Below are 53132 nucleotides of genomic sequence, written 5' to 3'. Positions count from 1 at the left end.
GCCATTAATTTTATGGACGGAATTAACGGCATTACAGGTGGTTATGGCCTTATAGCGTTAGTAACACTATTATATATCAATAACAAGGTTGTTCTATTTGCCGATAATTACTTTATTGTCGTAGCAATCATATCAGTTTTAGTTTTTAATTTCTTTAATTTCAGACCAAAGGCCCGTTGCTTTGCAGGAGATGTAGGTAGCGTTAGCCTCGCTTTCATATTAGTGTTTTTTATTTTGTTACTTGTAATAAAAACTCAAAACCTTTCATATATCTTACTTTTATTGGTTTATGGTTTAGATACAGCGACTACCATCATCTTAAGATTGATAAGGAAAGAACGAATTTCTGAAGCGCACCGTACTCATTATTACCAATTTTTGGCGAATGAAAAAAAGATGCCACATATTGCTGTAGCGTTAATCTACATGGCAGCTCAGCTATTTATTAACGGTATAATTATTTTCTTTTCGCCTTACGGAGCGTCATCAATAATTGCTATAATCGTTATCTCTACTGTATTATTCTTAGCTTTAAGATGGTATACAGAAGGCAGCGAAAGGTTATTACGCGCTAAAGTTGATATATCGGATTTTTAAGTTGCTATTTAGTTGTTACATTTGTTAATAACAAAAAACGTCGCCTTGTTCAACCAATTTAACATCGTTCCGCGCTGGATAATCTTCACCCTCGATATTATCATTAGTTGTGTATCGTTAACACTTGCTTATTTTATTAAGTATAATTTCGACTTTTCGTCACTCAACTATGTTGAGTTTAGTCAAAATATTTTAATCATATCGGCTTTAAATGTTTTAGTTTTTTTTGTTGTAAAAACTTATACTGGTATCATACGGTACACCAGCGCTCAAGATTCTTTTAGAATCCTGTTTGCTATACTCATTGCAAATTCTGCATTTGTGATAGCTAACTTTATAATCATAGCTTTCAGCGGCCATCCGCTTATCTCAAACAGTTTGCTAATGATCAATGGTCTATCTTGCTTTTTGTTAATGGTAACTTACCGGATATTGGTGAAATACTTTTTTTTATACATTAAAAATTTACGCTTAGATAAAAAAAGGGTAGTCATATATGGTGCCGGCGAAGCTGGGGTAGCTACTAAACGAACTTTTGATCACGACAACCGAGTAAATAAGACAATCATTGCATTTGTTGATGACGATTTGCGTAAAGTGGGTAAAACGATTGATGGTATAAAAATATTAAATGCAATGGAATTACCTCACCTTGTTAAACAACATGAATTAGATGAGGTGATTTTTGCATCATATACCATACCCCTTGAACACAAGAACAAAGTGGTTGATATGTGTTTGGAAAATGATATCAAGGTGTTGAATATTCCTCCGCATGATGCCTGGACAAGCGGTAAATTACAACCTACCCAAATTCAAAAGATAAATATTGAAGATTTGTTGAATAGAAAGTCTATCGAAATCGACATTTCCAGCATCCAAAATGAGCTGAAGGGTAAACGGATATTGATAACAGGCGCAGCTGGATCGATAGGAAGTGAAATTGTTAGGCAGTTGATGAAATTTGATGTTGGCCTTATCATTATGTGCGATCAGTCTGAGACGGCGTTACACCACCTTTATTTAGAGATAGAAGAAAGCCACACCAATCTCAATTTTCACGCCTATATTGGTGATGTAAAGGACGAAAACAGGATGCAAAACTTATTTGACACGTATAAGCCGCATTATGTATATCATGCTGCAGCTTATAAGCATGTACCATTAATGGAAGATAATGCCGCAGAATGTGTTAAAACTAACGTGTTAGGTACTAAAACAATTGCCGACCTGGCAGTTAAACATGGTGTGCTAAAATTTGTAATGATATCTACAGATAAGGCTGTGAACCCAACTAATGTGATGGGTGCATCTAAACGCATTGCCGAAATTTATGTGCAGTCGTTAAATAAGTCAATTAGTACCAAGGATTACAAGTTTAGTAACGGCTTAAGTGAAATTAATAAATCTACACCGATAACGAAATTCATTACGACACGATTTGGTAACGTATTGGGTTCAAACGGCTCGGTTATTCCGCGATTTAAGCAACAGATAGAAAAGGGTGGGCCAATAACTGTTACCCATCCCGAAATTACCCGATTTTTCATGACCATACCTGAAGCTTGCCGCTTAGTACTTGAAGCAGGCTGCATGGGCAACGGCGGAGAGATTTTTATCTTCGACATGGGTAAGTCTGTAAAAATTATTGATCTGGCAAAAAGAATGATCAGGCTTGCCGGACTTATTCCAAACCAGGATATAAAAATAGAATATTCGGGGTTAAGGCCTGGTGAGAAACTATTCGAAGAGCTTTTAAATAATCAAGAAAACACGATGCCTACCCATCACGAAATGATAATGATTGGCAAGGTGCGGGAGTATTTATTTAACGATGTAGAAGCGCAGATTTACGGCTTGATAACACACGCAAAAAATAATGATGATTTACAAGTGGTTAAGGGAATGAAACAAATTGTACATGAATTCAAAAGCAAAAATTCTGTTTTTGAAGAAATAGACTTGGCATTAAATACACTATAAATGATGAAAAATATTTTATTAATTGTATCATTTTTTTTTTTGATATCATGTTCAAAATCTGTAAAAGATGAAGTTCAGGTTTATAATAATGATTTTGAATCTGCTGACCTATCAAATATAGACCATGGCAGGATTATGAAGTTTAATGGCTCAAATGTGTTGGGTAATTATAATAATGAAGATTTTGCATTAACCGTTAATAATTTACCTAAACACGATCTGGTTAAAATTTCTTTTGATCTCTACCTTCATGATAGTTGGGACGGAAATAAAACAACTCCGGACGGCCCGGATATATGGCAAATGCTGGTTGATGGAAATCCTTATGTTAATGCATCGTTTTCTAATTCCCCATGTGGTGCTAATGTGTTTTGCGCACCACAATCTTACCCTTTAGATTATCCAAACAGCAATAGTAATCCGAAAGTTGGATCGTATCGAACAGATTTACCAGGCCTGTGCCAATGGTCGGCAGATCCTAACGGCACAACACTCTACAAAATTGAAAAGATTGTAAGACACTCATCAAGTAAGCTTATACTTCAGTGCATAGATAAGTTGGTGCAGTCTAATACCCCCGATCAAAAGTGCGATGAAAGTTGGTCAGTTGATAATATTAGTGTAAAAGCAATAACATTATGAGGATCATAAAAGTTGCTGTTATATGCATGGTTATGCAATTGATACAGTACAAGGGTTATTCACAGAGTTTACCCGTAGGTACGGTAGCATTAGAAGATTATTATAGAAATGCACAACTGCTAAGTACCGCGGATACCAATGTATCATTTACGGTTAGGCCCGTGTTTCCGGCCTTGTTAAAGAATGCAGTTTTGCCATTTTATCCCGACAATACGGAAAAGCGTTACAATTTGCTAAACATGGATGCTGAAGGCAGTTCGAAAAATGGAAAGTTTAAATGGCGTTTGATGCCAATGAGCTTTCAAACTCAGTTTAACTCCCACCACCCGTATGGATGGAATGACGGTGCCATGATACCATCGAAAGGCTTGCAAACGCTTACGAGTGCAGGTGTTTATCTTGAATACGGGCCGTTAAGCGTGCAATTTAAACCCGAATTAATTACTGCTGCAAATTCAGACTTCGAAACTTTAAACAACGGGCATTATGACGTTATTTTTGCACGGTACTATGATATTTATAATAATATCGATCTTCCGGCTAGATTTGGTACAGATAATTACACCAAGTTATATTGGGGACAAAGTAGTATCAGACTAAACTATAAAGCATTATCATTTGGCCTATCTACAGAAAATCTTTGGTGGGGACCGGGCATTCGCAGCTCATTATTGATGAGTAATACCGCGCCGGGGTTTGCTCATCTTACCCTCAATAGTTTAAAGCCAATAGAAACACCGATAGGGTCATTTGAGGGCCAGCTTATAGCGGGTAGACTGGAAAACTCGAATTTTGCGCCGTTAACACCAGATCATAGCTATTTTGGTACGAATTTATATATACCCAAACCCAACGACTGGCGTTACCTTGCCGGGTTAGTATTAACATGGCAACCTAAATGGGTACCAGGTTTATTTTTAGGTTTCGATCAAACCTCGCAAACCTACGGTAAAAATTTATCAGGAATTCGCGATTACCTCCCATTTTTTTCGCCTGTAAAAAAAAATTATGCGCCTAATAACGCTATTAACAAGCAAGACCAGCGAAATGCAGTATTTATGCGTTGGCTTTGGCCGCAGGAACATGCAGAGGTATATTTTGAGTATGGGCACAGCAACAATACTAATGATGCTACGCAGGATATATTAACGCCGGATAAATCAAGGGCTTATATATTTGGTTTAAGAAAGATTTTACCTTTCAACAAGTCAAAAAATGAGAATCTTTTGATAGGAATTGAAGTAACGCAGCTTCAGGAAAACTCAATAGATAATATTAAGGCTGGGTATGAGTGGTATGTTAGCAAAAATATAATGCAGGGATACACCAATAATGGCGAAGTGCTTGGTGCCGGTATTGGGCCGGGTGGCAATTTACAATCGTTAACTGTAAGTTGGATGAAAGGACTTAAGAAGCTTGGTATTCAGGTTGAGCGTTACGTACATAATAATGATTTTTACTATTACGCTTACTATGATTCATCTGATTTTAGAAGGCATTGGGTTGACTTGAGCGTTGGATTAAACGGAGAATGGAATTATAAAAATTTGATTTTTAATGCAAAATTACAAGGTATTAAGTCTTTAAATTACCAATGGTATTTGGATCCCGTACAAAGCGGCATTTATTTTGGGAATGGCATCAATGCTTTAAACGTGCAAATTCAGGCCGGCGCTACGTACCGCTTTTAACAGGTGCATAGATGAAGAAAACATTCTTGTTAACAATATTAATTTATACGCTTGCAAGCCTGAGCACCAAATTAAAAGCCCAATCTGTACCGGTAGGCGGTGCCTTTGACGATTATTACCGCAGGCAGCAATTATTAGGCAAAGTTGATTCCAGTTTATCATTTACTATCCGGCCTTTATTTTCAAATTCGGCCATTAAAACCCAAGATATATTTGACCCAGATAGCATATTAAGGAATAATAGCTGGACACAAAATTCCGCGTTGACTTTTGCCAAAGGGAAAGGAATAGTACAGATCTTACCTTTAAGCTGGCAGCAGCAATTTAATTCAGATCATCCATTTGGGTGGAATGATGGCGCAATGATCCCGGCTAAAGGATATCAAACGTTGATAAACGGGGGGTTTTTTTTTAAATACGGGCCGCTTACTATTCAATTGAAGCCTGAGTTTGTTTATGCTGCAAACCCCAGCTTTAAAGGATATTTATCTGGTCATATTAACGATTTGGATTTGACATCTTATTATGGCTATTATAATTATATAGACCAACCAGAACGTTTCGGAACAGGTGCTTACTCGAAAGCCTTTTTGGGCCAAAGCAGTATCAGGCTAAATTTTGGAGCGGCGTCTATCGGTCTTTCTAACGAAAATATTTGGTGGGGTCCAGGCATTCGAAATTCTCTCATCCTGAGTAACAATGCACCGGGATTTAAGCATATTACCATCAATACCACAAGGCCGATTAATATTTACATTGGTAAATTTGAGGGACAAATTATAGCGGGCAAATTAGAAAACTCTAACTATAGTTTACTTTCGTCATCTACACTTTCTACCGGCACGGATTTGCTTTTTCCGAAAAGAAATGAATGGCGTTATTTTGCAGGATTCAATTTAAACTATCATCCCAAATGGATTAGCGGATTAACGTTAGGTTTGACCAGGACATTTAATGCTTATCATTCAGACATAAGTGGAATCGGCGGATATATTCCGTTTTTTGTACCGTATCAAAAGCAAACTATTGCTAATGGTGATCCATTTCCGCGTGATCAGTATACTTCTTTATATGCGAGATGGTTATTTACCAAAGCTCAGGCGGAGATTTATTTTGAATATGGCTTAAATGATAATTCCTATAATTTCAGAGATTTTATTGGCTCTCCCGATCACTCAAGAGCTTATATACTGGGCATCAGGAAGATGATGCCATTTGGCGAGGCTATAGACCAACGTATATTACTTTCAGCAGAGATGACTCAACTTTCACAATCGCCAGACAGGCTAGTTAGAGAGGCGGGTGGTTGGTATATACATAACGGTGTAAATCAAGGGCACACAAATCTTGGGCAAGTTCTTGGTGCCGGTACAGGATCTGGTGGTAACTTACAATCAATTGACCTTAGTTGGGTATCAGGCTTTAAAAAGTTAGGAATTGGTTTCGAACGTTATGAGCATGACGTTGATTTTTACAGAACGGCGTTTTCTGATATAAACGGCAACAGCCGTAAGTGGGTGGATATAGCAATTGCGTTGCAGGGAGAGTGGAATTTCAAAAATTTAATATTTAATGCAAATTTGCAAGGTATTAAGTCTTATAATTATGAATGGACATTAAAAAACTACGACCCTTCAAAGTATTACATTCCTAATAATGATGTATTTAATTTCCATGGAGAGCTTGGCGTAACCTATCGTTTCTAATTTACCGATTTCTGGTAATCAATGCGTAAGAACTAAACAACACTACAGAAATTATCAAGCCGGCCAAAATGGCGATTGAATATTTTAACCTGTTTTTTTGCAAAGGGAATTCTGGTTCGTCCACAATTTGTACTGTAGGGGTTTCTTGGGCAAGTGAAGTTTTACTAGCCTCCAAATTTTTTACTGTTTCGGTATATATCGTACTTAACACGATCTTGTCGCGTTCACGAATCTCTACATTTGCGTTTGCTGATGTGTAAGCAGGGTTTAAATCCAATATGCTTTGATTTGCTGCTGATACTGAATAGGTTTTCTTATTAAGTATTTGGCCAATACTGTCGGCACGGTGCTGCAAACGCTCCACGTTGTTTCTTAATCTTTTAGTTTTAGTGGTGATAAAAAAATCTGTCGATTGCTTTATCATGCGCGTACAAAAAAGTTGAGCCAGCTTTTCATCCTTCATAGTGGTGTTCACTTCAAAAAAACCAAGCTTTTTATCGGTTTTACCGATGCCAAATTCGCCAGCTAGTATAAGTGAAGTCATTTCATGTAAAAGACTGTCCTGGAGTCTCGTATTGTGGTTGCCGTCCGGCGGGAACCGGGTTATCTTACCATCGGGACTATATTTTAGCCATTTTTTGTTTAGCTTGTAAACCGCGGCGTATTTATCTGCTAGCGTTTGGATGCTGTCGTAAGGTGTTAGCAGTGTTTTCTTAATTAACTTTTGACTTTTGATTAATTCTTGAACATTATCACCAGCTAATACTCCGCTACCACCGCCTATACCATCTAAATTGAAACCAAACTGTCCCGCCAATGCTGATAAGCCGCTGGCAGAACCAGACGATTTGGCGTCATCCACTACAAAAGTTAAACGGGCGGTATAAGTTGGTGTCCATAAAAACGCTGTTAAAGCACCACCTAGTGCTCCAACAATTAATAAGAGGGATAAAGTCTTTTTAAAACTTAGGATGTAGAAAAGATCGTTAAGTCGATCATTCATTAACTTTTTGAAAGAAAATTCAGGTTCGTATGGATATTGCGTATTCTCCTGGTTCATGCTATTTGTATAGGATTGCAAATAAACTTACTAAAGCTGTTAAAGCCGTGGCAATGGGCGCAATGTCGGCGAAACCAATTTTAAACCTGCTATCGGGTGTTTTTTCAGGAACAATGATCTTGCTGCCGGGCTTAACTGTCGGGTACACTCTAAAAAACAAAAAGTGGCGTACCGGCCTGTTTAAACCGTCAGGATATTTTATATAAGCGCCTTTTAGTCTTGCATTTTCGGTAGTACCGGCGGCAGAATTAATGTAATATTTAAAACTGCTGCCATTGTACGTTATGTACTGCGGGTTGTTAACTGCCCCGGCAACCTCAACGTACGATATTACGCGTGGAACATAAATACTATCGCCGGGGAGTAAAATCATATTTGAGCCAACTTTTTGATTGTTGTTTTTAGTTGACAGATCAAGGTTAACCCGTACACCTTTCCTATAAACCTGTGCATTTTGCAACGAGCCGTAAGGGGTTAAGCCTCCCGCACGCGTTAAAAAATCCAATGCGTTTTCATCACGTTTTTGAACCGCGTAATCACCGGGAAACAAAACCTCGCCTTTAACCGCAACGTTACCTAACGATCTGTAATTTACCAAACGCGGTACATATATATAATCCATTGGCTGTAGTTCAACATCTGGCGCATTTGCCAATGTTTTATCCATATCAACCGTAAACGTATTTACCAATTGGTTAGCTACGCTGTCGCTTTCATTTTTTATTATCCTGGATACTTCAACATGGTGATCAGCTGCCTCATCGTCGAAGCCGCCTGCCATAGCTATCAAATCAGCTAACTTTAAACCTTTGCGATAAGTAACAGCTACCGGGTTGCGAACGTAGCCGCTTATAGTTACTTTTTGATTAGGAGTGAAAACATCCCGATCTAAAATTACAACCGAATCTTCTCTTAGTAAAGGGATATCATTACGGCCACTAACAATATCTGAAGGTTTAAAAGAAATCGACTCACGCTCCAGATTTGGAAGTGTACGTTTGATATACCCACGTTCCATGTATGCCTCGGGTTTTAATCCTTGGGCTTTTTTTAGCAACTCTGCCAATGTGAAACCCGATGATAACTCGTAAGTACCCGGGCGGAAAACCGATCCTTGAAGGGTAATTCTGTTAGTGTATCGATTTGTTATTGCACCAATTGTAACTGCATCACCATTACGGGGTATATAGTTTTCAAACAGATTTGAAGGCACATCTTTTACCTCGCGTTCCAATGTATTTATCTGGTCAATTTTGGCAATACCTTTGTATGCAATATCCGTATAACCCCCGGCATATTTTATCAGGTCATCTAACTGCTCATTATCTTTCAACTCATAAATTGCAGGGCGTTTAACTTCGCCGGCGATGCTAACACGTTTTTTATAAACAGGTATGCGTATTACATCCTGATCTTCTAACCTTATATTTCCGTTCAATAGTCCTTGTTGCAAAAAGCTGTAGAAATCCACAATTTTAAAAATCTTGTTATTTCTGATTAATTCAATATTCCTTAAAGACCCATTGGCATTTGGCCCGCCAGAATTATACAAAATGTTGAATAACGTTGATAAAGATGATAGGGTATATGAACCGGGAGTTTTCACCTCACCTACAATGGTTATCTTAATACTGCGTGTGTTACCTAAATTAATAGTTAACTGTGTTTGCCCCGACGCCAAACCAGGATAAATACGCGTCATTTTATTTCTAATTAGGGTAGTTGCCTGTTCAATGGTAAACCCATTTACATAAACAATTCCCGCATAAGGCACTTGCAAGTTTCCTTCGGGTGTAATTTTAGATCGTACGCTTGTTTCATTTAAACCTGTAAGTAGAACAATCACCTCGTCGCCGGGGCCTAAAACATAACCTTTGGGTGTGGCAACTGAGAAGTTGGGTTCAAATTTTATTGCCGACTGATTAAAAAAATCTGTACCATAAATTGCCAAAGGGGCGGGGCCAGCGTTAACAGGGTTAGCAGCTAATTTGGGTTTAGGCACACTAACGCTATCGTCAACCTTTCTTGAAAAGTCTATATTTTCTTTCTCCGATTTAGAAGTAGTTTTAGATGCCGATGTTTTATTGAGACCTAAAATTTTGACGCGATCTTTAAATGCTTGTACCTCACCCTCTGGTAAGCCTCTTTGGGCCATTAACTTATAAGCTTCCTGTTCCGGTATGCCAGAGTCTTGCAATCGTTTCCAAACCTGAGTTATTTGCTCGTCAGATAATTGACTAACCTTAATATTTTGAATGTTACTCATCGAAATGTTTTGAGCAAAAATCTTATCAACATTAATGAATAATATAAGGAGCAAGAGTGTTATTAGGTACTTAAGACGCATGTAATAAATGATATAAACTAAGCTTACAAATATAAAATATTAAATGAGTGTAAGGCTATTTGGTTAAAGGGGTATTGGACACTGCACAAAACCTGATAATGTTGGTTTGGTGTTGCAGGATTAAACTTATTTAATTTTCAAGGCTACATTGTAAGCGGCCAATGTTTGTTCTGCTGCTCTGCGCCAGGTATGTTGAGTTTCTATTTTTTCTGCAAGTGCATTGTCAAATTTAGCGGTCAAGGCCTTTTCGATCGCAGCTCTTATGCTTTCCGGGCTTTCTGGTTTGCAGTAAAAAGCGTAGTTACCAAAATAATCTTTAGTATCCCCCTTATCAGTTATCACAATGTTACAACGCATTAGTGCTGCTTCTAAAGTACTAAGACCTGTGGTTTCAAACCAACTTGCCAGCACATGTACTTTAGCCAACTGATAATAGTTCACCAAATCTTGATGCGGGATACGATGAAGAAACGTGACGTTTGGCCCCGCTATCGCTTTACATTTATTATAATAGGATAATTGATTTGGCGATGGTGCCCCTATAAGTATCAATTTATAATCGGAACCATTAAGCGCTTTGATCAGGTTGAGTTGATTTTTTCGTTTTTCTATCCGCCCAACGCTTATTACTAATTTATTGTCTTTAGCCACGGTGGCATCGAACGGGAATTTCTCTGGATTAATTCCATTGGTTACCACAGCCCCTTTAGCTATTGTATACCTCGCTATAATTCGGTCAAATTCTGATTGTGAGTTAGGCAAAATCGCATTAGTGCTTTTTAAAACTTCAATAATGCTTTTCCGCTGGCCGTTCCATAAATATTTAAATGGAATTCCTTCTTTTAATCTCAGCCAGCGCGATACTATCCTTAAATAGTCTTTTGCATCTTCAGATAGCCATGAAAATAATGTGCTTGCTATGGATGGGTTGTATTTGTCATAATCTCCGTATGGGCAATGAATGGTAGATATTACAAAAGGCATATTGGCTAATTTACTATGAAGCAAGATGGCCGCCGGGCGGGTAATATGGAAAAAGTTAAGTATATTATATTGCTCATATTTTATCGTCGTGTTTGACAGCAGAATATCCACCTTAACACCTAATTCCTTTAACTGATTTGCCGTTTGGTCAATTTGTACTGTGTCGCCCCCTGCAATAGTATATAGATTAGGCCGGACTATAAATGCTACATTCATTTGTTTGAAATTGTTGATACCTCAACGAGATAGAAAACGGGCTAAGTTAATATTTTATTAGCATAGGCTCGAAGCATTAAAGTAAACATGTAAAAATCTTTCAAACGTATTGCCTATCCACTGATTTTTTTAAATTCACTAAAAAACAATTGCACCCGATGTTTGTAATAATGATAACAGCCAACTTCCATTACATTAATAAATGCGTACTATATTTAAATGCACGATAGATGTTTAACAATAATTAAATACTTTATTAAGTAGAAAGCGTGCGACGGGGAGTTGTAGCAGGATTAAAAAAAGATGATGGTAGTAAGGCAAAAAAAGCTATTTTTGATGCGAGATGTGTTGAAACATGTCTAACAGCAATTTAGTACATCTACCAGGTTTGCTATATAGCTTTAACGTTTTATATGAAGAAAAAAATCTACATTGCTGGTGCTGGAGGAATGCTTGGCGAAGCGTTTTATCGAATATTTAAAGATGACTACGAGTTAAAATGTACTGATAAAGACGTTAATGAAAAGTGGCTTAGTTTTTTAGATTTTCGAGATTTTGAGAAATATAAAAAAGAAGTAGAGACTTTTAAACCGGATTATCTATTTCATTTAGGCGCTTATACGGATTTAGAGTATTGCGAACAACACGTGGATGACACATATCTTACTAATACAACAGCTGTAGAAAACGCTGTTTACATTGCCAACAAATTAGATATTCCGTTATTGTATATTAGTACCGCCGGTATTTTTGACGGCAAAAAAGATTTTTATGATGACTGGGATGAGCCTAATCCCCTTGGCCATTACGCAAGGTCTAAATATATGGGCGAGCGTTATGTTAGAGAAAATGCAAAGCGGTTTGTTATTTGTCGCGCAGGTTGGATGATGGGCGGCGGCCCTGAAAAGGATAAAAAATTTATTAATAAAATTATTAAGCAATTAGTGAGCGGTAAACGTGAACTGCATATTGTTAACGATAAAGACGGTACGCCGACATTTACGGTCGACTTTGCCAAAAATGTAAAGCTTTTATTGGAGAAAGAATATTGGGGACTGTATAATATGGTTTGTAATGGCGAAACAAGCCGTTATGAAGTTGCGGAAGAACTTGTTAAGATCTTAAACCTAAACAATCATGTCACAGTTCATGAAGTAACATCAACCTACTTTAAAGATACTTATTTTGCTCCCAGGCCTCCATCTGAACGCCTTATCAATAGGAAGTTAGAGCTGAGAAGCATGAATATTATGCGTGACTGGAAAGTTGCGCTTAATGAATATGTTGAAGACTATTACACTGATTTTCTGGAAGGTAAGTTCCAAAATATTAAAGAGGAATCATCTGTAATATAATTTATCTTCGTTAATGCGCATTGCTGCTTTTGGCTTCCGTTCAATTCCTCCGGCTAAAGGTGCCGCTGGCGCCGATAAGTTTGCGATTGAATTATTACCGCGCCTGGTAAAACGCGGCCATAATGTTACAGCGTATAACAGGCGCTACCCTGATGTATTTGTTGATATAAGCGAATACAGAGGCGTAAAGGTTAAAACCATCAAGACCACTAGTCGTAAAGGATTTGACACCCTATGGCATTCTTTAAGGTGCACATTTGATATTATTTTTAATAACACCGCCGATATTGTCCACATCCAAAATGGTGGTAACAGTATTTGGGCGCTTCCTCTTAGATTATTTGGAAAAAAGGTTTTCATTAGCCAGGATGGCGTTGACTGGAAGCGCGATAAATGGCCGTGGTACGGTAAACTTTACTTAAAATTTTCATCCTTTATCACGGCACACGTCCCTAACGAGGTAATCTTTGACAACGTAATCGCCAAGAAGCTTTTCGAAGATAAGTTTAACAAGATGTTCAAGTTTATCCCCTTTGGCAGTGAGGTTGAGCCTGACGCCGGCGGTATTGAGATATTAAACAAACTTAATCTCGAAAACGGCGGCTATTACTTATTTGTCGGTCGCTTTATACCCGACAAAGGTCTGCATTACCTTATCCCTGCTTTTAAAAATTCAAATTCTAAGAGAAAATTGGTGATGATCGGCGGCTCTCCTAATCCATCCCCCTATGAAAAACAGTTGTTGGATATGGCAAGCGATCAGGTCATTTTCCCTGGATATGTATATGGTGAGGATGCAAATATTTTGATGCGCAATGCCTATTGTTACATACAACCTTCAGATGTCGAGGGATTATCGCCGGTAGTACTTACCGTAATGGGTTTGAACGTACCACTCATTGTTAGTGATATTGAAGAGAATACATACGCTGTGTTAGATACCGCCCGGAAATTTAGGAAAGGGAATATCGATTCATTAACCTACGAGATCAATTACTGTGAATCGAATTATTCACAAATGCTTTCGCTTGCAGCAAAAGCTCAACATCGTGCATTAAGCGTCTTCAACTGGGAAAAGGTAGCTGATCAGCATATAGAGGTTTTTGCTAATAGCTAAACCGCTTTCCTGAAAAGTTCTACTAGTTCAAGCGCCGCTTTTTTCCAGGAGAACAGGTTTAATCTCTCATTGCCTTTTGCTATTAATCTGCTTCGTAGCTCCGGATCATTCAATACAGTTTTTATTTTCAGGTAAATGTCGTCCGTGTCAAACGGATCGAAGGTGATTATCGCATTGCCGCCAACTTCCGGTAGACTGGTGTTATCGGCTGCAATTACCGGTAAATTGTATTGGAACGCCTCTAACACAGGAATGCCAAATCCCTCATTTATGGAAGGAAATACATAAACAAGCGCGCTTTGATATAGTTGGCTTACAGCTCTGTCAGGTAAATATCCTGTAAGAATTACGTCATCTGACAATTTATATCTGTCAATAGCGTTAACGATTTCTGTGTGATCGCTTTCAACGCTGGCAGGAGAAAGGGAGCCTGCCAAAACTAACTTTAAATCAAATTTGCCGTCGGCTTTTATCTTACTAAAAGCACGAATTAACGCGGGTAGATTTTTCCTTTTGAACATAGAACCGACGTGGAGAAGATATTTGCCAGACATCAAATTAAATTGATTGAGTATTTCTGAACTTTCAGTAATAGTGTTAATCTCCTTAGGCCCTTCGGCTATCACCACAAGTTTATTAAGTGGAATATTTGTATGCTGATTGATCTGTTTTTTAGCATAAGCTGACGGGGTAACAACAAATGGTGATCTCATAGCGGCCGGCAGAGCTGTTGTTAAGTAAAGCCACAGCCAAACCTTTCCATAATTTTCAGGTGTTTCGAAAAAGAAAGCGTCATGAAAAACAGGGATCGTTTTGAAACCAAGTTTCATAAGGGGCACAACAGTATCCGTACAAAAAACAACATCGCAGCCTCCTAACAATGCCTTAACTGGTAGTATAAGTTGTTTCCAAACTAAATAACGGAAATGGCCAATCAGGTTCAGTATCTTGTTTTTGCCGTTGTACACGGGAATTGTACTGTCAATAAATTTAAACTTAACGCCGGGTACCTCCAGCTTTCTAAATTCTTTGCAAAGTTCTTGCAAATAGGTTTTGGTGCCGGTTTTAGCCGTGTGCAAGTCGCGAATATCTACGCCTACAGTGATTGTTTTAGGCATCAGCACGGCTCTTTATTACTTTTGCTGGTACACCTGCTATAATTGAATTTGCAGGCATCGACTTGGTTACAACACTGCCGGCAGCCACTACGCATCCATTGCCAATCTCAACGCCTGATAAAATGGTTGCTCCGCCACCGATCCAACAATTATTGCCGATGACGACCGGCTGTTTGGCAACCCCCTGATCTTTTATAATTGTACATAAATCAGCGTAATTATGGTTTTCTGAAAAGATCTGTACGTTGGGGCCCATAATTACATCTGTGCCTATCGTAATGCCACCCTGACCTGCAAAATACGCGCGGGCACTTATACCTGTCCGATCGCCAATGAATATTCCATTACCTTTTTGTGAGATAATGCCTGTGCAAAACAATATTGAATCGCGCGCTATTGACACCTGGTCGCCAAGTTTGATGCCGTTAACCGACAAGGCATTGATACTTACGTTGTCCTCTAATATTAAATTTTTGCCGGCCGTTAACAAGTATCCATGCCGCACTTTTACATTACTGCCAATAAATAACAAACCACTGCATTTTTTGAAAAAAACACGCAGCCATAACCCTCTAATAACTTGTGCAAACCGTACCTTGGTAACGCTTAGTAGGTCTCGTTCAGTGTAGATACTTTCCCACTTGTAATTAGGGTCACCTTTTAGTTTACGTATGAGTTTTTCAATTATCATGCGGCGGTTACGGTGGGTGTTTTAGGTTGCATAATTAAACTGATCAGTAAACCAGAAAAAAACCAGTTCATAAAAGATATGTAAGATGACGACTCTACCTCTGAGGTTAATAACGGGATTATTAGCCCAACTTTTATTAATAACACAGCCATGCAAACCTTTCTTTCTTTGCCTTCCAATTTGGGAAGCCAACGGATACCTACTCTTATAAAATTAACAAATGTTATCAAATATAAAAGCAATGCAATGATGCCCGCTTGTACTCCAATAATGATAAATTGATTTTCGCCGCCAACGTTTTCTCCTGCAGCGCCGGCAACCCGGCCGGATGCGCCCAACCCTAAGCCAAGCGGATGCGCAATCATCGCCAAAATACCTTCTAACCATTGCTGCAGGTGCCCTACACTGGAAGGGTTGCTAAAATCGATAGTGCTTAGCAGAACCGCCACCAAACCGTCGCTTGAATTTTCAAACTTTATAAATAAGTAAATAACATAAACAACTGCAACAACAAACCCTGCATGAATGATTTTAATAATCGTTTTTCTTTTAGTGATCAACGTATAGATATATATCACAATAAAATAACTTGCCAGTGGCGCACGGGAGAGGGCAAATATAATAGCAAGGAATGACGCGGCCAGTGCCATCATCCCAAAATTGTTTATTTTAAGTTTATTGTTATCGGTGGTATATAAACTTAAAATTATTGATAGAGCAATTAAAGTTGCTGCGGCGTATTCAAGCGGGTTCGAGAAAAAGCTGGCAAAACGGCGGTACCCGCCGTCTGATTCAAATGTTGTAACCAAACCAAATGAACCACCCGATTCCATATTGAAAAAATAAAAGATGTAATCGGTAAAGCCCGTGTAAGTTTGCATTTGAACACCTACTGCTAACTCAACGCATAGCACTGCCCCTGCAGCAACTGTAAGCAGTGCCACATAACTAAAGTATTTATTTATATAAACGTCTTTCGGATCGAACAACCGGCCTGCAAAATAAACCGCGATATAAAACGACATGCTTTTTAACGCTAGTAGTCGACCAAGAAAGTTTTGTTCGCCAATGGGTAAAATTGTATAAAGTACGGTGTAACCTAAAAAAGCTAAAATAAGATAGTCAATCAAGTGAAATTTGGGCCAGCGTTTAAGATTGATAAAGTTTAGGGTTAGAACGCTTGATACCAGTATCTCTTTAAAAAATTGAAAAAAGGGGATAAGGGTTTTTAACCCGAGCATAAAAGTAACCGACATAGCGGTTGTATAAATTGATAGGCCAAAAATTAAGAATATAAGTATGCCCGCACGGTTTCCTTTTAAAACCTCTTTCATGGCTACAAAAAAGGCTACAATAAAGATCAAAGGAAAAATAAACATATGGGCCGGGAAAGGTTGAAATTTTGAGTGCCAAATTAAGTTTTTTAACCTGAACAATCATGTTTTAAAGAGTTAATTAGGTAAACAGTTTATTTACAGCTAATTTTTAAATGCAGATAATGGCACATAATTATTAATATTGCCTCCCGCAATAAGTACCGCTATTTAAATGCAACCCTGCAATACTGAAAGTAAAATTACATACCGCGCTAACAAAATCAATTCGTTGCAGGCGTTAAGGGCATTAGCAGCTGTTCTTGTCATGCTTTATCATGGTACAACATTAATACGCCAGGAAACGGGTTATACATATTTGGCTAATATTTTTACTGTCGGATTTATGGGCGTCGACATATTTTTTGTGCTCAGCGGTTTCATAATTTTTTATACTTACACTTCTAAAACGGTTCATGCTGGCGGTTTTTTAAAGAAACGCTTTATAAGGGTAGTGCCTATTTATTGGATTGTGATAATTGGACTGATATTAATTCATGTCAAGTATCCGGCATCAAATCAGGCCGAACTAAACACCGCTTGTACTATAGCAGCATCTTTCACTTTATATCCAAGCAAGCTTTATGTGCTCGGCGTAGCGTGGACTTTAACATATGAAATCCTTTTTTATATTGTATTTGCGTTAACTGCCTCGTGTAATATCAAATGGTTCTTTTACACTTTTTTGGCGTGGTGCGTATTAATAATAGCGTTTTACATCCTTCAAATTAAATCATCCATTTTTGCGGTTAACGCATTAACTAATCCGGTTATTTTAAACTTTGGTTTTGGTTGTATCATTGCTTATCTATTTAAAAAGCATCAAACCTTAAAGCACTGGGGATGGGTAGCATGTTTTGGTTTTGTTTTGCTCCTCGTTACTTGTCTTACCTATTATTTTGCGGTAAGCAAAGATGCCCGCGATCCGGCTTATACCTCAGATATGAGCAGGGTTTATTTGTTTGGTATACCGAGTGCTATTTTGATCTGTGGCTTGCTTTACTTTAAACGTCATGTTCCGAAGCTATTTGTTGCAATTGGCGATGCATCATATTCGCTTTACCTAATCCATGCTGCCCTGATAACTTTTATGCTGCGTTTTTTTCTTAAAGCACATCTGTTGCAAACGCAAAACAGACTTAATGTTCTGATAATTTCTACAATCATTTTTGCGATGACGATAGGAATAAGTTTATTATTTTACAAATACATTGAGAAACCTTTGATTAAACAATTGAACAAGCGCAAATCAAATAATACAGTTTGGTAATTGCGGTATTTATGGCCAGATTGTTTTTTTTGACTCCAAGAAACCTTCTTTAACTCCGTTATAAAGATAACCAGCCTTTTTACTACGACCGCGAAGCTTAAAATAGGTAAATAAAAGCAGGTAATATGCGGCACTGCTTACGAAGTAAACAGGCCAAAAAACAGGGTTGCCGTATTTTCTTAGAAACCACAAACGGTTACGACTGGTATAATAATGAATGATGGGGCTTAGGGCGCCTTCATTCCCGGGTTTCTGTACTTTAGCAGATACCCCCGCTTCATGGTAAATTTTTGCAGATGGTAAATAATGCAACTCATAGCCAAAATCGCGAAGCCGGTAAGAAAGCTCCACATCTTCATAATATAAAAAGAAACGCTTATTAAAAAGACCGGTTCTGGATAAGCTTTCATTTCTAAGAAGCATACAGCAACCCGTTAACCAATCTGCATTTTTAAATGTGCTTAAGTCATGAGTTGTAGGGGTGTTTTTTCCGGAGTAAACCATACCGGCAACCTGGTTAAAACCTCCCTTGCCGTTCCAGATCTTGCTTTTATCATGTAGCCAGTAAATAGCTGGTTGCACAGCGGCTGCTGCTACATGATCAGTTAAATGCTTATAAAGTTTTGTTATAAAATCTTCGTCAACAATGGTATCAGTATTTATAAGTAACGAATAAGCGTAACCGTGCGCAATACTATATTCTAAGGCCCGGTTATTACCTTCGGCAAAGCCAAGGTTTTCATTGTTTTCGATGTAAATTAATTCAGGGAAGCGGGCATGAATTGCGTCTAACGACTGATCGGTCGATCCGTTATCAGTAATAATAATATCAAACAACTTTTCATTACAATACTGTTTTAGCGACAAAATGCAATTTATAGTGTGAACTGGGGTGTTCCAATTAAGTAATATCAACGCAACCGGTTTGTGCATGTGCTTTGTTAAATATGTATTTACAGATTGCAATATTACGGTGCCTGATCTAAAAACACGTATTTGCCAAAAAAAACATCCCGGCCGGTATTATTTATCTTTTTATTTAATCCTTATCTTCGCAACCAATAAAGTCGACTTATGAACTACCTCAATTCAGATATAAAAGATTTAAAGCAACTTGGTAAAGACAGGCATGAAGAATATGTTAATGCAAATCCATTCCCAAGTATTGTGTTTGATGATTTCTTTAATGTAGATGTATTGAACAAAGTAGTAGATGATTTTCCAGACTTGTCTAAACAAAAGGATATCATTACATATGACAACCACAACGAAAAGAAATTTGAGGCAAAAGGCGAAAGGTATTTCAGCGATACTATCAAAGCATTCATGCATTATCTAAATTCACAGCCAGTTTTAGAATTCCTACAAGAGTTGACCGGTATAAAAGAAACGCTAGTGCCCGACCCTTATTTTATGGGCGGAGGTTACCATGAAATAAAGCCTGGTGGGTTGTTAAAAGTACATGCAGATTTCAATAAACACGATCTTACTAAACTCGATCGAAGAATAAACCTGTTGGTTTATTTAAATAAAGATTGGGAAGAAAGCTATGGCGGCCACTTTGAGCTGTGGGATGAGGATATGACCAAAGCTCACAGAAAGGTACTGCCTGTGTTTAACAGGGTAGCCATTTTCTCAACTACCGATTTTTCTTACCACGGCCACCCTGATGCGCTTACTTGCCCGCCAGATAGAAGCCGTAAATCGCTTGCATTGTATTACTACTCAAATGGCCGACCTAAAAATGAGATAAGTGATAGAGCACATGCTACAGTTTTTGTAAACAGGGCGGGTAAAGCTGACGATGTTGAAAAAGAGCCGACAACAATTAAAGATGTATTGCGCGCAGCTACGCCCCCTGTATTGTGGAAATATCTTAAAAAGATGTTTAAATAATTTTAAGTATTAACACACCATAAATGCTTGCTTGCACAAAAGGTTAAATTTTGTCTCCAATTATGTGGTGTTAATTGTCTTAAACGTTATCCCTTTCAATGAGATAGTATGGCTAAAAACTACTTGTATAATTTGTTGCTCACGCTATCCAATTTGCTATTTCCTATATTAAGTTTCCCTTATATATCCAGGATATTAGGGCCAGAGGGCGTTGGCAAAGTTCAATTTGTATTTTCATTCGCGCAATATTTTGCTTTAATAGCCGGTTTCGGAATTCCTATTTACGGCATGAGAGAGATTGCCCGTTATCACAACGACAAGCAGGGGCGGTCGATGGTGTTTTCTGAGTTGATTACCATTTACGTTCTAACAAGCATTTGCTTAACCGCGCTATATATTGCCGTAATCTATTTATTTCCGTATTTCCGTATCGATCGTGAAATGTATAAAGCGGCAATATTGCTGGTGCTGTTGGGCTGCTCATATGTAGAATGGGTTTACACGGGTTTAGAGGAATTTAAATCGATTGCATTGCGGTCTGTCGCTTTTAAGATTATTGGATTACTATTAATGTTCTTATTTATCCGTGATGCGGCCGATTACAGTTTTTATTTATACCTGATCATGTTTTCTTACTTGGGTAATAATATACTGAGCCTTATATTATTAAGAAATAAAATAGGTTTTGTGACTAGGGGCATGCGGCTGAAAAGGCATATAACACCTTTATTATTCATTTTTGGCTCTACAATAGCTGCGAGCATGTATGCCGATAGCGATACCATTTTATTAGGCTTCCTTTCAGATAGTAAGTCTGTGGGCTTGTACACGGCGGCGGTTAAACTAAGCAAGATTAGTATCCCGATTGTTACCTCTATGGGTGTAATACTAATTCCTAAAATAGCTAAAGAATTTGCTGAGAAGAACTTAGCCGAAGTGCAACTTATTCTTAACCAAACATTTAGGTTTGTAGTGTTTTTTGGGGTACCCATTGGGTTTGGGCTTGTGTTATTGGCTCCTGAATTTATTACTCTATTTTCTGGAAAAGCATTTTTGGAAGCAACAAACAGTATGCGCATTTTGTCGCTTTTACCGTTGATCATAGGATTTGCACATATATTGCTGTTTATGATTTTAGTACCGTCAGGTAGAAACAAAGAAATGTTTGTGTGTGTGATGGGCGGCTTGATCACCTGTTTGGTGTTAAACTTTTTATTGATCCCGCCATTTCAACAGATTGGCTCCTCGATAGCAAATATTTGCTCAGAAATTGTGGTAACCCTTTTGTATATCTATTTTATAAATAAGAATTTTTCATTTAGTTATCAGTGGTCTTTACTGCCAAAAGCAATTGCGAGCGCACTTGTCTTTATTCCGGTAATATGGGTAGAGAAACATATTGCATTACCGTTGGCTATTAAACTTGCTGTATCTATTAGTGTTTGTGCTTTATTTTATGTAGCTGTGCAATACATTCTGTTCAAAAATAATTTTGTATTTGAGGTGGTAGATGTAATGAAAACGAAATTTAATAAAACAGTTAAGGAATGAATATCTCGGTAGTAATTGCCACTTATAACGGGCAGAAATACCTTGAGCAGCAAATTGAATCGATATTACGGCAAACTGTTACGCCCGATGAAATTATAGTTTGCGACGACTGCTCAACAGACGGCACCGCAGCAATATTGGAAAGCTACAAACAGCAGGAATTACTCACTTATGTAGTTAACAATGCTCAATTGGGTGTAATCGGGAACTTTAAAAAAGGCGTGGCGCTTGCCAAAGCAGGAAATTATATTTCCCTGTCAGATCAGGACGATGAGTGGATGCCCGATAAGTTAGAGAAATGCGCAAACCTTTTAAAAACAATTGATAGCGAACGAATGCCATGCATGGTGTATTCTGACCTAATGCTGGTAGATAAGGATGATAATATATTAAATATGTCCTTTTGGAACGAGGTGGGGCAACAAGAAAAATATCAGCATAATTTACAAACGTTGTTGTTCAACCAGTTTGTAAATGGCTGCACAATGTTGTTCAATCCCGCCTTGGCGCGGATGTTTAGCGAGATTCCTAACCAAGTACGTTTTCATCATGATGACTGGATAGCCGTAGCGGCTTTCGCTTTTGGCAACGTACAGCGAATCGATGAGCCTTTGGTTAGGTATCGTAAACATGATAATAACGTTACTATAGAGGCTGATAAAAAACCCCGAAGCCGCTATCGGAGCATTAGAGAACAGCTTTTAAAAGTAGTAAAAGGACAGGACGATTTCCTGGCAATACGCCTGGAATTAGCGAATTTATTTTATGGTGAATACGCATTAAAAATGACGGGCGAGGTAAAGATGTATTTTGAAAAGTTCCTGTCATTACAAAAACGTTCTTACTTTTTTAAAAAGCTTGCATTTAGAAAAATGGTAATGAAGTTTAAGATAGGTAATTGAATTAATCAACCTTTTTTACCTTCAGTCGTAACGAGTTTCCAATCACGATCACATCTGAAAAAGCCATGGCTAACGCGCCAACCATTGGATTTAAAAAGCCTAAGGCAGCAACAGGTATAGCTATAATGTTGTAAGCAAAAGCCCAAAACAAGTTTTGTTTGATGGTAAGCAAAGTGTGCCTGCTTATTTGTAAAAATTTTACTATCGACTTTAAATCAGTATTTAACAGCACTACCCTTGCTGATTGAATTGCTATCTGGCTTGCATCGTTCATTGACACACCAACATCGGCCTGGGTAAGTGCAGGGGCATCGTTTATGCCGTCGCCTATCATAACAGTTTTGCCTTTTTTGCGGTAAACGTCAACTATATTTAGTTTATCATCGGGAAGCATTTCTGCATGTATATCTTCAATTCCAATTTGCTGCGCAACCTTAAGGCAGCGGGATTTTTTATCACCACTTAACAACACAGGGGTAATACCGGCTTTTTTTAATTGTTTTATCAGTTCGGCAGCATCTGGTTTTATGGTATCATCAACAGCGATACGTGCTATCAAAACCTGGTTTTGATAAAGCGATAAGTTAAAGTCATCGTTTACTTGGTGTTTTGCCGTTCCCAGGAAATAATGGTTACCATAAATATCTTCCGCTCGCATGCCCAGGCCGCGTTCTTCTTTAGCCGATTTTAAGATCAGTTTTAGCTGCTCTTCTCCCTTTAACCCCAGCACTAAAGACTTCGCGATGGGGTGATTAGACCGTTCTTCTATTGCGGTTATGGCACCTTTAATAAAAGCCAGATCAAACCCTGCTTCGGCCTCTATCTGCTGTATGCTGAATTTCCCTGTTGTAAGCGTGCCGGTTTTATCAAACAAAACATATTTCGTGTTAGCTACTGCTTCGATAGTGTCACCACCTTTGATCAGGATGCCATTTTTGGCAGCGCGGCCTAAACCTACCATGACAGCTGTGGGCGTCGCTAATCCCATAGCACAGGGGCAGGATATAACCATTACGGCGATGGCATTCATCATAGCGTGCTGCAATCCTGCGCCGGTTGCTAAATAGGTGATAGCAAATGTAAGTAAGGCTATAAGTATAACAACCGGTACAAAAATGGATGCTACTTTATCTCCTAGTTTTTGCACTGGCGGTTTGGCTGCCTGCGCCTTTTTCATTAAATCGATGATTTGCGAAAGTATACTGTTACTACCCACTTTGGTAGCCATAATTTTAAGGTTACCTTGTTGTACAATAGTGCCGCCAATAACCGTATCATATTTAGTTTTGGCTATAGGTACGCTTTCGCCGGTGATCATAGCTTCGTTAATCAGCGCATCACCAGATATAATTTCACCATCTACCGGCACTTGGTCGCCCTCGTTAATTAACAGCATATCACCGGTTTGTACTGAAGTAGCCGGGATAACCTCTGTTCCGTCCTTAAGAATTCGGATAGCATTAACCTGCTGAAATTTCATCAGGTCCTTTACAGCGGATGTGGTTTGATTGACAGACCTTTTTTCAAAAACATTACCTAATAACACCAATGTGATAATTGTAGCACAGGTTTCATAAAATAAGTAAGATTCGCCAAGGTGCTGAACAGTACCGATCAGGCTATAAATAAATGCCGAAGCAGAACCTACAAAAATGAGCACGTCCATGTTGGGCAAACCATTTTTTACAGAGCTATAAGCGCTTTTTCCGAAGTGAAGGCATCCAACAATAAACACTGGCAGGCATAGCAGGAGTTGTACTATGGGGTTGTGCAAAAAGTGCCAGCTAAACAACATGTGCAGCAGAAGCGGGGCGGTAAAAATGGCGCAAAAAGTAAATTTATTTTCAACCTTATTATAAAATGGAGCTGATTGAGGATGATCTTCATTTACCACTTTAAAACCAAGACCTTCGATATCTTTGATTATCTGAGGCAAAACCGATTGATCGGCCGTGCTAAATTTTACCTCTTCAGATGCGAAACTTACCAGTACATTTTCAAAGCCTTTCTTTTCCAATAGCTTATGAATGCTCATCGCACAATTGTTGCAATGCATCCCTGTAACATTCAACTCAACTAATTGCTCTGCCATGTATGACAAATTTAGTCATTAATTAAAATCGTTCTAAATAATTAGGGTAAGGCGATTGTAATTTTAAAAAACCTTTGCAAATTGGCTTAAGATTTCTATTTTTGCAGCCTCCAATACGGTAGATGTAGCTCAGTTGGTTAGAGCATCGGTTTGTGGTACCGAGGGTCGTGGGTTCGAGCCCCATCATTTACCCAGAAGCCTCTCATGAAATGAGAGGCTTCTTTTGTTTAATCAAAATCATCTCTAAGTGTTCACGTTCACGGCCGTGAACACCCGCAAAAATTAATAAATACCTAATAATCAATTAGTTGGCTTTTTGATATTTTTATTTTCTGTCGATTTAGGATAAAAAGGTACTGTTACGCATGTTATCCCTTCAAGTCCCCTCTTCAAAACGGAGACTTTTTTTGCTGATTAGAAACAGGTTTAAATAAAATATAAAATTCATAAACAATTTAATTTCTTACAAGTTAAATAGACATCGATAGTGATGAACAAAAATTGTAAGGATGAACAATAATAATAAACTAACACGCCGCCAATTAGTGGCGGGATTAGGAACCACGCTTGCAGCTGCGGCAGTTTCTCCTGTTATTGCCGGCAATGGCTTAAGTTTAAAGCCAGCAGATGGCCCTGCAAAGATCAGCGACCCTACCAAATTACACCCTAAACCACCATTCAGGAGCCAACCACAACCCTGGCCTGGTTTGCAAAGTAAAATGGATCCTGTTCCGGATTGTGGTGAAACCAGTTATAAAGGCTCGGGCCGGTTACAGGGCCGCAAGGCGCTGATCACCGGTGGCGATTCTGGTATGGGTAGGGCAGCAGCTATTGCTTATGCCAGGGAAGGCGCAGATGTAGCCATCAACTATTATCCAACGGAAGAGCAGGATGCCCAGGAAGTGATTGCCCTGATCAAAAAGGAGGGACGCAAAGCCATCGCTATACCCGGCGATCTTAGGAGCGAAGAGTTTTGCAAGCAACTGGTTCAAAAAACGGTGAGCGGCCTGGGTGGGCTGGATATTATTGTAAATAATGCCGGTCGTCAGCAATCTGTCAACTCTATAGCCGATCTAACCACCGAAGAGTTTGACGCTCACATGAAAACCAATATTTACGCACCTTTTTGGATTATCAAAGAAGCATTACCTCATTTGCCGGCCGGTTCTGCAATTATAGGTACTACATCTGAGCAGGCGTATGACCCGTCACCAGATCTGTACGCTTATGCGCAAACCAAAGCAGCAACTATGAATTATGTTAAATCTTTAGCTAAACAGTTAGGCCCTAAAGGTATACGTGTAAATGGTGTGGCACCCGGGCCGGTTTGGACTGCGCTGCAGATAAGCGGAGGAGCACAACCCGAGAAACAGCAGATGTTTGGTAGCTGGACTATGCTGGGCAGGCCCGGCCAACCTGCTGAATTAGCGTCTATTTATGTACAATTGGCAGCAGCCGATGCCAGCTTTGCCACCGGGCAAATCTATGGTTCATCAGGTGGTGTGGGAATGCCTTAATTTAAAAAAATGAGAAAAGCAATAATCATAATAATGCTCGGTTTTGGAACAGTAGCCAAAGCCCAGATCCCACAGCCAGATCCGGATACTACGGCTAAACATTTTTTAATTGTAGCCAGTATTAAAAATTTACAGGAAGTAAGCGCGGCCGAACTTGCCTCTCAACAGGCAAAACGTACAGATGTAAGATCTTTTGGGCAAATGATGTTAAAAGATCATGGTAGTGCCGAGCAACAACTTTTGCAGCTGGCTAAAAAAAGGCGCATCGATTTGCCACCTGCAGCTACCGGCGGTGTTAAGCCCGATTTGATGCTCAAGAATGCCGGTGCCAAGTTCGATCAGATGTATGTTCATGCAATGGTTAGCGGGCATAATAATACGGTGCAAACCTTCCAGAATTACGCAATAACCGGTAAAGACCCTGAAGTAAAAGCCTTTGCCCAACAAATGCTGCCAACTTTAAAACACCATTTGGAAGAAATCAAGGCTATAGATGAAAAATTAAAAATGGAAGCAAAGCGTTAACTTAGTTTAAAACCGCTATCACTTACCCAAATGCTTTAATAAAAATGGCGACCTAATTTAGGTCGCCATTTTTATTAATCCGTACATCATTAAATAAACTTAGTCATAAGCCGGTTATCCGAATCCAAATCTTAAAGTGTTTCAATTAATGCAGCAATAATACCGACATGCCGTATTAAAGAATTTTAGCCGCGTGTATCAGTAATCCTAAATCTCAGTTTACTTTGAAGTCGTTCAGTAGTAAGGCTTTTTATGTTTATAACCTTCCATTAAAACAATTCTTTCGAGTTTTTATTAACAATTTATAAATGCTAATATTTTTAGTATTATTTTTGTCGATAAGTTATGGATGAGTTCTACATAGATGTAACATTAAGCCAGGGATTAACCCGGATACAGGTGGACGAAGTGTCGCCCGAGCAGTGGGATATGCCTTATGCGCCGCAGTTTATAATTGAATTTCATAACGGCAAAGAATTTATAACACTTACCATGCATTTGGAAGATGGAAAATGGTATGATCGTAATAAGCGAATTTCTGAAGATGATAAACAACTGCGTTACTTTGAACTTAACGCCGATAATTATAATCCATATTATCAAAGTCCGCTTAACGAAGATGCCATCCAGTTGATAGGGCAGGCTATAGGCCGGCATATGCTGGTTCATTTAACCGCGTATATGGCCTTATTTATACCCGTGTTTCCTAACCCGGATTTGAACTGACCACTTAAACAGAGCCGAGATGACTGATGCCAGGAAAGAAATTATTAACCGGTTACAAAAAGATATTTTGCAACTGCAGGGTTTTAAATTGCCAACAGCATCTACACAAACGATAGGGCTTGGCCCGGTTGAAAAGGCTTTCCCAAACGGCGTTTTCCCGGTTGGTGCGGTTCATGAATTTTTAAGCGCCGAACCCGAACATGCTGCTGCTTGTGGTGGTTTTGTGGCCGGCATTTTAAATTCCCTGATGATGCAAGGGGGTGCATGTTTATGGATAAGCGTATCGCGCAGCCTGTTCCCGCCCGCGCTAAAAGCCTTTGGTGTAGAGCCTGATAAGGTAATTTTTATTGACTTAAAACGGGAGCGGGATGTATTATGGGCTACAGAAGAGGCCCTTAAATGCGAAGGTTTAGCAGGAGTGGTAGCCGAATTAAAGCAAGTAAGCTTTACACAATCGCGCAGGTTACAGCTGGCGGTTGAGAACAGCCGCGTTACGGGATTTATAATGCGTAAAGATATCCGTAAACTAACTGCTACTGCTTGTACTGCACGTTGGAACATTACATCATTACCCAGCGAATTAGAGGCCGGTATGCCTGGAGTTGGTTTCCCGAGATGGAATGTGGAATTGTTGAAAGTACGCAACGGTAACCCCGGGCAGTGGACTATTGAGTGGCAAGGCGGTGGTTTCGTTGCTATTAATCACAATCCTTCAAACCTGCAATCGCAAACACTACAGGCAGCTAATTTGGTTGCGATGTCAGACTATTTGGCTGGTGATGAATTACAAGCGCAGATCTTAAACGTTGGTTAAGCATGCAAAAAAGATTTGTTGCCATATGGTTTCGTTACTTAATAACGGATTGGATGATTATCCGCCATCCCGAACTTAATGGCGTTCCTATGGTTTTTGCAGCGCCGGATCATGGGCGTATGTTGGTCACATCTGCCAACTTATTTGCAATTAACGAAGGTGTACATATTGGTATGCCTGTTGCAGATGCAAAAGCAATTATTACGGCGTTAAAGGTATTTAATGATAAACCTGGCCGTGATGCCAGTTTATTAAAAGCACTTGGTGAGTGGTGCATCAGGTACACTCCCATAATAGCTGTTGATATGCCCGATGGTTTAATATTGGATGTAAGTGGCTGTACCCATTTATGGGGAGGGGAAAGGGCCTATTTAAAGGAGATCATTACCCGGTTCAAAAGCCAAGGTTACTATGTACGGGCGGCTATGGCCGATACAGTTGGAGCGGCCTGGGCAGTATCTCGCTATGGCAGCGTAACACCACTTATTGATAAAGGGGCGCATGCAGCTGCTTTGCTTGCGCTGCCACCTGCAGCCTTGCGCTTAGATGAAACCAATGTACAACGCCTGCAAAAATTGGGGCTGCATAGCATTAAAAGCTTTATCGATATGCCTCGCTCGGTCTTACGTCGCCGTTTTGGTGAAGGCGTATTGATCAGATTGGGGCAGGCGCTGGGCACAGAGGATGAAGTGATCAATCCTATACATATTATACCACCTTACCAGGAAAGGCTGCCTTGCCTGGAAGCCATCCGTACAGTTACAGGCATTGAGATAGCTATTCAAAAGTTATTAGCAGCCCTTTGCCTGCGTTTGCAGGCCGAAGGAAAAGGGCTGCGTACTGCCATTTTAAAGGGTTACAGGGTCGATGGCAGGGTAGAGCAGGTGCAAATAGGTACTAACACTGCAACTTATAACACCAGCCATCTTTTTAAGTTGTTTGAATTGAAGATTGCCCATATTGAACCTGCGCTGGGCATAGAACTGTTTGTGATGGAGGCTGCTAAAGTGGAAGATGTATCACCCATGCAGGAAGCTTTGTGGGCAGGAAAGCCCGGCGTGGATGATTTAGCAGTGGCCGAATTGCTGGATAAGATAGCCGGCAAGGTTGGTGCTGAAACCATTCACCGCTATTTGCCTGACGAGCATTACTGGCCCGAACGCTCATTAAAAAAAGCGGCATCTTTAAACGAAAAGCCTGCTATTGACTGGCGAAATGATAAACCCCGTCCTACGCAGCTTTTAGCACAGCCTCAGCCAATTGATGTAACCGCTCCCGTTCCCGATTATCCGCCTATGGTATTTATTTATCAGGGTAAGCGGCATTACGTGCGTAAGGCGGATGGCCCCGAGCGTATTGAACGCGAGTGGTGGCTGGATGATGGGCAACACCGTGATTATTACAATGTGGAAGATCAGGACGGGCAGCGGTACTGGGTTTTTAGATCAGGGCATTACAGCGGATCGGGTGACGATCAGTGGTTTATACATGGTTTTTTTGCATAATGAAGTATACAGAATTACAGGTAACCAGCAACTTTACTTTTTTGCGTGGCGCTTCTCATCCCGAGGAGTTAGTAGAACATGCGCATAAATTAGGTTACAACGCCATTGCCATAACAGACCGCAATAGCTTTGCGGGGATAGTACGCGGACATGCGGTTGCAAAAAAAATGGGATATGCTATAAGGCTTATTCCTGCGTGCAGGTTAGATCTGCTCGACGGGCCAAGTTTACTCGCTTATCCAACATGCAGGGAAGCGTACAGCCGCTTGTCTAATTTACTCACGATTGGTAACCTGCGTGCCGAAAAGGGACAGTGCCATTTATACAAGGCTGATGTATTTGCGTATGCCGAGGGAATGAAGTTTATTATAATTCCGCCTGATGTATTGAATGAAACCTTTGAGTTCGAGGCCACCTTTCAGCAGCATTTAAATGATTACGCTGGGGCATTTGGAAGCCATGTGTATCTTGCCGCAACACGTTATTATCAGGGTGATGATGGTAAAAAAATGTTCAGGTTAGCGCAGCTTTCTAAAGCTACAGGCATCCCGCTGGCAGCAACCAATGATGTACATTACCACGAGCCTGCCCGGCGGCAATTACAAGATGTACTTACTTGTGTACGCGAAAAGTGCACTATCCAAACAGCTGGATTTAAACTTCATCAAAATGCCGAGCGCTATCTAAAACCCATAGATGAGATGGAGCGCTTGTTTCAGAGATATCCGGATGCCATAGCTAACAGCCAGGCCATAGCGGATGCCTGCAACTTTTGCTTAAGCGAACTTAAATACGTTTACCCGGAAGAAATAACAAACGATGGGCGCACCCCGCAACAGGAACTGGTGCACTTAACCTGGCAGGGCGCAAAAGAACTGTACCCGGATGGAATTCCTGAGAAAGTCGAAAACTCAATAATAGAAGAGCTGGACTTTATGGAAAAAAGAAATTATGCGTCGTACTTTTTAACTGTTTACGATTATGTGCATTTTGCCAGAAGCAGGAATATTTTATGCCAGGGGCGGGGCTCGGCAGCAAATTCTGTGGTTTGTTATTGCCTGGGTATAACATCGGTGGATCCATCTAAATTTAATCTGCTTTTTGCACGGTTCATGTCTGATGCGCGTGACGAACCGCCTGATATAGACGTGGATTTTGAGCATGAACGCCGTGAGGAGGTGATCCAATACATTTATGAAAAGTATGGGCGCGATCGATCTGCAATTGTAGCTACCGTGACACAGGAGCGGCATAAAGGTGCTATACGGGATGTGGGTAAGGCAATGGGTTTATCCGGCGATACCATTACCCGCATATCTAAATCTGTTTGGGATTTTACCGAAGAGTTTCTCCAAGGCGATAATTTAAAGGAACAGGGCCTCAATCCTGATGATCCGCATCTAAAAAAAGTTCTTGAACTTACCAGCCAGCTTTTAGGTTTCCCAAGGCAATTAGGGCAGCATACCGGCGGTTTTGTAATTACAAAAGGTAAATTATCCGATCTGTGCCCGATAATGAACGCCCGCATGGATAACCGCACCTGTGTAGAATGGAACAAAGATGATATTGATACGCTTGGATTTTTAAAGGTAGATGTGTTAGGCCTTGGCATGCTTACCTGCATCCGCAAAGCTTTTGATCTGGCAAAAAAGCATTATAATTTAGACCTCACGCTTGCAAAGATCAACAAAGAAGATGACCCTAAAGTATATGATATGATCTGCGAGGCAGATACTTTAGGGGTTTTCCAGATAGAAAGCCGTGCACAAATGTCGATGTTGCCACGGTTGAAACCGCGGAAATTTTATGACCTGGTGATAGAGGTAGCCATTGTGAGGCCCGGCCCTATACAGGGCGATATGGTGCACCCATATTTACGCCGACGGGATGGATTAGAAGAGGAAAAATATCCCAACGAAGAATTAAGGCCAATTTTAACACGGACTAAAGGAGTGCCCTTATTCCAGGAGCAGGCTATGGAAATAGCTATGGTTGCTGCAAATTTTACAGCTACCGAGGCTGATGAGTTACGCAGGAGCATGGCCACCTTTAAAGCCAAAGGCATGGTAAGTGGTTTTCAAAGAAAACTGATAGACGGGATGGTTAACCGCGGTTATGAGGAAGATTATGCCAAAAGGATCTTTCGCCAGCTGGAAGGCTTTGGCAGTTACGGTTTTCCGGAAAGCCACGCGGCAAGCTTTGCATTATTGGTATATGTATCATCCTGGTTAAAATGCTACCATCCGGATGTATTTGCCGCCGCCTTGTTAAACAGTTTACCTATGGGGTTTTATCAGCCTGCTCAAATTGTGATTGATGCGCGAAACCATGGTGTGGTAGTACATCCTGCAGATATCAGTTATTCATTTTGGGATAATACTTTAGAAGAAAAAGAAGGCACGTACTGTGATTTGCGTATTGGGTTCAGGCAAATAAAAGGACTTAAGGAAGAGGAACTCATCATTTTTACCAAGGCACGTAAAAAGACGGAGTTCAAAACCATTACTTCATTAAGGGATGCGGGATTATCGCAATTGTCATTAGAGAAACTGGCGGATGCAGATGCTTTCCGCTCTTTAGGATTAGATCGCAGGCAGGCCTTATGGGAAGTAGCTGCACTGGCAGATATGCCGGTAGCTTTATTTGCCGGCCAGCCATCAGAAAGTGTCATTGAAACCCAGGTTGAATTACCTTTAATGGCCGTTTCAGAGCACGTGATAGAAGATTACGCCACTACATCATTATCTTTAAAGGCGCACCCGGTAAGCTTTTTAAGGGAAAAACTGGATCTGCTTCGGATAACACCTACCGGCCAACTCCACGAAGTAGCCGATGGCACATTTTTAAAAGTAGCAGGACTGGTATTAGTAAGGCAAAGGCCGGGTACAGCTAAAGGGGTTTGTTTTATAACTATCGAGGATGAGTCGGGCTTTACTAACCTGGTTGTGTTTCAGAATATTTTTGATAAATACCGTAAAGAAATATTGCAGGCGAGGCTTTTAATGGTTGAGGGTAAGTTGCAGCGTGAAGGGATAGTGGTGCATATTGTTGTTAGCCGCTGTTTTGATATAACTAAAATGCTGGGTGGACTTACGCAAACAAACAAAGAGAATTTACCGGTGCTCACCCTTTCCAGGGCAGACGAAACGACAAACCCTTTCCCTTCATCGCTTGATAAGAATTTGAAAGGAAGGGATACCACCAAAAAGGACATCTTTTACGGCGGGCGAAATTTTAGATAATTTGAATATTTAAAGCAGAATTTTTTTACCAGTACATTTAATACTCCCTTACCAGCAGTCCGTCTGCAAAGTCGCGCAGGTATTGTTTACTGTCTTCCGGTAAGTTGATCTTTTCTAATGCTTCAAAAGCTTTCTCTGCATAAGCTTGCATTTCCTCCTCAGCAAACCGGCGAATATCCAGCTGATTATAAATTTGAGTGACTGCAGTCACCTTTTCAGAATGATTGAAAGTTGTCGTTGAAAGCCATTTATTAAGATCGATCACCTGCTCGTTTTTAACCAGTTCAAGTGCTTTAATTAACAGGTAGGTTTTTTTGTTAGAGATAATATCCCCGCCAACCTGCTTCCCAAATTTTTCGGGGTTACCATATACATCCAGTATATCATCCTGTAGTTGAAAGGCAATACCTAATTGTTCGCCAAATTCGCACAAAAGGTCGGCATCTTGCTGATCGGCATTACCTATCAGTGCACCTATCTTTAAAGCTCCACCCAGTACAACTGCTGTTTTTAAACGGATCATATTGATGTATTCAGCAATGCTGATGTTATCGCTTGTTTCAAAAGTCATATCCAGTTGCTGGCCTTCGCAAACACCTACAGCAGTATTGTTAAAAACGTCAAGCACCTGGCGTAAAATTTCGTTACGTACCTGCATCATCAGCTTGTAGCCCTCTATCAGCATTACATCGCCAGAGAGTATTGCTACATTTTGGTTCCATTTTTCGTGTACAGTGATCTTACCACGACGGATAGGCGCGTTATCCATAATATCGTCATGCATTAGCGTAAAGTTATGGAACACCTCTATAGCAAGCGCCGGAGGAAGTGCCGACTCCACATCGCCCCCGAAAAGATCACATGCCATCAGCAATAGGGCAGGGCGCATGCGTTTGCCACCTAAAGCCAAAATATAGCTGATGGGTTCGTAAAGTTCTGCCGGATACACCGGGTATTTTAATTCAGATACTGATTTCGCAATCAGCAATTGCAGGTCTTCTAATTTTCTCATTGTGTATTTATCGGTTGTGCAAATGGTTAAAAGTAAAAGTATATTCTACTGCTAACCAATGCCAATCAATTCAATGCTAATCATTTACCAGTGTAAAGTCGATTTGTTTTTTGGTAAGGTCAACATTTTTAACCCTTATTTTCACTTCATCGCCTAACTGGTAAACCTTCTTTTTACGCTGCCCTATGATAGCGTAGTTCTTTTCGTCCAAAGTGTAAAAATCGTCGCTGATATCTCGCAGGCGGATCATCCCCTCACATTTATTTTCAATAATTTCTACATACATGCCCCATTCCGTCACACCAGAGATAATGCCCGTAAATATATTGCCAACCTGATCTTTCAGGTATTCGGCCTGTTTGTATTTCACTGATGAGCGCTCCGCATCTGCGGCTTTTTTCTCCATGGCGCTGCTGTGCTTGCATAACTCTTCGTAATGGTCAGCATTGGCGCTTTGGCCACCATTAAGGTAATGGAACAGCAAACGGTGCACCATTACATCCGGGTATCGGCGAATAGGTGAGGTGAAATGCGTGTAATGATCAAAAGCCAAACCATAATGGCTTGAAGTTTTAGTGGTATATATAGCCTTGGCCATTGAACGGATAGCCAGATGGGTAAGCACGTTCTGTTCTTTTTTGCCTTCAACATCTTCCATCAGATGATTAAGCGAGCGGGCTATTTCCTTATCGTTTTTGGTGTTGATCTTGTAACCAAACCTGGATGCAAATTGGGCAAAACTGGCCAGCGCATCTGGTTTTGGCGAATCGTGTGCGCGGTAAACAAAGGTGTATTTGTGTTTACCTTTACCCATTTTGCTTACATACTCCGCCACTTTACGATTAGCCAAAAGCATGAAATCTTCAATAAGCTTATGGGCATCCTTGCGCTCTTTAACATAAACACCGGTTGGTTTACCGGTTTCATCCAGTTTAAATTTCACTTCTGTGGTTTCAAAACTGATAGCGCCTGCTTTGAACTTGCGCTCGCGCAATTTGTAGGCTAATGCGTTAAGCTTTAAAATCTCTTCGGTGTAATCGCCGGTTTGGGTTTCTATCACATCTTGTACTTCTTCATACGTGAAGCGCCTATCGCTGTGGATCACCGTTTTACCATACCATTCGGTTTGGATATTGGCGTTCTCATCCAGTTCAAATACTGCTGCAAAGCACAATTTATCTTCTTTAGGACGCAAGGAACACAAGCCGTTGGATAAGCGCTCTGGCAGCATAGGTATTACCCTGTCTACCAAATAAACAGACGTACCGCGCTCGTAAGCTTCTTTATCTAAAGCCGAATCGGGGATGATGTAATGTGCTACGTCTGCAATGTGTACACCAACTTCGTAATTGCCGTTATCAAGTTTCTTAAAAGAAATGGCATCATCAAAATCTTTTGCATCAAATGGATCAATGGTGATAGTAAGCGTATGCCTAAAATCGCGGCGTTTGGCTATTTCTTCCTTAGATATCTCAACCGGGATCTCATTAGCTTCTTGCTCCACTTCATTAGGGAAAGACAGCGGGAAACCGTACTCGGCCAGTATGGCATTCATTTCCGTATCGTTCTCGCCCTGTGTGCCCAATACATGTTTAATGCGGCCTATCGGGTTTTTCGCGCCGGCAGGCCAGTCGGTTATTTCGGCAATAGCCTTGATACCGTTCTTAGCACCATTCAGATCGCTGATGGGGATAAAAATATCATGCATCATTTTACGGTCGTCCGGGATAAAAAACGCAAAGCGTTCAGATAGCTTTACAATCCCGGTAAACTCCATCTTATTACGCTGCAAAATGTCTATTACTTCGCCTTCCTGGCGTTTTCCCTTGCTCTTAGCATACACGTAAACTTTTACACGGTCTCCATTAAGGGCGTTACGTAATTTACGGGGCGCAACAAATATGTCGGTCTCAGATGGGTCGTCGGTTACTATAAAAGCAGAGCCATCGTTAGTCAGGTCTACTTTGCCTTCTACAAAGGTTTTAAGTTCAAGTAGTTGAAATTTACCTGGTGTAATTTCTTTAAGTACACCTTTAAATGCTTCGTCTTTTAATACATCAAGAATCACACCGCGGGCATCCGGATCGCGGACGTTTAGTTTGGCAGAAACCTGCTTATGGTTTAGCGGCGTATTGCCGTTTTGTTCGAATATATCCAGCACCATTTGCGTAAGCACCTGGTTAATGGAAGAGTTGTGTTTGGTCTTTTTAGACATTGTTAAATGTTTGTTGCTAAGATACGGAAAGATAGGTAAGGCAAGAAAAAAGGAATTTTAAACAAAGGGCATCAGGATACTTTAATCAGGCCACTTCGGTATAAGTGGAGTGTTTGAGTTAAAATATCATTTATCTTATCAAGAGGGAGGTCCTGACCAGCGTCAAGCAACATTATTTTCATTCGAGACCGTTTTCCAGTGATCAGATTTGAATGAATAATCCTGTTGCCTTCAACAATACCGATATAGGGTTGTTTCAATTGTTTGTGAACCCACAGATAAGCGAACATTTTACCCCGATAGCAGAAAAATGGCATTCCATATTTCCAGGTGGATGTAATTTCATCATCCTGCTTTAATATGATATCGCGCAAAGCAAGCAAACAGCTTTGTACCGGCTCGGGTTGTTGGGAATAGAAATTGTCGATTTCCTTTAACATTATCCTACAACCGTTATGCAATCCTCCGCTATTAACGGCTCGCCCCGGTAACGCCGGATGAGCTGCGCTGTTGCAATCACATCCTTCTGGCAATAGGTGCAAATGCGCGGTAGGTCATCTTCAACCCAATAAACATGGCCTACCTGGCTGCCATCTATATCATCCTTTGATGTAGGAATGTTAAATATTGCCGTGAGCAAGTTTAGCGATGTGTAATTTTTAAAATCGCCAAATTTCCAAAGCTCCATAGTATCCAAATGAGGGATCTCCCATGGCTTTTTACCGGTAATTTGTAAGTGAGGTGGAAATTGAACACCGTTGAGCAGCATCCGCCTGCAGATGTACGGAAAATCAAATTCTTTTCCGTTATGAGCACATAAAATAATGCTCAGCGGCTGCCCGGTAAGCATGCGGCTAAATTCTTCCAGCAGATCTTTTTCTTCATGGCCGGCAAACGATTTCACACGCAAGCCGGTCTTTTTACCATTTAAAAAAATTCCTACCGAAATACAAACGATCTTGCCGAATTCGGCCCAGATCCCCGCACGTTCGTAGAATTCGCGCGGGGTTTCGTCCTTGCGCTGATACTGGGTTTTAAGGTCCCAAAGTTCCTGCAATACATCAGGCAATTCGTCAAAGCTGCTGTATTGCGGTACGGTCTCAATATCTAAAACCATCAGGTTACCCAGGTCGTATTGTTCCAGCATTTGGCTTTTAAGTTTAATTCGAAGCTAAAATTATATTATTTATTTTTAGCCCGCTATCTGCGCCATGAAAATAGAAAAATTATCCATCATCATACCGGCTTACAACGAAGCCAGAACCATCTTTAAGATCCTGGATAAGATCAAGGCTGTTGAACTGACAGAAGGCATTAGCAAGGAGATCATTATAGTAGATGATTGCTCAACTGATAATACACAGCTTACTATTGCGGCTTATCATTCCGAAAATGCGGGGCTAAACATCCGTTACCTTAAACACCAAGTTAATAAAGGCAAAGGAGCTGCGTTACATACAGGAATACAGCACGCCACCGGTGAATATCTGATTATCCAAGATGCCGATCTTGAGTATGATCCTGCCGAATATAACGACCTGCTTAAACCTGTTTGCAGTGGTTTTGCCGATGTGGTTTACGGTTCGCGTTTTATGGGTAGCAATCCGCACCGCATCCTCTTTTTTTGGCATACTATAGGTAACCGTTGGCTTACTTTTGCCTGTAATATGGTAAGTAACTTAAACCTTACCGATATGGAAACCTGCTATAAGTTGTTTAATACCAATCTGATACAATCAATATCTTTACAAGAGCAACGTTTTGGATTTGAACCGGAGGTGACAATTAAAATTGCCCGGATCCCTAACATCCGCATTTATGAGGTTGGTATATCCTATTACGGCCGCACCTACGATGAAGGGAAAAAAATAGGCTGGAAAGATGGTGTGCGTGCTTTATACTGCATTTTAAAGTACGGGATGTTTAGCAGATGAGCATCTTTAAATTTAAACAGTTTGAGGTAGACCAGAGGGGTTGTGCCATGAAGATTAATACAGATGGGGTATTATTAGGTGCAATGGCTCAACATATTAACCCTCAGACGATCCTGGATATAGGAACCGGTACTGGCGTAATTGCCTTAATGCTGGCGCAGCGTTTCCCAGATGCGGTGATAGACGCTGTTGAGATTGACCAAGTGGCGGCAGATACCTCCCTATCAAATTTTGCAAAATCACAGTTTGTAAAACGCATGGCACTTTTTGCAATGGGATTTGAAGCTTACTCCGAACAATTTCCTGATCGGAAGTATGATCTTATCGTGTCTAACCCGCCATTTTTTCTGAATTCGCTGGAATCACCAGGCCCCAGGCGAAATTTAGCTCGTCATGCTAATAACGGATTTTATAAAAATTTGGTAGTCAGCATATCTCAACATTTATCTGATTCCGGGACTTGCCAGTTGATTTTACCTTTAGAAACAGCATCGTTAGTAGAACAGCTGCTGCCGGCAAGTAATTTATATTTGCAAAAACAAATATGCATTAACTCTTATCCAAATGATCAGCCTCACCGAAAGGTATTGGTAATAGGCAGGGACAAAAAAAGTTTCACCGAAAGCACTTTTGTAATTTACGATCAACCTAAAATTTACTCTTCTGACTACCAATGCCTTTTAAAGGATTTCTTAACTATCTTCTAATATCATGACCCGAATAGGCCTAATATCTGACACGCATAGCTATCTTGATAATGCGGTATTTAAGCACTTTGACCAGTGCGACGAAGTATGGCATGCGGGCGATTTTGGAACTATTGAACTGGCCGATGAACTTGCCTCTTTTAAACCGCTAAGAGGCGTTTATGGCAACATAGACGGGCAAGATATAAGGTTACAATATCCTGAAAACTTGCGTTTTAAGTGCGAAGATGTAGATGTATGGATTACCCACATTGGTGGTTATCCCGATAGGTACAACCCTTTGGTTAAAACCGAAATTTACAAAAATCCACCACAATTATTTATTGCCGGGCATTCGCATATTTTAAAGGTTATTTACGATAAAAAGATCAGTTGCCTGCACTTAAATCCCGGCGCTGCAGGTAAACAGGGCTGGCATAAAGTGCGCACCTTACTGCGATTCACGATAACCGAACAGCGGATACATGACATGGAAATTATTGAGCTGGGGGGAAAGTAAGCGCATTTAAAGCCATTACGAATTTTCGCCACTATTAATCGTAGGCGGTTTAAGGTCTGTTAAACAATGAAAAGTGCAGCGCTTGTTGCCTACAACAAGTTAGCCTTACCCATTTCCATTTCAAATACCGAATCAATCTGCAAATCTTTTTGTTTACCGGCGGCAACGGCCAGTTCATCACATCGCTCATTTTCGGGGTGGCCGTTGTGCCCGCGTACCCATACAAACTTTACCTGGTGCATTTTGGCAATATTCAGATAGCGGATCCACAGGTCTTTATTCTTTTTGCCTGCAAAGCCTTTGGTAACCCAGCCGTTAACCCAGCGCTTTTCAATGGAGTCAATCACATACTTAGAATCAGAGTAGACAGTAACCTGCTGGTTAGGCGTTTTAATAGCTTCTAACCCGGTGATGACGGCCAGCAACTCCATTCTGTTATTAGTAGTCTTACGGAAACCTGCGCTGATTTCTTTATAATGTTTACCCGAGCGCAGTATTACCCCAAAACCGCCCGGCCCCGGGTTACCACTGGATGCGCCGTCTGTATAGATCTCTATCATTTAGTTAATTTATCCGTTACCTGCACGGCTATGGGCCATTGGTTAAGGGCAAAAGTAGTGTTTTGAAAAATAATCGTTACGGGTAATCGCCAGAAATTAATATCTTCATTCACAGGCTTAATGTCAACTTATTTGGCTGGCAAGTGTATTATAAGTAAAACAGCAAATGGAAATCATACGCAGCGGTTCGCAACCATCGGGCAAAGGCCCCGCAGAATATTTCACAGGAACAGTTAGGATTGATCCCTTAATGAGCCCGCCCGAGCCATCCCGTGTGGCAATGGCGTTGGTAACTTTTGAGCCGGGCGCACGCACAGCGTGGCATACTCACCCCTTTGGCCAAACATTGATCGTTACGGCAGGCGCCGGTTGGGCACAGCGTGAGGGTGGTGAACGGCAGAATATCAACCAGGGAGATGTAATCTACTTTGCTCCCCAGGAAAAGCACTGGCATGGCGCTACAGCCACTACCGCAATGAGCCACATAGCTATACAAGAAAAGTTAAACGGCTCACCGGTTGAGTGGATGGAGCATGTTACCGACCAGCAATACGGACTTTAAATAGCAACAATGGAACATAAAGCATTATCTATCCGGCCGTTTATAGGAGCAAAGGATTTTAACCTTTCCAGGAACTTTTACCGCGACCTGGGTCTTGAAGAAACAGTACTCGATGCAAAAATCTCTGTATTTAAGATCAACTCGCTAAGTTTTTATCTGCAAGATTACTACAATAAAGATTGGGTAGACAACACCATGATCTTTTTCGAGGTAGAGGATGTTGACTACTATTATACTGAATTACTGAAACTTAATCTGCCTGGAAAATATGCCGGCGTACGGTTAACTCCGATAAAGGATGACTATTGGGGCCGCGAATGCTTTGTACATGATCCATCGGGCGTGTTGCTGCATTTTGGGGCAGTTCAATAAAGCTGATAGCTGATTTTGAACAAAAAAGCCCTGGCATGACCAGGGCTAATGTTCATTTAATGACCGATATTAAATTTTCAGATAAAACACTGAAGCATAATTGGCAATAGTATCTGCATCACGTTGAGCTTCCTTTTTATCTATAGTAACCTTAACTACCTGGTTAGAGGTTTGGCTTAGCTCGATAGTAACTTCGCGTGGCTCGGCGCTACCCAGTTTTAAGTAGGCGGTACCTGGTGTGCCTCGTTGCACAAAACCCAACTCCGGGAGCGACAATTGGTAATATTTAAACTTTTGTTCGCCATAGCTGAATTGCGGCCTGATTTCAAAATAAAGAGGAATTATTTTCCCTGCGGCATCCTTACGGTAAACGTCTATCTTGTCTTTAGCAAGTGCGCCGTTAGTTTGCGGATCAAGCAGGTCCTGCCCGTTAGCGTCCTGTATCACCAATAGCATAGCTGGCCCTTGTACAGGCGAACAGGCGCAGGTATTACCTCCGTTCATACTCACTTTTTTACAGCCTATATTGGCTATAAATAATACCACTAATACAAGTAAGATTTTTTTCATAATGGTTTTGAATCAAATGTAATTTGTTGACTGATTGTTTATTGTATTACGAAGCAGTTGAACTGAATGATACACATAGTAAACAAATAGATAAAAAAACACTAAACAGAATAATTAATCGTAATATTGCGATTGATATGGGAATTACAAAATCAGAAATTTTCACTGAAGATCAAAACCGTTTAGCTTTAATGCTTAAAGCTTTAGCACATCCGGCGCGAATAGCGATTCTGCAGGAAATAATCAAAGCTGACACTTGTATTTGCGGTGATTTGGTTAATGAACTAGGCTTGGCGCAGCCAACAATTTCTCAACATTTAAAAGAACTAAAAAATGCCGGTTTAATACAAGGCACCATAGATGGTGTAAGTGTCTGCTACTGTATCGAGCCACACGCATGGAAACTTTTACAACAAAATTTAAATAGTTTTTTCGATAAATATCAATCTACAGCTATTTGCTGCTAAAAAAATTTGAAACATTCAATCGCAATATTGCGATGATAAAACAGTAAATAATTATGAACAACATTCAAGCTATCAACTGGACCACCTTCAAAAATCAGCTATTGCAACACCCTAATCTTGAGCTGCAATTTCAATACGCTCAGGATAAACTGATAGATACTAGTTACCACATCACCGAAATCAAACAAGCGCCTATAACTTCTGTAGATTGTGGAGGTATGATGAATGCCTGGACCGAAATTGTAATCCAATTATGGGTGCCTGAAAACGAACAGCAGGAACAATCAATGAAAGTTGATAAGGCTTTATCTATTATCGAAGTTGTTGAAAAAATGTTGCCTTTAAATCCGAACGGAATTGTAAAAATTGAGTTTGGTAACGCTGAATTTGATACAAGGCAAATGTTTCCAAACAAAATCATCGTTATCGGTAATACTTTAACAGTGGACTTGCGACCTGATTCCGTGCAATGCAAAGCTGTTGAGCGTGGTGGGAGTTGTGGTGTAAACAACGATGGGGAAGAGTGCTGCACAGTTATACCGCCTGCAAAAAGTAAATTACCACTATCAAATTTAGCTACAATTCAAACTTGTGAACCTGGCTCAGGATGTTGTTGAAACTAAAACGGAAGTTGTGTTCGGGGAAGGCTATAGCAATTATTACTGCAGTAATTATTTTGCAATTGATATTCGGTTGGGATGCAAAGTTTTTCATCATCAACATGTTATGGCTATTATTTTAAATATTATGAAAAATGTTTTGGTACTCTGTACAGGCAATAGCTGCCGTAGCCAAATGGCCGAAGGTTACTTAAAAAGTTTTGGGCGCGACTCTATTAATGTATTCAGTGCTGGTATTGAAACTCATGGAGTTAATCCCAAAGCTATAGCGGTAATGGCGCAGGATGGTATTGATATCTCGGCTCATACTTCAAACAATGTGAACGAATATTCCAACGTTAATTTCGATTACGTAATCACTGTATGTGATAACGCTAAAGAAAATTGTCCATACTTCCCTACCGAAGCGATAAAAATACATCACAACTTTCCAGATCCGGCTAAAGCCAATGGAAGTGAAGAAGAAATAATGCAAGAATTTACTCGTGTAAGGGAACTAATCAAGGTTTACGTGAAGCAATTTATTCGTCACAATATACAGTAGCAATGTAACGAGATTTTAAACAACAAAGCCGGACGCAATACATCCGGCTTTGTTTTCCTATTAATGCTGAACTTATTTTTTAACCGGTGCAAGTAGTCCCGGATAAAGCACGCCATCTGTTTTAAGGTCAAGATTTAATAGCTTGGCTATTAATGGCGCTATGTCCTCCTGTCCCATTACGGATAGTACTGCACCAGGTTTAATACCTTTTCCAAAAGCTACAAAACCTGTTTGAATTTCTTTAAAGTCTGTTGGCAGATAACCGTGTGTGCCTCCGCTTGCCGGTGCAAGCATATCTCCGGTGGCTGCTGCACCAAAGCTAAAACCCTGGTATGCGGCAAGTGCCATAACAGCGTTAGGGTCGCCTTGTGCCTTGGTCAATGCTTCTTTATCCAGTACATGGTACATCCGTTGGATGCCTTCGGGCAGTTGATTAAGCGCCTGTTTAACTTTCTCTAAAGTTGCTTTTTCGTTTGGGTCTTTAAGGTGCAGGAAAGATGAGCCACCGCTTTGCTGAAAATAGGCTTTCCAGGCCGTTTTATTGTCGTTATCATATAAACCCAATTTAGCCAGCATTACATTTGGTTTAAATTGAGTATGGATATTCACGAAACCGTGGTCACCAGTGATGATGAACGTAGTATTCTCGCTGATGCCGGCTGCCGTTGCCGCATCAATAATGGTCTTGATAGCCACATCGGCACCCGTAATGGCTGACCTTACTTTAACACCATCGCGGCCCTGTTCATGTTCATAATGGTCTAACAAAGCGATGTGTACCGCTAAAAAAGCAGGTTTATAACGCTTAAGGATATATGCTGCCATACGCGATTTATTTTGGTCGCTGGTGTAGTAATCAATAGTAGCGCCGTATTCTCCAAATTTACCGATGGCGTAGTCCTGGACTTCCTGGAAAAGTTCCTTAGGGTTCGATTCCTGCAACATCGCTTTGATCTCGTCGCTTTTCTCACCCTTGCCCTGAGGCAGTATCGCATACTCGGGCAGGTTATAATCTATTGGAGCGCCAACAGTAACCGGCCAGCTAACACCTGCGGTTTTTAAGCCTGCATCTTTAGCGGCTGTCCATATAGTTGGTACCTTAATGTCTTTATAGTACCAGTACCATTTACCTGTAACGCCGAGCGGCTCAACAGGGGTGTTATAATAGATGCCGTGTTTTGCAGGCAATACTCCTGTAATAATAGTGGTATGCGATGGATAGGTAACCGTAGGGAAGCTGCCACGAACCCCCTCTGCATAAGCGCCGGTTTTCATACCCTGGCGAACATTTACCATACCCCATCGCGGATCCATATAAAATTCCGGCCTTAAACCATCAATACTTATCAATACCACATGGCTATCCTGTGCGGATAGGGCACCTATAGAAAGGCAAAACATACTTATTAGTGTAGCGATTTTTTTCATCTGTTGAGTTTCCGGCGAAGGTATCGCCGCCAAGTTCACTCAAAGTTTCAAAAACGTTAACAAAATATTAAGATAAGCTGTAGTCAGGCGGTTAAAGGAATTGAAATTGCTTTAAGAATTGAAAGCCGGCGATTGAGATCTTAAATATTCAATCGGCGATTTACCGGTGTATACCTTAAAATCTTTTGAAAAATGATTGGCATCATAATATCCATTGGCAAGGGCGATGTGCATTAGGTCGACGTTTCTGTCGCCAACCAATTCAAGATAGGCCTGAAAAAAGCGTTGTAGCTGGATAAACTCTTTAGGTAGCAGCCCGATGTTTTTAGCGAAGCTGCGTTCCAGCCACTTATAATTTACGCCGGCATCATCAGTAATGTTGCGTACATTGCTACTGCCTTTTTTATCAAGGATAAAGTTAAGCGTTTGATGTAAAAGTCCCGGCGAAATTTTTATAGCTGATGAATTACTTACGTAGGTTTCAATAAAGGTGATCTTACTCTCAATATCGTGGCATTTGAAGAAATCTCTTACGCTGAAATTATTGCTTCGTGCTATAGGTATAAATGGTGCGACGGGGTTATGCCTGAAAAATTGAGCGTTTAAACCGAAAAGCCTGTAGAATGTACCCGGCAAAAACCGGGCTACAAAGATTTGCCTGGCAGCAGCACTATATTCCACATGAACATTTTTGATAGAGCCGGCACTTGCCCAAACTGCCTTGATTTGCTTGTGATTTGTTTGGCCGCTAACGTTTATGCTGTCACCGTAATCAGATAGAAAGACCAATACCGGGAAACCGTCATTAAATACCAGTTGCCTTTCTGGTTTAGTGTCGGGCGAAAAGACGTAAAATCCCTCAATAACAGAAGCCATCGCTTCAGAAGGACTGATCCTGTAGCCAGTTTCGTTAAACTCACCCAAATGTATCTTTTTTAGATAATCTATCGGCATAGAGCAAACTTACAGGAAATGTTAATAGTGTGGATATCGGATGTCTAAAATTTACTATAGGCGCAATTGCTGTAGCCATAGCTTTGCAAAAAAGATCAAAATGATAATCGAAACTGAAGAAGAACTTGAAGGTATAAAAAAGGTTAGCGAGGCCGTTGCGCTTACCTTGCATAAAATGAAGGCGTACACAAGAACCGGTATGACCACCAGAGAGATTGACGAATACGGTCGGCAATTGTTAGAAGGTTTGGGGGCACGATCGGCACCTTTCGAGACCTACGGCTTCCCAGGTTACAGTTGTATCAGTGTAAACCAGGAATTCGCCCATGGTGTGCCATCGGATAAAGTGATACTTAAAGATGGTGATATTATTAATATAGATGTATCTGCAGAATTGGGCAGGTTTTGGTCGGACAATGGCTGCTCTTTTATTGTTGGCGACGATGTGCAGGGTTTACAGCACCTGGTGAACACGTCTCAGCTCATCTTAATGGAAGCGATAGCACAAATAAGCGGTGGAGTGCGGATCAACGAGATAGGCAAGCTTATAGAAACCCGCGCGAAAAAAGCAGGCTACACCGTAATTCGCGATCTGGGTGGACATGGTATAGGACGCAGTCTGCATGAAGAGCCCAGCGGAATTATGAATTATCACGATCGTTACGACAGGGTGCGGGGTTTTCGAAAAGATTCTGTTGTTGCAATAGAAACATTTATCTCTACAAAATCGGCGTACATAGAAACCGCTGCAGACAATTGGGGGCTTACCGGGAGCAAAGGAGGGTTTGTAGCACAGCACGAACATACGATACTGGTAACATCAGGGAATCCCATAATTTTAACTGCGGCAAATGGGATAATGTAAGTGATCTGAAAACAACAAAGCCCTGATATTTCTATCAAGGCTTTGTACCCAGCGCCGGAGTCGAACCGGCACGGTTTCCCACAGGTGTTTGAGACCAGCGCGTCTACCAATTCCGCCAGCTGGGCATGCTTGGTTGTAAACAGTATTTGCTTACAAACGGGCTGCAAATGTATCTAAACTCTCTTTAATTCGCAAAAGATATTTTTGCCTGTAGTAAATATTTGCCACATCATTTAAACGGCTTTCTTTAGCCGTATCATCCAGTTCAGTATAATCCTGGGTAAGGGTTAGCAATTCGTCGTTCATATCACCCTCAATGGCAAGTACTTCGGCCGTAATATCAGCCAGTTGTTGCTCGTCTTCAATTTCCATCAGGCGCTCGTTGATATCCATCATTTCCATCAAAAAATCTGCAGGCAGTTGTGGTTTCGCACCTTCGCTAACCAATTCATGGGCACGTAAAATGTAATCTACCACGCGGTTTGGGTCGCTAAGGGTATGGTAGGCCTTATTATTAAGGGTTGATAACTCCAGTATTTCCTGCTGTTTTTCATCTTCATCATTAGCATAAAAATCCGGATGGTATTTTTTGCTAAGCGCATAAAACTGTTTTTTCAGCATGGCGGCATCCGGATGGAATGTTTCGGCAATGCCATAAAATTCAAAATAATTCATCATGTCAAAACTACTATTAATATTGGCGCGGCGGCCTGCCAATTTATTGTTTAACCACACAACAAAAAATATATATACTTGTTGACGCTTATCAGTACATACTTTTTAGCATGAATTTCAACATCAATTCAAACGCCCGTATTCTTATTATCGGCGATATTATGCTCGATCATTACATTTATGGCAATTGTAACCGGATTTCGCCCGAGGCACCAGTGCCCGTGGTAGAAATAACCCGCGAAAGCTACACTCTTGGTGGTGCCGGCAATGTGTTAGAGAACCTTAATGCGCTAAAATGCCAGGCGTCAATCATAGCTGTGGTAGGGCAGGACGACAATGCTGCCATTATATCCGGCAAACTAACCGAATGCGGATCTGACGACAAAGGAATAATACACGATGTAGCCAGATGTACAACTGTTAAAACACGTGTCTTGTCGTCAAATCATCAGATGATCCGTTTGGATAGGGAATATACCGAACCTGTTCGCACAGAGGTCATAGAGCAGTGTTCGGATATGATCAATGAGCAGATCGGAAGCTGCGATGTTGTGGTACTATCTGATTATAACAAAGGCCTGCTCAGCGCTGATTTGCTGGCCGAGGTGGTAGCCACCTGCAATGCTGCAGGCATAAAAACTATTGTAGACCCGAAAGGCCTCGATTTTTCTAAATACCAGGGTGTAAGCATTATAAAACCCAATCGTAAAGAAGCCTCGTTGGCTACAGGCATAGCGATAACTGATAAGGATAGCCTGGAGCGTGCATGTATCAGTATAAAGCAAACCACCGGCTGCGAAGCCGTAGTAGTTACAATGTCTGAGGATGGAATTGCTATATATGAAAATAGCCAGCTTACCATTATCGCTACCAAAGCTATTGGTGTAGTGGATGTTACCGGTGCCGGCGATACCGTAATCGCGTCGATTGCTATTGCTATGGCATCTGGATATTCATTGACAGAAGCCTGCGATTTTGCTAATCATGCCGCTGCCATTGTAGTTAGCAAGGTAGGCAGCGCCACGGCCACACTTGCCGAGATCAACCAGGTTTTTGGGGATTAACCAATGCCGCTATTTCACGACCAGATGAAGCGGGTGGTAAACCTAACAGGCATGCCAAAAAGGATCGTTTCTATAGTGCCATCCCAAACAGAGTTACTGTTTGAACTGGGGCTGGATACCGAGATAGCAGGCATCACAAAATTCTGTATTCATCCTAAAGAGAAAATCAGCAGGGCTACAAAAATAGGGGGGACAAAGCAACTTAATATGGAGTTGATAGCCCAACTCAAACCAGACCTGATCATCGCCAACAAGGAAGAAAATGAACAGAGCCAGGTAGAAGAGCTGATGAAACACTACCCGGTATGGATAAGTGATATTAATAACCTGCAAACAGCTTTAGACATGATCGCCAGCGTTGGAAAAATGGTTGGGCGGCAACTAGAAGCTTTTGATCTGGCTGATCAAATAAAAAGGCGGTTTGATCTTTTGATCCCTTTCCAGACTAGATTACGGGTTGCCTACCTCATCTGGCGAAAACCTTACATGGTTGCGGGTAATGATACTTTTATTGATAGCATGCTACTGCTTTGTGGCTTTACTAATGCTGTAAACCAAAGCCGTTACCCTGAATTGGATGCTAACAAAATTATAGACTTACAGCCCGATGTATTGCTTTTATCGTCGGAACCTTATCCGTTTAGTCAAAAACACATCCATGAGTTTGAACAGCTGCTACCACGGGCGCAGATCATGTTGGTTGACGGTGAAATGTTTTCATGGTATGGTAGCCGGCTATTGCATGCTCCGGCGTATTTTAATAGCTTGATAAACAATTTAAATAAAATAACGCCTAAGTAATGAGGCAGATAGCTAAAAACTTTATTTTCAATTTTTAAATTTAGCTTTTTACGCTATCTTTGCCCTCTCTAAAAACCAAGCGCGGAAGTGGCGTAATTGGTAGCCGCACCAGACTTAGGATCTGGCGCCGCGAGGCGTGGGGGTTCGAGTCCCTTCTTCCGCACAAAATTTTAAGCCGTTAACTTTGTAGTTAACGGCTTTTTTTATTCTAAAATTTAATACTTATTGTTTTATAGCGCAGGTTAAACCCAACAAATTGTCCATTATTGTAATTTTGGATGAACATGTTTTCGTTATAAGATTGTGTTTTGGCACCGCCGAACGTTATGGTCCGTAACACCTTTCCGGTATCGCCATCGGTCACTACAATCTGCCCGTCTTTGGGTTGCTGATCGGGATTAATTATCCAGTCTAAAAATTCGCTGTCGACCTTTGATTGCTTTATGTTAAAATTAAGGCTATTTGTAGGGGCGTAGCTCATCACTACGGTTTCAGATTTTGCCTTATCGCCGCTGCCGGGCACATAGCTTAAACTATAAGATTGCAGCTCGTAAGTCTTACCACCAATTGTTAACTTAATTTTAGTCCCCTCATCAAAATTGATGTTAGCAGTTTCAAATTTAGGAGCTGGCGAAGCAAATAAAGATGGTAACGTTTCGTAATTTAGGCTAAGTACCGCTAATAGAACGATCAGTTTTTTCATGTTATTAAGGTTTAATATTATGCAGTTAATATAGACGTTTATCACTTACCTTACTAAAACTATAATTTCTTTTAGTTCTTTTGTAACCGACGAATTACTTAATACACATACACCTATTAACAATCATGAAAAACCTATTCATTAAAGCATTCGTACTGCTTTTAATTGTACAGGGTACACCATCTTTTGCGCAGGACAAACTGCCATCGTATCCGCTTATTACCCACAACACTTACTTCAGTATCTGGTCAAATTCAGACAAACTGAACCAATCTGTTACCACCCACTGGACCGGCAAGGAGCAATCCCTTATAGGCATTATAAAGGTTGATGGCGAGTTTTACAGATTTATGGGGCAGGCCTCAAAACAGTACAATACTATTGTTGCCGACGGCGACGAAAAGCCTGCTATGGTTAGATATCAAATGGAAGGCGTTGTGCCCGAAGGATGGGAAAAGCCAAATTTCGACGATGCTAAATGGCCAGGCGGCCTGACGCCTTTTGGCGACGACCGCAGCAAACCAGGCACCAAATGGGTAGGCAAAGACATCTGGATACGGAAGAAATTCACATTGGCAAGTGTGCCGACCGGTAAAGTGATGCTCAAACTTTTTCATGACGACGGCGCAGAAGTTTACCTAAATGGCCAAAATATTTTGAAAAAAGGCGGTGCAAATGGAGATTATGAAATGATAGAATTGCCGGATTACGCCAAGCAGCTTTTAAAATCCGGCGAGAACTTGCTGGCCATTCACTGTAACAACACAGGAGGCGGTACCTGGATAGATGCGGGGCTGTCAGAAGAGATTGCAAATACAACAGACGAAAAGATCAAATTGGCCAGGCAAACCAACGTAAGCGTAACTGCTACACAAACAACGTATCAATTTAAATGTGATAACATAGATCTGGATGTTAAATTCACATCCCCGCTTGTTCTGAATAACCTGGCGCTGCTTTCATCGCCGGTATCGTATATTACATATACCGCAAGATCAACGGACGGCAAAAGGCATAACGTAAGTATCTATCAGGGAGTATCCACTAATCTAGCGGTAGATCAGCCTAAACAGCCAGTAGTGGTAACCCCGTATACTAAGAACGGTTTACAGATCCTTAAGGCGGGTACAACAGAGCAACCTGTTCTTCAAAAAAAAGGTGATAACATTCGGATAGATTGGGGTTATGTATACGTGGCCGCTAAAGGTGCTACACAATATGTTACCGGTGATGATGAAGCAGTTAATTCATTTTATAGCGCAAATACCCGCAGCGGTGCCCTTACCGGGAAAAAACTAACGCTTAATACCGTTATGAACCTGGGCAGCGTTGGTAGTAATGTGGTGAGTAAATTTAGTATGCTGGGCTATGATGACTTGTACGCTATTCAATACTTCAAAACAAATTTAAAGCCGTGGTGGCGCAATCAGCCTGGTGCAACCATGGATACCGAACTTGCTAAATCATCAGCTAATTATGCAGCTACGCTCGCGGCATGTAATAAAACAGATGTACAGATCTATAACGACGCTAACTGTGCAGGCGGTAAAGAATATGCCAAGCTTTGCGTTCTCGCTTACCGCCAAAGCATTGCAGCCCACCAGATTGTTAAAAGTCCGCAAGGCGAACTGTTGTTTATGTCTAAAGAAAACTTCAGCAACGGGTCTATCAACACCGTAGATATCACCTATCCGTCTGCTCCGCTGTATCTTCTGTACAACCCAGCTTTAATCAAGGGCATGTGCAACAGCATCTTCTATTACAGCGAAAGCGGAAAATGGAAAAAGCCATTTGCTGCGCATGATCTGGGCACCTATCCATTAGCAAACGGCCAAACCTATGGCGAAGATATGCCGGTAGAAGAATCAGGCAATATGGTAATTACAACCGCCGCCATAGTTGCTGCTGAAAAGAACCCGGCTTACGCCAAAAAGCACTGGAAAACATTAACCACCTGGACTAACTACCTTGTAACAGCCGGTTTCGACCCAGAAAACCAGCTTTGTACTGATGATTTTGCAGGGCATCTTGCCCATAATATTAACCTATCTGTAAAGGCAATTGTGGCTATTGGCGCCTACGCTAAAATGGCGGGTATGTTGGGCCAAACGGCAACTGCTGCCAAATACAACAAAATTGCTAAAGAATTGGCAGCTAAATGGGTAGATAAAGCTAACGCAGGCGACCATTACGCTCTTGTTTTCGACAACAAAAGTACCTGGAGCCAAAAATATAATATGGTTTGGGATAAGGTGTTAAAACTTAATTTGTTCCCTCAAAGCGTTTACGACACCGAGATCAAATATTACCTTACCAAACAAAACAAGTACGGTTTACCGTTAGATAGCCGCAAAACTTACACCAAATCCGACTGGATAGTATGGACGGCATCGATGGCGAAAAACCAGGCTGATTTCAAAGTCCTGATAGCGCCGGTTTACAAGTATGCTACCGAAACATCATCACGCGTGCCTATCAGCGACTGGCACGAAACAACCGATGGCAAAATGGTAGGTTTCCAGGCCCGTAGTGTTGTTGGGGGATATTTTATGAAAGTGTTGCAAGTAAAATCAGCAAAGTAACACAAGTTGCTCTTAAAAAGCCGCCGGGAGCACCGGCGGCTTTTTGTTTTCCGGGTAAATAATGTTTGTAAATTTTGCATACTTTTAAACTGTCATGCAAGCAAAGAACGACAAGAAAATCATCCGTGCCTGGGCCATGTTCGATTGGGCCAATTCGGCTTACAATCTTGTAATAACGTCGACCATTTTTCCGGCGTATTACGTAGCTATTACTACCAATGCAAATAATGGCAATAGGGTAAACTTTTTCGGCCACAGCTTCGTCAATACCGCCCTGCAGGATTATGCACTGGCCATTGCCTACATGGTGATGGTACTGCTGCTGCCGATACTTAGCTCCATTGCCGATTACCGGGGCAATAAAAAAGTGTTTATGCAATTTTTTACATTACTGGGTTCAATTGCATGTTGCGGATTATTCTTTTTTAATAGCAGTCGTATCGAGATGGGCATCATCTGCTTCGCCCTGGCGGCGATAGGGTATAGTGGTGGGTTTGTATTCTACAACTCTTACCTGCCCGAGATTGCTACCGTAGATATGCAGGATAAGGTGAGTGCCAAAGGTTTTACTTATGGGTATATCGGCAGTGTGCTGCTGCAGTTGATATGTTTTGCATTTGTATTAAAGCCCGAGTTTTTTGGCATAACGGATAAATCGTTACCTGCACAAATTTCATTTTTGCTGGTAGGTATCTGGTGGATCAGTTTTGCAATGATTCCCTTTACCGTATTGCCAAAAGGCAGTCCTAATGCACAAACACACCAGCATAGCATTATTAAAGGGGGCTTTATAGAACTTGGCAAGGTTTGGGTTAAAATAAAATCCATGCCTTTGTTAAAACGTTATTTGCCCGCTTTCTTTTTCTATTCAATGGGGGTGCAGACCATTATGTTGGTGGCCACAGGCTTTGCTGCAAAAGAATTAAAAATGGAGACTTCGGCCCTGATCACTATTATCCTGATCATCCAAATTGTAGCGGTAGCAGGGGCAACGCTAATGTCGCGCCTTTCAGATAGATATGGCAACGTGAAAGTGCTTATCCTAACGGTAACTATATGGGTAGTAGTTTGTATTGCA

At 40.8% G+C, this 53132-nt stretch carries 47 protein-coding genes, 3 tRNA genes and 1 pseudogene; 32 read left to right on the top strand and 19 right to left on the bottom strand.

Annotated elements, in window-relative coordinates; genetic code table 11:
• From ACE5CV_RS17040 to ACE5CV_RS17020, 5 genes and pseudogenes are all read left to right on the top strand, one after another.
• A pseudogene (locus ACE5CV_RS17040) lies at positions 1–597 on the top strand (UDP-GlcNAc--UDP-phosphate GlcNAc-1-phosphate transferase); the annotation flags it as partial.
• 45 nt (positions 598–642) lie between these two features.
• Complete coding sequence (locus tag ACE5CV_RS17035) at positions 643–2580, top strand: polysaccharide biosynthesis protein (protein WP_374951396.1); 1938 nt, start codon at positions 643–645, stop codon at positions 2578–2580.
• A complete protein-coding gene (locus ACE5CV_RS17030) occupies positions 2581–3222 on the top strand; it encodes a hypothetical protein (protein ID WP_374951395.1) in 642 nt (213 codons plus the stop codon).
• Positions 3219–4913 carry a capsule assembly Wzi family protein gene (locus tag ACE5CV_RS17025; protein ID WP_374951394.1) on the top strand — a complete coding sequence of 565 codons (1695 nt, stop codon included), beginning with the start codon at positions 3219–3221 and terminating at the stop codon, positions 4911–4913. The genes ACE5CV_RS17030 and ACE5CV_RS17025 overlap by 4 nt, the downstream gene beginning before the upstream one ends.
• Positions 4914–4924: 11 nt before the next feature.
• Positions 4925–6619, top strand: coding sequence for a capsule assembly Wzi family protein (locus ACE5CV_RS17020; protein WP_374951393.1), 1695 nt, complete (start codon positions 4925–4927; stop codon positions 6617–6619).
• A 1-nt stretch (position 6620) separates the two neighbouring features.
• On the opposite strand, the gene ACE5CV_RS17015 is transcribed toward ACE5CV_RS17020, so the two are convergent.
• The 3 genes from ACE5CV_RS17015 to ACE5CV_RS17005 form a co-directional block, all read right to left on the bottom strand.
• Entirely contained in the window at positions 6621–7679 is a 1059-nt protein-coding gene (locus ACE5CV_RS17015; RefSeq protein WP_374951392.1) for a hypothetical protein, read from the bottom strand.
• A 1-nt stretch (position 7680) separates the two neighbouring features.
• Positions 7681–9945 (bottom strand): SLBB domain-containing protein, encoded by a 2265-nt coding sequence (locus tag ACE5CV_RS17010; protein WP_374951391.1) that lies wholly within the window; start codon positions 9943–9945, stop codon positions 7681–7683.
• 207 nt (positions 9946–10152) lie between these two features.
• Positions 10153–11226, bottom strand: coding sequence for a glycosyltransferase family 4 protein (locus ACE5CV_RS17005; protein ID WP_374951390.1), 1074 nt, complete (start codon positions 11224–11226; stop codon positions 10153–10155).
• Between the two features lie 413 nt (positions 11227–11639).
• On the opposite strand from ACE5CV_RS17005, the gene ACE5CV_RS17000 reads away from it, so the two are divergent.
• Both ACE5CV_RS17000 and ACE5CV_RS16995 read left to right on the top strand, forming a co-directional pair.
• Positions 11640–12581, top strand: a complete 942-nt coding sequence (locus tag ACE5CV_RS17000; protein WP_374951389.1) for an SDR family oxidoreductase — start codon at positions 11640–11642, stop codon at positions 12579–12581.
• 13 nt (positions 12582–12594) lie between these two features.
• Positions 12595–13698 (top strand): glycosyltransferase, encoded by a 1104-nt coding sequence (locus tag ACE5CV_RS16995; protein WP_374951388.1) that lies wholly within the window; start codon positions 12595–12597, stop codon positions 13696–13698.
• Here the strand turns inward: ACE5CV_RS16995 and ACE5CV_RS16990 are convergent.
• From ACE5CV_RS16990 to ACE5CV_RS16980, 3 genes are read right to left on the bottom strand one after another with little or no spacing between them, the layout of a single operon-like run.
• Complete coding sequence (locus ACE5CV_RS16990; RefSeq protein ID WP_374951398.1) at positions 13695–14816, bottom strand: glycosyltransferase family 4 protein; 1122 nt, start codon at positions 14814–14816, stop codon at positions 13695–13697. The two genes, ACE5CV_RS16995 and ACE5CV_RS16990, sit on opposite strands and share 4 nt — an antisense overlap.
• Positions 14809–15507 carry an acyltransferase gene (locus ACE5CV_RS16985; RefSeq protein WP_374951387.1) on the bottom strand — a complete coding sequence of 233 codons (699 nt, stop codon included), beginning with the start codon at positions 15505–15507 and terminating at the stop codon, positions 14809–14811. Before ACE5CV_RS16985 ends, ACE5CV_RS16990 begins: the two co-directional genes overlap by 8 nt.
• Positions 15504–16886: an O-antigen ligase family protein gene (locus ACE5CV_RS16980; RefSeq protein WP_374951386.1), complete on the bottom strand. Its 1383-nt coding sequence runs from the start codon at positions 16884–16886 to the stop codon at positions 15504–15506. Before ACE5CV_RS16980 ends, ACE5CV_RS16985 begins: the two co-directional genes overlap by 4 nt.
• Before the next feature lie 226 nt (positions 16887–17112).
• On the opposite strand from ACE5CV_RS16980, the gene ACE5CV_RS16975 reads away from it, so the two are divergent.
• Positions 17113–18150: an acyltransferase family protein gene (locus ACE5CV_RS16975; protein WP_374951385.1), complete on the top strand. Its 1038-nt coding sequence runs from the start codon at positions 17113–17115 to the stop codon at positions 18148–18150.
• Between the two features lie 9 nt (positions 18151–18159).
• Here the strand turns inward: ACE5CV_RS16975 and ACE5CV_RS16970 are convergent, their stop codons facing one another.
• Positions 18160–19017 carry a glycosyltransferase family 2 protein gene (locus ACE5CV_RS16970; RefSeq protein ID WP_374951384.1) on the bottom strand — a complete coding sequence of 286 codons (858 nt, stop codon included), beginning with the start codon at positions 19015–19017 and terminating at the stop codon, positions 18160–18162.
• Between the two features lie 207 nt (positions 19018–19224).
• Here ACE5CV_RS16970 and ACE5CV_RS16965 point away from each other — a divergent pair, with 207 nt between their 5' ends.
• The 3 genes from ACE5CV_RS16965 to ACE5CV_RS16955 all read left to right on the top strand — a co-directional run bounded on the left by ACE5CV_RS16965 (position 19225) and on the right by ACE5CV_RS16955 (position 22499).
• Positions 19225–20046, top strand: coding sequence for a 2OG-Fe(II) oxygenase (locus ACE5CV_RS16965; protein WP_374951383.1), 822 nt, complete (start codon positions 19225–19227; stop codon positions 20044–20046).
• Between the two features lie 108 nt (positions 20047–20154).
• On the top strand, positions 20155–21597 hold the full coding sequence (locus tag ACE5CV_RS16960) for a flippase (RefSeq protein ID WP_374951382.1): 1443 nt from the start codon (positions 20155–20157) through the stop codon (positions 21595–21597).
• Positions 21594–22499: a glycosyltransferase family 2 protein gene (locus ACE5CV_RS16955; RefSeq protein ID WP_374951381.1), complete on the top strand. Its 906-nt coding sequence runs from the start codon at positions 21594–21596 to the stop codon at positions 22497–22499. The genes ACE5CV_RS16960 and ACE5CV_RS16955 overlap by 4 nt, the downstream gene beginning before the upstream one ends.
• A gap of 1 nt (position 22500) precedes the next feature.
• Here ACE5CV_RS16955 and ACE5CV_RS16950 read toward each other — a convergent pair whose 3' ends face one another.
• A complete protein-coding gene (locus ACE5CV_RS16950; protein ID WP_374951380.1) occupies positions 22501–24591 on the bottom strand; it encodes a heavy metal translocating P-type ATPase in 2091 nt (696 codons plus the stop codon).
• Between the two features lie 118 nt (positions 24592–24709).
• On the opposite strand from ACE5CV_RS16950, the gene ACE5CV_RS16945 reads away from it, so the two are divergent.
• The 7 genes from ACE5CV_RS16945 (at position 24710) to ACE5CV_RS16915 (ending at position 32920) form a co-directional block, all read left to right on the top strand.
• Positions 24710–24783: transfer RNA gene (locus tag ACE5CV_RS16945), tRNA-His, on the top strand.
• 317 nt (positions 24784–25100) lie between these two features.
• On the top strand, positions 25101–26108 hold the full coding sequence (locus ACE5CV_RS16940; protein ID WP_374951379.1) for an SDR family oxidoreductase: 1008 nt from the start codon (positions 25101–25103) through the stop codon (positions 26106–26108).
• A gap of 9 nt (positions 26109–26117) precedes the next feature.
• A complete protein-coding gene (locus ACE5CV_RS16935) occupies positions 26118–26633 on the top strand; it encodes a DUF4142 domain-containing protein (RefSeq protein ID WP_374951378.1) in 516 nt (171 codons plus the stop codon).
• Positions 26634–26978: 345 nt separating this feature from the next.
• A complete protein-coding gene (locus ACE5CV_RS16930) occupies positions 26979–27359 on the top strand; it encodes a hypothetical protein (RefSeq protein WP_374951377.1) in 381 nt (126 codons plus the stop codon).
• A 19-nt stretch (positions 27360–27378) separates the two neighbouring features.
• Entirely contained in the window at positions 27379–28173 is a 795-nt protein-coding gene (locus ACE5CV_RS16925) for an ImuA family protein (protein ID WP_374951376.1), read from the top strand.
• A gap of 2 nt (positions 28174–28175) precedes the next feature.
• Entirely contained in the window at positions 28176–29678 is a 1503-nt protein-coding gene (locus tag ACE5CV_RS16920) for a DNA polymerase Y family protein (protein ID WP_374951375.1), read from the top strand.
• Positions 29678–32920, top strand: coding sequence for an error-prone DNA polymerase (locus ACE5CV_RS16915; RefSeq protein WP_374951374.1), 3243 nt, complete (start codon positions 29678–29680; stop codon positions 32918–32920). Before ACE5CV_RS16920 ends, ACE5CV_RS16915 begins: the two co-directional genes overlap by 1 nt.
• A gap of 37 nt (positions 32921–32957) precedes the next feature.
• Here the strand turns inward: ACE5CV_RS16915 and ACE5CV_RS16910 are convergent, their stop codons facing one another.
• The 4 genes from ACE5CV_RS16910 to ACE5CV_RS16895 form a co-directional block, all read right to left on the bottom strand.
• Positions 32958–33932, bottom strand: coding sequence for a polyprenyl synthetase family protein (locus ACE5CV_RS16910; protein WP_374951373.1), 975 nt, complete (start codon positions 33930–33932; stop codon positions 32958–32960).
• 76 nt (positions 33933–34008) lie between these two features.
• A complete protein-coding gene (gene rnr, locus ACE5CV_RS16905; RefSeq protein ID WP_374951372.1) occupies positions 34009–36147 on the bottom strand; it encodes a ribonuclease R in 2139 nt (712 codons plus the stop codon).
• A gap of 71 nt (positions 36148–36218) precedes the next feature.
• Positions 36219–36587 (bottom strand): DUF1801 domain-containing protein, encoded by a 369-nt coding sequence (locus ACE5CV_RS16900; RefSeq protein WP_374951371.1) that lies wholly within the window; start codon positions 36585–36587, stop codon positions 36219–36221.
• Positions 36587–37294, bottom strand: coding sequence for a 3'-5' exonuclease (locus tag ACE5CV_RS16895; protein WP_374951370.1), 708 nt, complete (start codon positions 37292–37294; stop codon positions 36587–36589). The genes ACE5CV_RS16900 and ACE5CV_RS16895 overlap by 1 nt, the downstream gene beginning before the upstream one ends.
• A 64-nt stretch (positions 37295–37358) precedes the next feature.
• Between ACE5CV_RS16895 and ACE5CV_RS16890 the strand changes: the two genes are divergently transcribed.
• The 3 genes from ACE5CV_RS16890 to ACE5CV_RS16880 are packed head-to-tail and all read left to right on the top strand — an operon-like array spanning position 37359 to position 39287.
• Entirely contained in the window at positions 37359–38081 is a 723-nt protein-coding gene (locus ACE5CV_RS16890; protein WP_374951369.1) for a glycosyltransferase family 2 protein, read from the top strand.
• Between the two features lie 47 nt (positions 38082–38128).
• Complete coding sequence (locus ACE5CV_RS16885) at positions 38129–38788, top strand: tRNA1(Val) (adenine(37)-N6)-methyltransferase (protein WP_374951368.1); 660 nt, start codon at positions 38129–38131, stop codon at positions 38786–38788.
• 4 nt (positions 38789–38792) lie between these two features.
• Positions 38793–39287: a metallophosphoesterase family protein gene (locus ACE5CV_RS16880; protein ID WP_374951367.1), complete on the top strand. Its 495-nt coding sequence runs from the start codon at positions 38793–38795 to the stop codon at positions 39285–39287.
• A gap of 89 nt (positions 39288–39376) precedes the next feature.
• Here the strand turns inward: ACE5CV_RS16880 and rnhA are convergent, their stop codons facing one another.
• Positions 39377–39847: a ribonuclease HI gene (rnhA, locus tag ACE5CV_RS16875; protein ID WP_374951366.1), complete on the bottom strand. Its 471-nt coding sequence runs from the start codon at positions 39845–39847 to the stop codon at positions 39377–39379.
• A 166-nt stretch (positions 39848–40013) separates the two neighbouring features.
• Here rnhA and ACE5CV_RS16870 point away from each other — a divergent pair, with 166 nt between their 5' ends.
• Complete coding sequence (locus ACE5CV_RS16870) at positions 40014–40409, top strand: cupin domain-containing protein (protein WP_374951365.1); 396 nt, start codon at positions 40014–40016, stop codon at positions 40407–40409.
• A gap of 9 nt (positions 40410–40418) precedes the next feature.
• Entirely contained in the window at positions 40419–40781 is a 363-nt protein-coding gene (locus ACE5CV_RS16865; RefSeq protein WP_374951364.1) for a glyoxalase, read from the top strand.
• Between the two features lie 69 nt (positions 40782–40850).
• Here ACE5CV_RS16865 and ACE5CV_RS16860 read toward each other — a convergent pair whose 3' ends face one another.
• A complete protein-coding gene (locus tag ACE5CV_RS16860) occupies positions 40851–41351 on the bottom strand; it encodes a hypothetical protein (RefSeq protein WP_374951363.1) in 501 nt (166 codons plus the stop codon).
• A gap of 137 nt (positions 41352–41488) precedes the next feature.
• On the opposite strand from ACE5CV_RS16860, the gene ACE5CV_RS16855 reads away from it, so the two are divergent.
• The 3 genes from ACE5CV_RS16855 to ACE5CV_RS16845 are packed head-to-tail and all read left to right on the top strand — an operon-like array spanning position 41489 to position 42982.
• Positions 41489–41818, top strand: coding sequence for an ArsR/SmtB family transcription factor (locus ACE5CV_RS16855; RefSeq protein WP_374951397.1), 330 nt, complete (start codon positions 41489–41491; stop codon positions 41816–41818).
• Positions 41819–41871: 53 nt separating this feature from the next.
• A complete protein-coding gene (locus ACE5CV_RS16850; RefSeq protein ID WP_374951362.1) occupies positions 41872–42435 on the top strand; it encodes a DUF6428 family protein in 564 nt (187 codons plus the stop codon).
• Positions 42410–42982, top strand: a complete 573-nt coding sequence (locus ACE5CV_RS16845) for an arsenate reductase ArsC (RefSeq protein WP_374951361.1) — start codon at positions 42410–42412, stop codon at positions 42980–42982. The genes ACE5CV_RS16850 and ACE5CV_RS16845 overlap by 26 nt, the downstream gene beginning before the upstream one ends.
• A gap of 72 nt (positions 42983–43054) precedes the next feature.
• Here the strand turns inward: ACE5CV_RS16845 and ACE5CV_RS16840 are convergent, their stop codons facing one another.
• Together ACE5CV_RS16840 and ACE5CV_RS16835 are read right to left on the bottom strand one after the other, a co-directional pair.
• Entirely contained in the window at positions 43055–44410 is a 1356-nt protein-coding gene (locus ACE5CV_RS16840; protein WP_374951360.1) for an alkaline phosphatase family protein, read from the bottom strand.
• 111 nt (positions 44411–44521) lie between these two features.
• Positions 44522–45364 (bottom strand): helix-turn-helix domain-containing protein, encoded by an 843-nt coding sequence (locus ACE5CV_RS16835; protein WP_374951359.1) that lies wholly within the window; start codon positions 45362–45364, stop codon positions 44522–44524.
• A gap of 100 nt (positions 45365–45464) precedes the next feature.
• On the opposite strand from ACE5CV_RS16835, the gene map reads away from it, so the two are divergent.
• Complete coding sequence (gene map, locus ACE5CV_RS16830) at positions 45465–46229, top strand: type I methionyl aminopeptidase (protein ID WP_374951358.1); 765 nt, start codon at positions 45465–45467, stop codon at positions 46227–46229.
• 45 nt (positions 46230–46274) lie between these two features.
• Here the strand turns inward: map and ACE5CV_RS16825 are convergent.
• Positions 46275–46354: transfer RNA gene (locus tag ACE5CV_RS16825), tRNA-Leu, on the bottom strand.
• A 25-nt stretch (positions 46355–46379) separates the two neighbouring features.
• The gene (gene hscB, locus ACE5CV_RS16820; RefSeq protein ID WP_374951357.1) at positions 46380–46907 is read right to left on the bottom strand and encodes a Fe-S protein assembly co-chaperone HscB; all 528 of its coding nucleotides are present in this window, start codon (positions 46905–46907) and stop codon (positions 46380–46382) included.
• A 107-nt stretch (positions 46908–47014) separates the two neighbouring features.
• On the opposite strand from hscB, the gene rfaE1 reads away from it, so the two are divergent.
• The 3 genes from rfaE1 (at position 47015) to ACE5CV_RS16805 (ending at position 48932) form a co-directional block, all read left to right on the top strand.
• Positions 47015–47968 carry a D-glycero-beta-D-manno-heptose-7-phosphate kinase gene (gene rfaE1, locus ACE5CV_RS16815; RefSeq protein ID WP_374951356.1) on the top strand — a complete coding sequence of 318 codons (954 nt, stop codon included), beginning with the start codon at positions 47015–47017 and terminating at the stop codon, positions 47966–47968.
• Positions 47969–47971: 3 nt separating this feature from the next.
• A complete protein-coding gene (locus tag ACE5CV_RS16810) occupies positions 47972–48769 on the top strand; it encodes an ABC transporter substrate-binding protein (protein ID WP_374951355.1) in 798 nt (265 codons plus the stop codon).
• An 81-nt stretch (positions 48770–48850) separates the two neighbouring features.
• A tRNA-Leu gene (locus ACE5CV_RS16805) sits at positions 48851–48932 on the top strand.
• A 45-nt stretch (positions 48933–48977) separates the two neighbouring features.
• Here the strand turns inward: ACE5CV_RS16805 and tssD are convergent.
• Positions 48978–49472 (bottom strand): type VI secretion system tube protein TssD, encoded by a 495-nt coding sequence (tssD, locus tag ACE5CV_RS16800; RefSeq protein WP_374951354.1) that lies wholly within the window; start codon positions 49470–49472, stop codon positions 48978–48980.
• A 125-nt stretch (positions 49473–49597) separates the two neighbouring features.
• Between tssD and ACE5CV_RS16795 the strand changes: the two genes are divergently transcribed.
• Complete coding sequence (locus ACE5CV_RS16795) at positions 49598–52054, top strand: glutaminase domain-containing protein (protein ID WP_374951353.1); 2457 nt, start codon at positions 49598–49600, stop codon at positions 52052–52054.
• A gap of 94 nt (positions 52055–52148) precedes the next feature.
• Positions 52149–53132 (top strand): MFS transporter (locus tag ACE5CV_RS16790; RefSeq protein ID WP_374951352.1); only part of this gene is annotated, 984 nt, incomplete at its 3' end.

Origin of the sequence: Mucilaginibacter sp. (assembly GCF_964263795.1) — a bacterium.
Classification (GTDB): domain Bacteria; phylum Bacteroidota; class Bacteroidia; order Sphingobacteriales; family Sphingobacteriaceae; genus Mucilaginibacter.
This window is presented reverse-complemented; position numbering and strand designations above follow the sequence as displayed.

Excerpts from the sequence above, each read along its gene's own strand:
- ACE5CV_RS16890 (WP_374951369.1), top strand. The coding sequence starts at position 37,359 with ATGAAAATAGAAAAATTATCCATCATCATACCGGCTTACAACGAAGCC.
- ACE5CV_RS16935 (WP_374951378.1), top strand. The coding sequence starts at position 26,118 with ATGAGAAAAGCAATAATCATAATAATGCTCGGTTTTGGAACAGTAGCC.
- ACE5CV_RS17030 (WP_374951395.1), top strand. The coding sequence starts at position 2,581 with ATGATGAAAAATATTTTATTAATTGTATCATTTTTTTTTTTGATATCA.
- ACE5CV_RS17000 (WP_374951389.1), top strand. The coding sequence starts at position 11,640 with ATGAAGAAAAAAATCTACATTGCTGGTGCTGGAGGAATGCTTGGCGAA.
- ACE5CV_RS16910 (WP_374951373.1), bottom strand. The coding sequence starts at position 33,932 with ATGAGAAAATTAGAAGACCTGCAATTGCTGATTGCGAAATCAGTATCT.
- ACE5CV_RS16960 (WP_374951382.1), top strand. The coding sequence starts at position 20,155 with ATGGCTAAAAACTACTTGTATAATTTGTTGCTCACGCTATCCAATTTG.
- ACE5CV_RS17015 (WP_374951392.1), bottom strand. The coding sequence starts at position 7,679 with ATGAACCAGGAGAATACGCAATATCCATACGAACCTGAATTTTCTTTC.
- rfaE1 (WP_374951356.1), top strand. The coding sequence starts at position 47,015 with ATGAATTTCAACATCAATTCAAACGCCCGTATTCTTATTATCGGCGAT.
- ACE5CV_RS17025 (WP_374951394.1), top strand. The coding sequence starts at position 3,219 with ATGAGGATCATAAAAGTTGCTGTTATATGCATGGTTATGCAATTGATA.
- ACE5CV_RS16965 (WP_374951383.1), top strand. The coding sequence starts at position 19,225 with ATGAACTACCTCAATTCAGATATAAAAGATTTAAAGCAACTTGGTAAA.
- ACE5CV_RS16980 (WP_374951386.1), bottom strand. The coding sequence starts at position 16,886 with ATGTTTATTTTTCCTTTGATCTTTATTGTAGCCTTTTTTGTAGCCATG.
- ACE5CV_RS16940 (WP_374951379.1), top strand. The coding sequence starts at position 25,101 with ATGAACAATAATAATAAACTAACACGCCGCCAATTAGTGGCGGGATTA.
- ACE5CV_RS16925 (WP_374951376.1), top strand. The coding sequence starts at position 27,379 with ATGACTGATGCCAGGAAAGAAATTATTAACCGGTTACAAAAAGATATT.
- ACE5CV_RS16900 (WP_374951371.1), bottom strand. The coding sequence starts at position 36,587 with ATGTTAAAGGAAATCGACAATTTCTATTCCCAACAACCCGAGCCGGTA.
- ACE5CV_RS16870 (WP_374951365.1), top strand. The coding sequence starts at position 40,014 with ATGGAAATCATACGCAGCGGTTCGCAACCATCGGGCAAAGGCCCCGCA.
- ACE5CV_RS16860 (WP_374951363.1), bottom strand. The coding sequence starts at position 41,351 with ATGAAAAAAATCTTACTTGTATTAGTGGTATTATTTATAGCCAATATA.
- ACE5CV_RS16930 (WP_374951377.1), top strand. The coding sequence starts at position 26,979 with ATGGATGAGTTCTACATAGATGTAACATTAAGCCAGGGATTAACCCGG.
- ACE5CV_RS16865 (WP_374951364.1), top strand. The coding sequence starts at position 40,419 with ATGGAACATAAAGCATTATCTATCCGGCCGTTTATAGGAGCAAAGGAT.
- ACE5CV_RS16915 (WP_374951374.1), top strand. The coding sequence starts at position 29,678 with ATGAAGTATACAGAATTACAGGTAACCAGCAACTTTACTTTTTTGCGT.
- ACE5CV_RS17010 (WP_374951391.1), bottom strand. The coding sequence starts at position 9,945 with ATGAGTAACATTCAAAATATTAAGGTTAGTCAATTATCTGACGAGCAA.
- ACE5CV_RS16985 (WP_374951387.1), bottom strand. The coding sequence starts at position 15,507 with ATGATAATTGAAAAACTCATACGTAAACTAAAAGGTGACCCTAATTAC.
- ACE5CV_RS16795 (WP_374951353.1), top strand. The coding sequence starts at position 49,598 with ATGAAAAACCTATTCATTAAAGCATTCGTACTGCTTTTAATTGTACAG.
- ACE5CV_RS17005 (WP_374951390.1), bottom strand. The coding sequence starts at position 11,226 with ATGAATGTAGCATTTATAGTCCGGCCTAATCTATATACTATTGCAGGG.
- ACE5CV_RS16955 (WP_374951381.1), top strand. The coding sequence starts at position 21,594 with ATGAATATCTCGGTAGTAATTGCCACTTATAACGGGCAGAAATACCTT.
- rnhA (WP_374951366.1), bottom strand. The coding sequence starts at position 39,847 with ATGATAGAGATCTATACAGACGGCGCATCCAGTGGTAACCCGGGGCCG.
- map (WP_374951358.1), top strand. The coding sequence starts at position 45,465 with ATGATAATCGAAACTGAAGAAGAACTTGAAGGTATAAAAAAGGTTAGC.
- ACE5CV_RS17020 (WP_374951393.1), top strand. The coding sequence starts at position 4,925 with ATGAAGAAAACATTCTTGTTAACAATATTAATTTATACGCTTGCAAGC.
- ACE5CV_RS16835 (WP_374951359.1), bottom strand. The coding sequence starts at position 45,364 with ATGCCGATAGATTATCTAAAAAAGATACATTTGGGTGAGTTTAACGAA.
- ACE5CV_RS16995 (WP_374951388.1), top strand. The coding sequence starts at position 12,595 with ATGCGCATTGCTGCTTTTGGCTTCCGTTCAATTCCTCCGGCTAAAGGT.
- ACE5CV_RS16850 (WP_374951362.1), top strand. The coding sequence starts at position 41,872 with ATGAACAACATTCAAGCTATCAACTGGACCACCTTCAAAAATCAGCTA.
- ACE5CV_RS16920 (WP_374951375.1), top strand. The coding sequence starts at position 28,176 with ATGCAAAAAAGATTTGTTGCCATATGGTTTCGTTACTTAATAACGGAT.
- ACE5CV_RS16950 (WP_374951380.1), bottom strand. The coding sequence starts at position 24,591 with ATGGCAGAGCAATTAGTTGAGTTGAATGTTACAGGGATGCATTGCAAC.
- ACE5CV_RS16810 (WP_374951355.1), top strand. The coding sequence starts at position 47,972 with ATGCCGCTATTTCACGACCAGATGAAGCGGGTGGTAAACCTAACAGGC.
- ACE5CV_RS16895 (WP_374951370.1), bottom strand. The coding sequence starts at position 37,294 with ATGCTGGAACAATACGACCTGGGTAACCTGATGGTTTTAGATATTGAG.
- rnr (WP_374951372.1), bottom strand. The coding sequence starts at position 36,147 with ATGTCTAAAAAGACCAAACACAACTCTTCCATTAACCAGGTGCTTACG.
- tssD (WP_374951354.1), bottom strand. The coding sequence starts at position 49,472 with ATGAAAAAACTGATCGTTCTATTAGCGGTACTTAGCCTAAATTACGAA.
- hscB (WP_374951357.1), bottom strand. The coding sequence starts at position 46,907 with ATGATGAATTATTTTGAATTTTATGGCATTGCCGAAACATTCCATCCG.
- ACE5CV_RS16990 (WP_374951398.1), bottom strand. The coding sequence starts at position 14,816 with ATGCCTAAAACAATCACTGTAGGCGTAGATATTCGCGACTTGCACACG.
- ACE5CV_RS16840 (WP_374951360.1), bottom strand. The coding sequence starts at position 44,410 with ATGAAAAAAATCGCTACACTAATAAGTATGTTTTGCCTTTCTATAGGT.
- ACE5CV_RS16885 (WP_374951368.1), top strand. The coding sequence starts at position 38,129 with ATGAAGATTAATACAGATGGGGTATTATTAGGTGCAATGGCTCAACAT.
- ACE5CV_RS16855 (WP_374951397.1), top strand. The coding sequence starts at position 41,489 with ATGGGAATTACAAAATCAGAAATTTTCACTGAAGATCAAAACCGTTTA.
- ACE5CV_RS16880 (WP_374951367.1), top strand. The coding sequence starts at position 38,793 with ATGACCCGAATAGGCCTAATATCTGACACGCATAGCTATCTTGATAAT.